A 57,671-nucleotide genomic window follows, 5' to 3' on the forward strand; every position below is an offset into this window, starting at 1 on the left:
CGTCGAACATGTAAGCCCCGCATGTAGGCAGATTCTCCACATATATGCATCCCTCGGTACTACGTACTTCTATCGATAAAATCTCTTGGTTGTGCAAGGCTGTATTTGCCGCCATACATGAACACTGGTAGCAAACAGATGCTTCCTATAACTATTTTGAGTGAATTCTTGATGCTTTTGCTAAACATGACTCACTTTCTCCTGTCGTTGCAATGATTGAATTGTATCTGCTAGCCTGTGCTGCTAGAGCATCAGACCACATATATCCTTGCATTAGTAGGTTAAGTATTTTTCCAGTCACAATATCAATATATATATACAAAATCTCATCTTTTGTCAAGCTCTATGGAAATTTTTGTAGCGACTTTATTATAAAATTGCCACAAAAATGTATTTATTCATCAGGACTTACGCAAATGTACTATCTATAGAGTTAAAAAACTATTTCGCAATTTTTTTAACTCTATATCTCTATATGTAGAGTCTCTGCGTAAGTCCTATTCAGACAAAAAATAGTGGAAAATTTCTCCCACGCCCAAAGTGCATAATTATCAAAAACATATCCCTGTAAACTACCCTCCCCATACTCTACTTTTTCAGCTACAATTTAGGACTTTATTGTAGGAGTTTGGAGGCCAAACTCCAGCAAAAACTGGGACTTATAAATCGAACCCTCACAGTTTTTTTGATTAAAATTATTTATTATGATTATGGAAAAATTTCATTTACAAGCTCCCTTTAAACCTACTGGTGACCAACCTGGAGCGATCGCTCAATTAACTGTTAATATTCAAGCTGGACATAAATTTCAAACATTACTAGGAGCTACAGGTACTGGTAAAACTTTTTCCATAGCTTCTGTCATAGAAAAAGCAGGCAGACCGACATTAGTTTTAGCTCATAATAAAACTTTAGCTGCTCAATTATGTAATGAGTTAAGGGATTTTTTCCCTGATAATTCTGTGGAGTATTTTGTTAGTTATTACGATTATTATCAACCGGAAGCTTATATTCCAGTGACGGATACATATATAGAAAAAACTGCTTCGATTAATGATGAAATTGATATGTTGCGTCACTCAGCAACTCGGTCACTTTTTGAACGCCGAGATGTAATTGTTGTGGCTTCTATTAGTTGTATTTATGGTTTAGGAATGCCTGCTGAATATTTAAAAGCTGCGATTAAGTTACAAGTGGGAGAAGAAATTAATCAACGACAAATTTTAAGAGATTTAGCGACAGTTCAATATACTAGAAATGATTTAGATTTAGGTCGAGGAAAATTTAGAGTTAAGGGCGATGTTTTGGAAATCGGACCTGCTTATGAGGATAGAATTATTCGGGTAGAATTTTTTGGGGATGAAATAGATGCGATTCGTTATATTGACCCTGTAACTGGAAATATTCTCCAAAGTTTAGAGTCTTTAAATGTATATCCAGCGCGTCACTTTGTTACTCCTGAAGAAAGATTAGAAGCAGCTTGTGATGATATTGAAGCAGAATTAGAAGAGCAATTAGAGGAATTAGAAAAAGCAGGAAAATTGTTAGAAGCTCAACGTTTGGAACAACGTTGTAGATATGATATAGAAATGTTGCGAGAGGTGGGATATTGTAATGGAGTAGAAAATTATTCTCGGCATTTAGCAGGTAGAAAAGCAGGGGAACCACCAGAATGTTTGATTGATTATTTTCCGAAAGATTGGTTATTAATTATTGATGAATCCCATGTGACTGTTCCGCAAATTCGAGGAATGTATAATGGTGACCAAGCTAGGAAAAGGGTTTTAATTGAGCATGGATTTCGTTTGCCTAGTGCAGCAGATAATCGACCTTTGAAGTCTGAGGAATTTTGGCAAAAGGTTAATCAATGTATTTTGGTTTCTGCTACTCCTGGAGATTGGGAAATAGAAAAATCTGAGGATAGAATTGTTGAGCAAATTATTCGTCCGACTGGTGTGGTTGACCCGGAAATTTTTCTGCGTCCGACTGAGGGTCAGGTTGACGATTTATTAGGGGAAATTAGGGAAAGGGTTAAGTTGGAGGAGAGGGTTTTAATTACTACTTTAACTAAGCGGATGGCTGAAGATTTGACTGAATATTTGCAGGAGCAAAATGTGAAGGTTCGTTATTTGCATTCGGAGATTAATTCTATTCAGAGAATTGAGATTTTGCAGGGGTTGAGAGAGGGAGAGTTTGATGTGTTAATTGGGGTGAATTTATTACGGGAAGGTTTGGATTTACCGGAGGTTTCTTTAGTGGCTATTTTAGATGCGGATAAGGAGGGATTTTTACGAGCGGAACGTTCTTTAATTCAGACTATTGGTAGAGCAGCACGTCATGTCCGGGGTCAGGCTATTTTATATGCTGATAATTTGACAGATAGTATGATTAAAGCGATAGATGAAACGGAGAGAAGGCGAGGAATTCAGTTGGCATATAATAGGATGAATAATATTACACCGAAGCCTATTGTAAAAAAACAAAGTAATGCAATTTTGGCGTTTTTGGATGTGTCACGCCGTTTAAATTCTCAACAGTTAGAAGAGGTGTATGAACAGGTGGATGAGTTATCTTTAGAGGAGCTACCAGAGTGGATTAAAAAGTTAGAAACTCAGATGAAAGAAGCAGCGAAAAAATTGGAATTTGAAGAGGCGGCTAAATTACGCGATCGGATTAAGCATTTGCGGGATAAATTAGTGGGTAATTCTTGAAAATTATTAAAAAAGGAAGAAGGAAGAAGTAGTTGTCCAGTAGGGTGTGTTAGCGTTTGCGCAGCATTCCGCAGGAAAGGGTAACGCACCATTTTTTAGGGAAGCATAACTCACCCACAGATTGCTTGGTAATCAATATAGATAGTGGTGCGTTACGGCCAGTTAAAAGTTTATTACCCAAACAAAGCATTGTAAATATCACGAATATTAATCTGGAACAGGATAAAATTGTCTTTCAATTCAATCTCACAATTCTCACATCAGAAGTTCCTGAATTATCGCTACAAGATTTGCAGGTTGATGAACATCTGGATGAAAATAAAAATAATCATAATAATTAAATTGTTTTTTGATGCTAAACAGGAGGTTATTTGTCAATAAGTATCATATTGTTGTATACCCATAAACTATAAGGGTTCAAATTCTTCATTTATAAGCAAAATTCAATAGCTTCTTGAATGCTTTATATTAATTAACCATAACTTTTAAATTGTGTAGACATCCTTTTAAAACGGGAACCGATGCAACTAAATAACCATCTACATCTTTTTCGAGAATTACATTAAAATATTTTCTCATTTGTTATTTTTCCTTGTTCAATTTTATAGTTTATCTTCTTCAATTAATAAATAATATATAATTAGGGTTTGCTGAAAAAGTTTTATAGGTGAGGGTAGGAGACAGGAGACAACCCACCCCCAACCCCTCCCAGGAGGGGAAGACAGGAGACAGGAGACAACCCACCCCTCGCCCCTCCCCCTCCCAGGAGGGGAGACATGGGAATGAGCGAGGAGGTAGGAGTAAGAATTGTAAGAATGATTTTTCTGCCCAACTATGAGCCTAAAATACGCTCCTTTTTGAGGGTTTTAGACGTGATACCAGGCACTGCAATTCGACCTCAAAAAAGCTAAAACCTTTATCTGTAAATACTTTTAGATTTAATCAGCAAGCTCTAATCAGTTTGAATAGTCGTCATTGCGACCATAGAAAGCAATCTCCCTACACCTCTGAGATTGCTTCCTTCTTAATAACTAAACACAACCAGAAATTGCATCTAATAAGGCTTGAGTTTTTTCACTCACTTGATAATAATTTGTTGTAGAATTAGTAACACCATTGAACACCACATCAGCAAAATTTTCAACCATTTTCACCTGAGAACTTTGCTCACTTTTTACCTCAATAAATTTGACATCCCCACGGGTATCCATACCATTTTTGAGATAAAAACCCGCCTTAAGATGAGGATTTTTAAAGGCAAAACTATTCACCCAATCTAACACAAAGTCATCTAGGGTAATAATGCCTTTTGTACCAATTAAAGCCAAATCCATCGTTACCGCACCTGAAGTATATCCTGCATCCCAAGTCGAGGTACTGTCATCATCAAAAGCGAGCATACCACAAACACGAACAATCCCTCTAGTTTCGGTGTCTCGTTTAACTTTGACTGAAATTTGGCTCAAATTAATGTTAGGAGCTAAAAATTCAACTGTTGCCCGCATATTATACCAACCTAAGTCCCCTAAAGCTCCTTTTGGTTCCAATTCGGGATTGAAACGAATATTACTGCGATCGCTAAGGGGAAAATAGAAGGCACTTCGCATCGCTTGCACCTGACCAATGGTTTCCTCCATAGTTTGCTTAATAGCTGCAGTCCTGGGATGATGGACAAAATGGGTTGCATCCATAAACAAGACTTGATTTTCTCTACAGGCTACGGTAATCTTTTGCAAAGACTCTAAGGTCGCAAAGGGTTTATCCACTAAAACGTGCTTTTTCTGTTGCGCAGCTACCACAGCAATTTCTTCTTTTAAGGCAGTAGGAGTCGCAATATAAATTGCATCCACTCCAGACCAAGCGATTAAATCTTGCCAACTGTCAAACCCTTTAACATCTCCGAATTGCTGGCCAAACTCCTGTGCCCGCGAGATGCAACGACTAGCCACTCCGACTAAAGCACAATTTTTGGCATCGACTAATCCTTGGGCAATCACCCTGGCAATAAATCCCGTTCCCACAATACCAAATCGTAATGTATCTCTCATGCAACAGTCTCCTTAGTTAGATGCTGAATTCAGCCACATTTAATGTAACTTGGGCAATATTGATAAAGTTATACCAATCTGATAAATTTTTACTACAAATAGTTAGCGGGACTTACACAAAACAGCAGCCTAAAATAGGCTAGAAGATAGACAGAAAGAGGCTTTTACGTCAAAAAGTATAATTCCTTTATTACCGAATAATTAAGGTTTAGCGAAATCTTCTCTAAAACCTTTAAAGATGACAACGTAATTTGTGATATGCTTTCAGGGGGATGTGACTTCAGTAATTTTATCGATCAATGTGTAAAGTTCATTTCAATAGAAACTTCAGAACAATTTATTGAATGTTCTTACAAGAAAGAACGCAACATTAGATATCTCCAAAATAGAAAATAAGGTAAAATTATCAAAATCATTTATGTATGCGATCGCCAAAATGAATCCAACTTGAGAATAGACTTATAATCATCTACTCATAAACAACAAGAATTATTGGTATTACTACAGCCTTTTTTGTTCCTAAATTCTGATATCCCCTAGCAAAACTTCTCTGCTCCATCTATTTTAGATTTATAAATCCGATATTCGCCTTTTCCTAAAAATTAAAATGTTTGTTTGATGAGTTATTCTAAATTCAGAAAACAAATTACTGTGATGTGCTTGAATAGAGTAGCAGTTAAATTCAGGAATCAACATACATGGCCACCAGACTAATTAAACTGGAAGATGGGATTTTGGTTGAAGCTGAAGTTCCAGATAATGAAGCAAAGCCGATTTCTACTAATGTTGTTAAAGATGTTAAATCTAGTTTTGCACAAGTTAAACCTATATTAGTTAGTATTAGTCGTCCTATTGCTGAAGCTTGGCAAGAAATTAATAAAGAGATGGAAATTGAACAAGCTGAAGTGGAAGTAGGTTTTAATTTCGAGGGGGAAGGTAATCTTTATATTACTAAAGGAAAACCAGATGCAAATTTAAAGGTGAAGTTAGTGTTGAAACCAATTGCACCAAAACCATTTGATGTAATAACGGTAAATAGCAAAGGTGAAGAAATTAATCGTAGTTCCCATGAAGCAGTATTTTTTACTGAAGATTTGGGTAAAGGTGTAACTTTAGAAATGGTTTCTATTCCTGGCGGTAGTTTTGTTATGGGTTCGGCAGAAAATGAAGTAGAAACAGATAGTCCTGAAACTCCCCAACATGAAGTTACTATCCAACCTTTTTATATTAGTAAATATCCTATTACTCAAGACCAATATCAAGCCATTATGGGTGAAAACCCCTCTCACTTTAAAGGAGGAAAGCGCCCAGTCGAAACTGTAACATGGCACAACGCTACAAAATTTTGTCAAAAGTTATCAAAAAAAATTGGGAAAACCTACAAACTACCCAGTGAGAGTCAGTGGGAATATGCTTGTCGCGCTGGTACAACCACACCCTTTTATTTTGGGGAAACTATAACGACCGATTTAGTTAACTATAATGGTAACTATACTTATGGCGATGCCCCTAAAGGTGAATATCGAGGGGAGACAACTGATGTGGGAACTTTTCCTCCTAATGCTTTTGGTTTATATGATATGCACGGGAATGTGTGGGAATGGTGTCAGGATATTAGACACGATAATTATGAAGGTGCCCCTAATGATGGTAGTGCTTGGGAAACTGGAGGAGATAGTAAGATACGAGTACTGCGTGGTGGGTATTGGGAAGATGAACCTGGGAATTGTCGGAGTGCCTTCCGTCTCTGGGGGGATGCCGACTTCTGCAACAATAACAGAGGTTTCCGTGTGGTTTATTTGCCTGGTGTATAGTTTCTTAGTTTCGGAGTCTAAGATTTTTTCCTTCTTAGGATTGAAAGTTACTCGCGCTCATCCTCAATCTATCAGGAAAGATTTGTTTAGAGCAATTTTGTCAGCTACAACCCCTGTTGTTATTTGGACAAGAACTGATATTGAGCGTCGGGAAAAAGTAAATTTGATTGATGAGATATTAACTTTTTAACCATTGTGTTATTTATGTGAATCAATTAGACAAATTCGAGAAAAAGCTGATGCTCAAACCGAGGAGCATTTAGGTTTTCATTTAGCTATTCTTTGGGAAAATCCCTATCGTTTAACTCCTGATATAATGGTTGAATTAATTACACCTGGGCAATAAAACAGTTATCATTTGAGGAGTCAGGAGGACCGAGTCAGGAGGGAAGAAAGAAGCAAGAAGAAAGAAGAAGAGGAGGAAAAGGAGAAAGTTTTTTTGATCACGCTCTTATCCGGGGTGCATCTCATAGCAAGCAAAAATACTTTTTTCCTATATATTCCCTATTCCCTATTCCCTGTTACCTGTTGCCTTTCGGAGCTATTGCCTAAGAGCGATAAATTTTTGGCTTTATTCTTGCATTGAGATGCACCCCTTATCCGGACATGATATTACTGGAAATTTTCCCGAGGTAACAACAAAGCAGATGCAGTTATTATAGTTCGGGTTTTCTCTAGAAAATTGGGCGTTGCTGAAATGTAATGGTAAGTAGCTGAAGGTAAAATTGAAAAACTTATGTTTTGCGTTAATACTTAATCTATCTAAAAATCATTACCACTCAGCAACGCCGAAAATTGAATCTTAATTATGGCCGAAAAAAATCTATAATATCAAATCCGTTTAATTGGACATAAAAAAAATCTTCAATCGTCATAACTACGCTCATCTTTGTGATTTTCTCTCCTCCTGACTCCTGACTCCTCCTTACTTAACGAATCTATAACTGTTTAACCGGATTTGATATAAATACCACCTAACACCTAACACCTAACACCTTTGAATAAATTTATTGAAAAAAAACCAGAGACAAAAAATATGAATGACTGGAAAATATTTAAAGGTAATAGCAAACCCCATGATGAAATTAATCGTCTTCCCGAACCTCCAAATTGGCGTAAATTTATGGGTGCTGATAATCAGATAATTCAAGAAATTGAACAACGCTGGCAAAATTTTTTAGATGAGAAAGGTGAAGGAACAGAAGATTGGGAAAGAGGCAAAAGTTTCCGGATTCATTCTGACAGTGACAATGACAGAAATAGTGTGATTAATATGGTTAATGCCGCTCTATATTTAAGACGACCTTTGTTAGTAAAAGGCAAACCCGGAACAGGAAAAACTTCTTTAGCTTATGCGGTAGCTTATGAATTAAAATTAGGGCCAGTTTTACCTTGGTATATTACTGCTCGCTCAACTTTAAAAGATGGATTATATGATTATGACGCGATCGCTCGTCTTCAGGATGTACAAATGGGCGACGAAAGTAAGGATATTGGTCGTTATATTAAACTTGGCGCTCTGGGTACAGCTTTACTCCCTTTTCCCAGACCTCGCGTTTTATTAATTGATGAGATAGATAAGAGCGATATTAATTTACCCAATGATTTACTCAATTTGTTTGAGGAGGGGAGGTTTGAAATTCCAGAATTAGCTCGTCTTTCTAAAGAAGTTTCCCAGGTAGAGGTTCGCACTTATGATGGGATGGATGTGCCGATAAAAGATAGAAAGGTGCGCTGTCAGAATTTTCCGTTAATTATTCTCACTAATAATGGCCCTACTACAAACAAAAAACCCTAACGTTATAGTTATTGAATTGATGTTTTATTCATCTGTTGTACAAGAGTTTTGAGATGGAGTGAGAAGAGCGATCGCCTCCTTCTAGGAATAGACAAATCAAAAAACCCCAACGTTATAGTTATTTGATTATCGAGTGACAAGAGCGATCGCCTCCTTCCAGGAATAGACAAATCAAAAAACCCTAACGTTATAGTTATGTGATTGATGTTTTATTCATCTATTGTACAAGAGTTCTGAGATTGATTGAGAAAGTCGAAACAGCTTAACCCAATTATGGGTGTTATTTTAGCGTAATATCAAATCCGGTAGCATCGGTATAAAAAAATTAAACCTGATAAATTAAGGGATGAATAGTAAGAGTTGGGCGATCGCCATGCCGAGATTGTTAAAGCTAGAACCACACAAAAGTATCGAAGAGTTGGAAAAACTCTACCGACAAACTCAAGACCCAATAGAACGAACTAGATGGCAAATCCTCTGGTTGATAGCTAAAGGCCACAAAGTAGAAGAAGTGGCTGAGGTTACTGGATATCGGCGTGGTTCAATTTACAGAATTGTAGGGCGCTATAACCGATTAGGTATTGATGGATTAAAAGATCGTCGCCATCAACATCAGGGGCCGGAGACCTTACTCTCAGAAATAGACCAAGCTCTTGTAGTGCTTGCCATAGGAAAGCTTGGTCTATTTCTGAGAGTAAGGTCTCCGGCCCCTGATGTTGATGGCGACGATCTTTTAATCCATCAATATCAGGGGCCGGAGACCTTACTCTCAGAAATAGACCAAGCTTTCCTATGGCAAGCACTACAAGAGCCACCGGTAGATGGAGGTTTATCATTTTCTTTGTGGGTTTAATACCCCACCGTCAACGGTCGTGTTCACGCATTACTTGGGGGGAGCGAATCCCCATGTAATTTTCCTCCTGTCTCCAGTATAGCTGTCTCCTGTCTCCTTCTTCAAGGAATGGACCCAAAGTAGCTCAGTGGATGAGCGAGCATCTGGAACGTCCTATTCATCCTCAAAGAGGGTGGGAATATCTACGTAGCTTTGAAATGCGTTTAAAAGTACCACGTCCAGCACATGACAAAGGGGAGATCACAGAGCAAGAACAGTGGAAAAAAAAACTCAACCAGAAAGTCCAAGAAGTAGGGCAAAAACACCCAGAGGCCACAGTTGAAGTCTGGGCAATGGATGAACATCGCTTAGGGTTAAAACCTATATGTAGAAGAGTCTGGGCTCAGTTGGGTAGTCATGCGATCGCCAATGTTAACTGGAAATACCAATGGCTATGGTTATACGGCTTTGTGAATCCAAATAATGGTGAAACTTACTACTGGATTTTACCAAAAGTTAATGTAGAGCTTTTTAACCGAGTTTTAGAAGACTTTGCACGAGAATTTCAGTTAGGAGAAGACAAACACATTATCTTAACCATTGACAGAGCTGGATGGCATACAAGTTCTGAGTTAAAGATTCCTTTGGGCTTGCACTTAGAGTATTTACCACCCTACTCGCCTGAATTACAACCAGCAGAAAGGTTATGGCCTCTAATTAATGAACCGATCGCAAATCGTTCATTTACCAGCCTCGAAGAGTTAGAAGAAATTCTGTTTGAGCGTTGTCAAGTTCTTTTAACACAGCAATTTGCAATCAAGGCTATAACCCAGTACCATTGGTGGCCGAAAATTCAGGTTTAATTACTCCGATGCTACCGGATTTGATATAATACCTTGTTAATATTTATAGACAAATGGATGAAATAGTTATCTTTTTTAAGTACAATTTTATAAAATTTACACCAAAAGCCTGAGAGGAGCAAGAAATACAGCGATTCATAACTCTGGCGAGCGAGTCTTCGTCTTCTTTCTCCTCTGTTTCCTTTCCTTATTTTCTCTAAGAAATAATTTGATTTTTCAACCACTCATACCAATCATTTAAACCTTCCCCACTTGTGGCAGAAACCTGGAAAATCTTAATATTAGGATTTACCTGTTTTGCATATTCAATACAACGATTAACGTCAAATTGTACATAAGGTAATAAATCAATTTTCGTCAAAATCATTACCTGACTTTCTCGAAACATATAGGGATATTTAATCGGTTTATCTTCTCCTTCGGTAACTGATAGAATTGCTACCTTACAATTTTCTCCTAAATCAAATAGAGCAGGGCAAACTAAATTCCCCACATTTTCAATCATCAAAATTGAATCTAAAGGAGGGTTTAATTCTGTATAACCTTTTTCTACCATTGCCGCTTCCAAGTGACAGCCTTTACCAGTATTAATTTGCACTACTTTACAACCAGTTTGGCGAATTTTTTCTGCATCATTAATAGTTTCTTGGTCTCCTTCTATAACACTAAAAGTCAATTCAGATTTTAAATCATTAATAGTTCGAGTTAATAAAGTTGTTTTGCCAGAACCAGGAGAACTAACTAAATTTAAAGCCAGAATATTTCGACCTTTAAACCAGCCTCGGTTTTGGGCAGCTATCAGGTCATTTTTCTGTAAAATTTTCTGTTCTAAACTAATAGTAGTTTGGTGCATTTTAGCATGAACTTCTGCCGTTTCCTTATGATTATGTTCAGGAGTATAATTATCAGAATGAGTATGAGTAATAATAGTTCCATCTGGGAGAGTATGAGTATGGGAATGATGCTTATCTACTGTCATTTTTTCTCCTGTTTGAGAATTAGTAATAGTAATTTCATTATTACCGGAACAACCACAAGTTACACACATAATTTTTCTTTCTCCATTTCTTTGATTTTTTGTTTTTGAGATTTGATTATAAGTAGGTCATTTCAGTTATCAGTTATCAGTTATCAGTACCTCCGACTTAACTCGGAGGCTTGAAATACTGAGTTATACCAAATCCGGGTTAAAAAAAAGGTGTATATATATAGTTAACACCTTTTATTCTATGCGGATTTGATATTAAACATTTTTTTCATCCTCTTAAAAGGGGAGGCTTTAGACCTCATTTTTTGGTAAGTGGGAAAATTTACAAGTACGTCATTGCGACTGTAACGAAGTGGAAGGTTTGCGGAGCATTCCGGAACGGATAGCAATCTCAAGGGTTGAGACTGCACCAACATTTGGTTATATAGTGAAGTTTATTCGCGTCTACCTACTTAATTAAATTAAAAAAAAATTAATCTCTGTTTTCGGTCAATTTTGCTAATCTTTGAACTTCCTCTAAAGGCAAATCTAAATATTCAGCAATAGTCTCTAAAGTTAAACCTAAACGAATCATATTAGATACAGATTTTAAGTTAGCTTCTACTTCACCTTCATCTTTACCTTCAGCAAAAGCCTCTTGATAAACTTTAGTTTTTTTCAATTCACTTAAACCTAACATTGCTTCAATCTCCTTTCTGGTTTTTTGGGGTAATTTATAAACAATAATTGTTTGAATTAGATTAATTAAATCTTCTTGAATCTTTGGCTCAATAATTTCCTCTTGAGCTTGAGAAATTAAAGATTTAGCCAAATTAATCGCTTGAGTTTCTGGCTTAATTACCACCAGTTTAACAACTCCAACCCCTAATGAACCACTTACAGTTTCTTCCAATTCGTTTAAATAAAGTAGTTAATTTGAGATTTGCCTCAAATCTTTTAATATTACACACATAATTCTTCTACTTCCATTTCCTTAATTTTAAGTTCTTGACCTTGAATAATATCTATTTCCATACTGTTACAAACATGACAAACACCGAATGGTTGCTCTAGAGGAATTTCTGCTCCACATTGACGACATTTTCCTAAACCGGGAATTTTAATAATCTCTAATTTTGCCCCTTCTAACACTGTACCTTTACTACAAACGTCAAAACAAAATTCAATAGCATCAGGCATAATAGCAGAAAGTTCACCTATTTCTAAAGTGACTCGTTTAACAGTTTTTTCCTTAGCATTTTCGGCAACTATGGCAACAATATTTTGAGTGATTCCTAATTCGTGCATATTTAAAGTAACTTTCCAGTTTTTCAGATAATTCTTAAGCTAAAAGTTAGAAAATAGGGAGAGAATTTTGAGGCTCAAAAATTCAGTTTGAGACTATTTATATTGACTGATAAAAAAAACTATTTTCTCTCTCCTAAAAAAATGTCAGTAGTAGGCGATCGCCCACCACATTTTTTAATTACAAAATTTCATCAGGGTTAATACCTCTTTCCCTGAGAATTTCTGCTAGTCGGTCAGCACGTTGTTTCTCCTGTTCGGCACGTTGTTTCTCCTGTTCGGCACGTTGTTTCTCCTGTTCGGCACGTTGTTTTTCCTGTTCAGCTCGTTGCTTTTCTTGTTCAGCACGTTGTTTTTCCTGTTCAGCTCGTTGTTTTTCCTGTTCAGCTCGTTCATCTCCAGTTAACAAAATATTCGCCGAATCATCACACCAGCGTAACCAATCATATTCTTTTCCTTCAAAAATACCATGCCAAATTGTTAAACCCAATCCCACTTGAGACAAATAGAAATTTCCTAGCTCTATATAACTATTACCTCGTAATTCATAGACTCGTAAAATCCTTTATCCAAGTTGTTTTAGTGGGTCAAAAAGACATAATAACCAACCGCAGCAAAAGCATAATCTTGTAATTTACTATCCAACTCATTACCGATTTTATTAGAGACAATTTCGATAGCTATTTCTGGAGGTTTGCCAAAAGAAAATACAAAATAAGAACGATTCTGTTTTTGACTCCAATCTTCCGGTACTTTGACTCGTAAACTAAGGAGAATGTCTGGTACAAGCGGTGGTATTTTATTGCCGTAAAAAAGCCCGACATTGGCAGTTGCTAAAAATGGTAAGTCTGTTTGGAAAGAACTATATAAAGTAGTAGTTAATAGTCGTTGTTGTTTCTCAGTAATTAAATTATCCACAGGAGTATCATCCTCAGTAATAACATCACTAATATCTGGTTCTACAAATTCAAAATCTTCTGGTTGCTTTTTGAAACTTTTGGGGGCTGATTCAATGTTTGTTTGTGTTGGTAATATAGACATAATTTTTTTCCTTTATTAATTAGGGAATAGGGAACAGGGAACAGGGAACAAGGAACAGGGCATAGGAAATATAAGAATAGTCCTATAAGTGTACCTCACTATCCTCAAAAGTGCTGTAAATCAATTATTAATTATTAATTGTTGAAAGACTGCCACAAAGCATCAACTTCATCTGGTGCATAAATATCCTCACTTGTTAATTCCACAAAATCTTGTAAACGACGATTTAAAAAAGTTTTAGCAACTTTAACAATTTCTGCCTCTGGATAATTAGAATGAACCCAAATATTAACTTCAAAGGAATTTATTCCATCTGAGTTTAGCAAGAATTTGACCAGATGATACTTATCAGAAAACCCTGGACGTTCTTGATACTTATTAAGTTCGATAATTTCAATTTTAGCATCAAAAAAAATTGTCATGTTTTTTAAATATTCAGATTTTAAACTTCAAAAATTGATATTAATATCATGTCCGGTTGAATACTTATACTTTGGAGTCAGGAAGGCAGAAGGAAGGCACTTATGCAGAAGGAAAAGAAAGGTTTAAAAGGAAAAGATTTTTTGAGCGACCCTCAAAGTTTTGAGCTTATAAAATCTGACTTTTAACTTCTATAAGTGGGAGGGTTTGGAGACCAAACCCCTACAAAATTTCCATCATCCGTACATCCGTGCCCAAATCCTTGTCTTGCTCATCGATGAAAAAATCCTTGGGAAAAGATTTTTTGAGCGACTCTCAAAGTTTTTAGTCTATAAAATCTGACTTTTAACTTTTATAAGTAGGAGGGTTTGGAGACATTACCCCTACAAAATTTCGATCATCCCTACATCCGTGAAAAAATCCTTGTCTTGCTCCTTCTTAACAAATTCTCGGCAGTTGGTCTCCCACCAACATATCCACAATACGCTCGGTTCCAAAGGTGGTTTGCAACAACAAAATTCCCGGAGGAGAAACAATAACTTCCCCAACAATAGCAGCATCAATACCTGTAGGATGAGATTTCATTGCTGCCAAAACAGTTTCCGCTTTTTCTCCTGGCACCACCGTCACTAACTTACCTTCATTGGCAAAATATAAAGGGTCGAGACCGAGAATTTCACAGACTCCCTGCACCTCTTCCCGCACTGGTAGGGAAGATTCAAAAAGTCGTATCCCTACTTCTGAACTCATGGCAAATTCATTTAATACTGTTGCTACACCACCACGGGTAGCATCTCGCATTGCCCTAACTTCCGGACAAACATCGAGAATAGTATCGACCAAACCATTCAAAGGTTGAGTATCGCTTTTGACTTCTGTTGCCAGAGCTAAGTCTCCACGAGCGATCGTAATAGCTGCTCCATGGTCTCCAAGATAACCATTCACAATAACGGCATCCCCTGGTTGGAGATTTTGGGCAGAAATAGAAACACCAGAACGAATTACACCTACCCCCGCAGTATTGATAAATAATTTATCCGCAGCACCTCGGTGAACAACTTTTGTGTCTCCAGTGACAATTTTCACCCCGGCGACATCTGCTGCAACTTTCATACTTTTTGCTATTTCGCGCAGGGAGTCAACGGGAAAACCTTCCTCAATAATCATTCCGCAGGAGAGATATAAAGGTTTTGCTCCACTCATCGCTAGATCGTTAACAGTACCGTTGACTGCAAGTTCGCCAATATTGCCTCCAGGAAAAAATATGGGGTCAACTACATAGGAGTCGGTGGTAAAAGCAAGTCTGTCTCCTTGAGCAGTAAAAGTTGCCAGGTCAAATGTTGCTTGGTCTTCTAGTTGAGATAGGGTGGCGTTGTCAAAGTTGCCGACAAAAATATCTTCTATAAGGTCGCGCATTGCTTTACCACCGCTACCGTGAGCGAGAGTAATGTTGGTGTCGCGCACTTTTGTCGGACGACGTCGCGCTTGTTCGATTTTTTTAAATAAAGAATGTTGAGTAGGTTCGTTGGAAGTAGAGTTTGTCATATTAAATATTAATTTTATTAAGATTGCTGATTTTTAAATTCAATCGTATATTTATAATAGTATTTTTTTCAAATTTTCAATTAGAAGACTCTAGTTGATTTGTCATAGACTAATGTTAAATTAGATTTGACAAGAAAGAAACATAAATATTATTCTGTCATATTTTTTCAAGTAGCCTTAATCAAAGATTTTATCTGTAGATTGAGCTTTACTAACTTTTTCTCAATCTAAATTACGAATCATCCGTGCATCCGTTTCCAAATCCTTGTCGTGCTTTCCTTCTTCAATGAATTTCCAGACGACATAATCTCACCTTTTCTATTATCTTTGCTCCCATTTTTTCATAGAAGTTAATGCCTTGAGAGTTATTAATATTTACAGTCCAATCAACTCTACCGCAACCTGTTTCTTCAGCTATTTGATACAGACGAGTCATTAAAGCTTTACCAATTTTTTGACCTCGGTATTCTGCTTTTAAATACAAATCATCTAGCCAAATTCCAGGTTTAGCTAAAAATGTAGAATAAATTCGATGATAACTAGCGAAACCTACAGCTTTACCCCCTACTTCTGCTAATAAAATAGAAGTAAGGGGAGTTGTGCCGAATAAATCGTTATTTAGTTTTTCAGTTGTTGCTTTAAGAGATTCGGGGCAACCATCAAATTCTGCTTTTAGATACAGCAATTCCATAATTATTTTTATGTCACTGGGAACTGCTTCTCTGATTACTATTTCTTGATTCAGCATAATTTTTAGACGGTAATTTGAAAAGAATTAATGTAAGCATTTCCTGTGGAATGCTGCGCAAACAGCTATTAGCTTTCAGCTAGCCTCCTCCGGAGGAACTGCGTTAACAGCAACAAGACTTTCTCCTTAAGGACATTGTTTAAATTAAAATAGACTTTAAGGTCAAGGAAGCCTACTTTTATAGTAAGATAATTAATAAAGCTTTGATAGTAAACTAAAAGCAATAGCTGATAGCTGATAGCTGATAGCTGACGGCTGAATGCTTACGAATTAATTGCTTACTTTTTCAAATTAACCGTCAACTTTTTACAGGCAAGTTAATTATTTTTTTCTACTTTTTCTGCATGACGACCGGGATGTTTATCAATATGAAGTTGACCGCCAACTGCCCAATTTTCTCGACTAAACTCGTCGATATGAACTGTTACCCATTCTGGTTTTGTTCCTAAAGTAGAAACAACAGTATCAGTGACAGCTTTTGCTAGTTTGCGTTTTAATTCAACGGAATGACCGTCAGCAATTTGAATTGTTATAAATGGCATAATTTTTTCCTTCTATTTTACTAAACTAATATATATAGAATTATGGGATCTATTAGGCATCTCTAGAAAAGAGGGAGTAGGCAGTAGGGAGTAGGCAGTAGGGGGAAATAATTGATAATTTCTGTGTGATAATTGATTTGATTTTTTATGATCACCAGATGTCTATTTATGTACTTCAATATAAAGAGATGGGAAGATGGTGAATATGGGAACAAATTTACACCTTTTTCCCCTATTCTATATTACTTTTGTGCATCTCATATTTGCAAAAATACTTTTTTCTTATCTATTCCCTATTCCCTATTCCCTATTCCCTGTTGCCTGTTGCCTGTTGCCTAAAAGTGATAATTTTTTGGCTTTATTCAAAATTGAGATGCACCCTTACTTTTCCTTATTTCATATTCAAACTAAATACCTTATCTTCTTCCTTCTTCCTTCTTCCCTCTTCCTTCTTAAACAACCTTCCATATTTATAATAGGCAGCACAAGCACCTTCTGAGGAAACCATACAAGTGCCAATAGGATTTTCTGGAGTACAAGCAGTACCAAATACTTTACATTGCCAAGGTTTCAAAACACCTTTGAGAATTTCCCCACATTGGCAAGCTTTAGCATCAGCAACTTTTTTGTTAGGCACACAAAATTTAATTTCGGCATCAAAACAGCCATAAGCATCAGTAATTTTTAACCCAGACTCAGGAATGTCTCCTAAACCACGCCACTCAAACTTATCCCGCACTTCAAATACTTTGCCCATTGCTTCCAGTGCGACCTTATTACCTCCTTCTTTAACCACGCGACTATATTGGTTTTCTACCTCACAACGACCTTCCAGCATTTGTTGCAGCAACATCCAAATAGATTGCAAAATATCCAGAGGTTCAAATCCTGATACTACCAAAGGTTTCTGATATTTTTCGGAAATCACCCGGTAGGGTTCAGTACCAATAACCATACTCACATGACCAGGTCCAACAAAACCTTGTAATTCCAAATCTGGGTTACTCAGTAATGCTTCTAGAGCAGGTACAACCAAAACATGGTTGCTGAAAATACTAAAGTTTTCAATACCTTCCGTTTCTGCTTGCAAAATAGTTAAAGCTGCACTGGGAGCAGTAGTTTCAAAACCTAAACCAAAGAAAATTATCTCTTTTTCTGGGTTTTCCTTTGCTATCTTCAAACTATCCAGGGGCGAATAAACCATCCGAATATCTGCACCTTGAGCTTTTGCCTGCAACAAACTTTTTTGAGAACCCGGCACCCGCATCGCATCGCCGAAAGTTGTAAAAATAACGTTGGGTTTTTCCGCCAGAGCGATCGCGTCATCTAATCTACCTCTTGGCATCACGCAAACTGGACATCCAGGGCCATGTATTAGTTCGACATTATTAGGTAAAACTTCCTCAATGCCATATTTGAAAATAGAGTGAGTGTGACCACCACAAACTTCCATGATTTTGAGTGGGCGATCGCTATTGTATCCTAATTTTTTGCTGAGTTCATCAATTTCTTTAACTAAACCTTGCACTTTGTGGGGGTCGCGAAATTCTTTAACGTATTTCATATATTTTCTCCTAATATAAATAAATAAAATTGAAATCTCGTATAAAACACCGTAGGTTGGGTTAAGCGGTAGCGCCACCCAACAAATATCTATAGCAGTGAACAGCGAAAAGTCGTAAAAGTAGATTTTTAGGGAACAGGGAATGGGAAATACCGAAGTAATAAAATTGTCACATCTGATTCCTGATTGCTATATATACATATAGATAATGGGGTTGCACATTATGGAATGATATCGCCAAAAATTAGTTTAGACTTTGACTCAAAAAACCATTAATTAATCATTCTAGGAATTATCAAATCCAAAATCATTTTCATCAAAAACCTAAAATAATTCGTCACTGTGCAACTCCTAAATAATAGATATCCTGCTTCTTTCTGCTTCAACCCAACCTAATAATAAATAATAAATATATAGACCAAATATGTTGGGTTTCGCGGACTCAACCCAACCTACGTTTTAATTCATTACCGCAGCAACTTCCTGCAATAATTTCAAAGTTTCTACTGCCTCTTCTTCATCCAAACGGTTCATGGCAAAACCAACATGAACTAACACCCAGTCACCAACACAAGACTCAACCGGATGTTCTTCATCAACTATGCAGGCAATATTCACCTCTCGTTTCACCCCACTAATATTAACTGTTGCCAATTTATTGACAATATCCGTTATTTCAATAATTTGACCAGGAATTCCTAAACACATTTTTCTTAAATTAATCAACGTTTAATTAAAATCAAAACAAATTTTTTTATCCATTTTTGAGTTGCTAGAGAGTGCATAAATATAGTGTAGGTAATATTTTAATTTTACCTCCCTACTCCCCTACTCCCCTGCTCCCCTACTCCCTACTCCCTGCCACAGCAATAACAACTTGACCCAGAGATAAACCACCATCATTAGGTGGAACTTGACTGTGAGTCAACACTTCCAACCCCATTTTAATTAGACGATCGCTCACTAATCAAAATTTTTTCAAATCCGCGCATCCGTGGCAAAATCCTTGTCTTGCACTCCCATTCTAGCCGCAGCAATAACAACTTGACCCAGAGATAAACCGCCATCATTAGGTGGAACCTGACTATGAGTCAACACTTCCAAGCCCATTTTAATTAGATGATCGCTCACTCCAGAAAGCAACAACTTATTTTGAAATACCCCACCGCTCAAAGCCACTTGATTAAACTCACAACTCTGATGTAACTCAGCCACCATCTCAGAAATAGCGATCGCTAATCCTTGATGAAACCTCGCTGCCATCAGAGCCGGAGAAGCACTTTGTTTTATGTCTATCAGTAAGGATTGCCACATTGGCTGTGGCACCAGATAAGTAAGAGGGAATTTACTATCTTTCTCTAACTTGAGCATATTAAATTGATAACCTTCTATTTCTTTAGCATCATTTAATAAATACTCTGTTGCTAAAGCTTCTAAATCTATCGCTGCTTGGCCTTCATAACTACAAAATTCTCGACAAATACCAATCGCAGCAGCCACAGCATCAAATAACCGCCCGCAAGAAGAAGCTAGGGGAGAATTAATCCCTTTTTCCATCATTTGATTTAAGGTGGCCAGAGGTTTTGTTTGGAAAAAATTAAATAATTCTAAATCTTCGTAATCCTTAAGAAAATCTAAACCAAAAGCAGTTACTAAATGAGCATAAGTATTGCGCCAAGGTTGATAAATAGCTTTTTCTCCTCCAATCATTGCCACAGGTTTAAAAGTTCCTAAACCTTCAAACCCGCGATAATCTGCCAATAAAAATTCTCCGCCCCAAATACTTCCATCCTCTCCATAACCCAACCCATCCAAAGCAATTCCTAAAACTGGTTTACAATCAATATCTAAACCATTTTCTGCCATACAAGCTGCGATATGACTATGATGATGCTGCACTTCAATCAATTTTAAATCATTACCTACAGCCAAATCTTTTCCCAGTTTTGTTGATAAATATTCCGGGTGTTTATCCACAACAATTGTATTCGGTTCAGCCTCCAATAAACCCAAAAAAAGATTTAAAGTTTTTTCATAAGCTGTAGCAGCCAAATTATTTTCCAAATCCCCAATATGTTGAGACAAAATAGCTTGCCCATCACGCAACAAACAAAAGGTATTTTTCAATTCACTCCCCATAGCCAAAATCGGAGAAATATTTGCAAATCCTGGGGGTAAATTAATCGGTGCTGGTGCATAACCACGGGCACGACGAAGAACTTGAGGAACTTCCTTAATAACTCGCACTACAGAATCATCAACCCGATTAAAAATAGGGCGATTATGTATTAAAAAATAATCAGCAATTTCTGATAGTTTTTCCCGCATTTCTTCATTATCAATACACTGAGGTTCGTCAGAAAAATTGCCACTTGTTAATACTATGGGAACATTTAAACGACGCAACGCTAAATGATGCAGTGGCGTATACGGAAGCATAAAACCTAGAGTATTTTGTCCTGGTGCAACACTAGGTGCTAACTGTTGTACAATAGTTTTCTGCAACAACACAATAGGAGCAGCAACACTTTCCAATAATTTCTGTTCCGCATCAGTAATATGACAATATTCAGAAATTACCTCTATATCCCGCGCCATCAAAGCCAGAGGTTTATCCGGACGGCGTTTGCGATGACGTAACTTTTGCACCGCCTCCTCATTAGTGGCATCGCAAGCAAGATGAAAACCGCCTAACCCTTTAATAGCAACTATCATTCCTCGTTGGATGAGAGTACAGACCGCATCCACATCATCCAACATTGAAAACATATCAGCAGTTACAGGTTTACCATCCGCTCTTTCTAACCAAGCTTTCGGTCCGCAAACATGACAAGCGGTAGGTTGAGCGTGGAAGCGACGGTTAAGTGGTTCGGAATAGTTTTCCTGACATTCCGGGCAAAGGTGAAAATTTGCCATAGTAGTATTTTTGCGGTCGTAAGGTAATTTTTTGATAATACTCAGACGAGGTCCGCAGTGGGTACAGTTAGTGAATGGGTAGCGATACCAGCGACTCATGGGGTCGAATATTTCGCTTTTGCACATGGAGCAGGTGGCAGCATCGGGAGCTATTTGGGTACGAACTGTATTAGTGGTGCTGGGGGCAATGATAAAATCCGCGAAATTTTGGTTAGGTAGTTGGTGTCTAGTGATAGTTTCGATGTTTGCCAGGAGAGGGCGTTCAGAATGTATTTTTTTGATAAATTCGTCAATGGTTGAGCGATCGCCTACAACTTTGATTAATACACCTTGTCCATCATTACTAACTTCACCGCGCAACCCCAATGTTTTAGCAATGCGGTAGACAGTAGGGCGAAAACCGACACCTTGCACGGTGCCATAAACTCGAATTTCTTCTGTTATTTCAGACATTATGGATAATAATTATGATAATTTTTAATGTAAGCATTTCCTACGGAATGCTGCGCAAACAGCCGTCAGCGATCAGCACTTCCCTGCGGGATGCTACGCAAACAGCTATTGCTTTTATTTTTAGATAAAAGCTTTAATAATTGAGTCAAAATTTATACTTAATTTATACTTACTACAAAAATTGGCTTTAAAGTCTATATTCATTTACAGCAGTTTTGGAGTTGATGAGGTACAAAATTTTAGGACTTTAGGGAGTAGGAACCCACCCCTAACCCCTCCCAGGAGGGGAATTTGGGAGTAGGGAAAAAAAAGATTAATTTTCAAACTGTACCTCACTATCCTAAAAAGTGCTGTAAACCTTATCATGAGAGCTGACAGCTGACAGCTAATTGCTGAATGCTTATAATAACTGATAAAGTTTGTATGGTGTGATGAAGTCTAGAAAATGATAATATTATTGTCAAGCATCAATCAGATATTCAACAGATTTTTCCAGCGTTGGAAATTTCATTTCTATGCAATTTTACCCCATCCCACTGAAGCTAAAATTTTGATGCTATCCGATGATGAAAATACTTGGTTTTTACCCAATATTTGTATAAATGAAGATATACACCCTAGTGATTTTGCAACTATTCAAAAAGTAATTGAAAAAGAACTTGGAATTTCGGCAAACATTTTATATTACGCTCATAATTATGACGATAAATCTAAATGTGAAATTCACACAATATATGTACTGGAACATAATTATTTGAAAAAAGAGCTTATAGAAAAATTCAAAGATGCTTCTTGGGTTGACCTTGAAACTTTGAAAAATATATCTCTAAAATTACCAGAACATAAATCAGTTATCCAAGAATATTTAACAGAAATTGAAAGTAGTGAAGTTCTAGAACTACGTCCACCTTGGGCTAGAAAAGGTTGGTTATACTCTGCCCAAAAATGGATTGAGGAGCAATTATTAGAATTAAATTATCAACAACTTTATTCCGTATAATTTATCAAAAGTTGGGGTATATCTTATGTATTGCGGGTTAATACCACAGCCGGAAATATTTATTTCAAGCAAGCTTCTACACTACCTCTTTTTTGTAACGAACCATTAGTCACAACAGAATTAGAAAATTTATTTCCCCAACATATTCCTACTGTCCTTAATATAAATTCTGAGCGTCACTGGATGTTATTAGCTGATTTTGGGGAACCTATTGGTCGAAATTCATCCATCAAACTACAAAAAGACATTTACCGTTTACTCGCTCAAATACAAATCAAATCAATTCAGCATATTGATAATTTATTGAATATCGGATGTTTAGACCGACGTTTGGAAAAATTATCAACTAAAATAGATGTTTTATTTAACGATAAAAATGTTCTATCTCAATTAAAATAAACGTAAGGATTCAGAAACTACAAACACTTGCTCCACATCTGAAAAAATTATGTTCTCAACTGGCAGAATATAAAATACCCCCAACATTAGTTTATGAAGACTTGCATTTAGGAAATGTTGCTTTGCATAACAATAAATATCTCATTTTTGATTGGACGGATAGCTGTATTTCTCATCCTTTATTTGATATGTTCCCATTGTTTTTTCCCCAGAAGAAAAAACCTTTTTTATCATCCTTAAGCAGTTTGCGAGATGAATACTTAAGCCAATGGGAAATTTATGAATCAAAGCCACATTTACTAGAAGCTTGGAAATTAGCCAAACCCTTATGTGCTTTACATCATGCAGTTACATATCAGCATATTACTGCCTGTTAGAGGATGTAGAAAAATTAGAAGATTTGGAAGATTTAGGTTTAGAAAAGTTAAAGGAGTTAGAAAAGTTAGAACACCCAGAACAGTTAAAACAGTTATTAGCAGCGATCGCTAAAGAAAAGGAAATTAATAATCCAGCTACAGCAGAATCATGGGGAGAAAAGCGGATATTATCGGCTAAGTTTATTGAGTTGTTATGTACGGATGTGGAAGCTTTTAAATATTTTACTAATCATGGTTTAAAGGTTTGTGGAGCTAAGATTTCGGGGGAGTTAAATCTTGAGTTTGTTAAGTTTGAAAGTTTATTGTATTTCACAGAATGTGTTTTTACAGAAAAAATTATTCTGAAGGGAGCAAAGGTAGAAGAAGTCAAGTTTGATGGTAGTCATGTTGTTGGAATTGATGCTGAGTTGATTGAAGTTAGGGGCAATTTATATCTGCACAATGACTTTCAGAGTAAGGGTGAGGTAAATCTATCTGGAGCTACTATTGGTGGTCAAGTTGATTGTATTAAAAGTCATTTTTCTAATCCAGAAGAAGATGCACTCATTGCTGAAAAAATGGAAGTCAAAAGTTCTGTCTTTCTCAGAGAAGGTTTCAAAGCTGAGGGTAGAGTCAGTCTATCTGGAGCTACTATTGGTTTACTCGACTGTAGTGATGGTCATTTCTCTAATCCAGAAGGAGATGCACTCTTTACTCAGGGTATAGAAGTCAAAGATTCTGTCTTTCTCAGAGAAGGTTTTGAAGCTGAGGGTAGAGTCATTCTATCTGGAGCTACTATTGGTTTACTCGACTGTAGTGATGGTCATTTCTCTAATCCAGAAGGAGATGCACTCTTGGCTGAAAGTATAGAAGTTAAAACTGATGTCTTTCTGAGAGAAAGTTTCAAAGCTGAGGGTAGAGTCAGTCTATCTGAAGCTACTATTGGTGGTCAACTCGACTGTAGTGATGGTCATTTCTCTAATCCAGGAAAAGATGCGCTCAATATTCAGAATATAGAAGTCAAAGGTTCTGTCTTTCTTGGTAATGATTTCAAGGCTGAGGGTAGAGTCATTCTATTAGAAGCTAATATTGGTGGTCAACTCAACTGTAGTGATGGTCATTTCTCTAATCCAGGAAAAGATGCAGTTATTGCTGAAAGTATAGAAGTCAAAGCTTCTGTCTTTCTGAGCAATTGTTTTAAGGCTGAGGGTCTAGTCAATCTATCTGGAGCTATTATTGGTGATAAACTCGTTTGTATTATGGGTCATTTCTCTAATCCAAAAGGATATGCGCTCTTTGCTGAGAATATAGAAGTCAAAGGTTCTGTCTTTCTAAGAGAAAGTTTCAAGGCAGAGGGTCTAGTCAATCTATCTGGAGCTACTATTGGCGGTCAACTCTCTTGTAATGGAGGTCATTTCTCTAATCAACAAGGATATGCGCTCGTGGCTCAGAATATAGAAGTCAAATCTAATGTCTTTCTGAGTGATGATTTCAAAGCTGAGGGTAGTGTAAATCTATTTGGAGCTACTATTGGTGGTCAACTATATTGCAGTCAAGGTCATTTTTCTAATAAAGAAGAAACTGCCCTCAATGCTGAGAGTATAGAAGTCAAAGCTTCTGTCTTTCTGAGCAATTGTTTTAAGGCTGAGGGTCTAGTCAATCTATCTGGAGCTATTATTGGTGATAAACTCGTTTGTATTATGGGTCATTTCTCTAATCCAAAAGGATATGCGCTCTTTGCTGAGAATATAGAAGTCAAAGGTTCTGTCTTTCTAAGAGAAAGTTTCAAGGCAGAGGGTCTAGTCAATCTATCTGGAGCTACTATTGGCGGTCAACTCTCTTGTAATGGAGGTCATTTCTCTAATCAACAAGGATATGCGCTCGTGGCTCAGAATATAGAAGTTAAATCTAATGTCTTTCTGAGTGATGATTTCAAAGCTGAGGGAGAAGTCATTCTATCTGGAGCTATTATTGGTGGTGTACTCTCTTGTATTAAAGGTCATTTCTCTAATAAAGAAGGATATGCGCTCAATGCTCAAAATATAGAAGTCAAAGGTTCTGTCTTTCTGAGAGAAAGTTTCAAGGCAGAGGGTAGGGTAAGTCTATCTGGAGCTACTATTGGTGGTGAACTAGATTGTCGTCAAGGTCATTTCTCTAATAAAGGAAAATATGCACTTATTGCCAATAATATAGAAGTCAAAGAATCTGTTTTTCTAAGTAATGATTTCAAGGCTGAGGGAGAAGTCAGCCTATCTGGAGCTAATATTGGCGGCAAACTCTTTTGTCGCAAAGGTCATTTCTCTAATCCAGAAAAATACGCGCTCGATGCTCAGAATATAGAAGTTAAAACTAACATCAGTCTAACCAATGGCTTCAAAGCTGAAGGCAAAGTAGATTTAACAGCAGCAAATATTAAAGGAAATCTTGACTGCACTCAAGGCAACTTTTCCAACGAAAAAGGAAATGTTTTATCTGCCGAAGGAATCAATGTTGACGGAGATATTTTATTAGATAAAGGAACTTTTGAAGGGAACATTTATTTAGTTAGTGCCAGAGTAGACGACACATTAAGTATGGTAAAAATTAAACAAGAAAAAGTAACTTTCCCCCTATATTTACGCCTCCTATATCCTTTCATTAAAAATATAAAAAACAATCCAATTGCATCACTACTTCAAAAAGAAAATCAAAGAATAGAAACTCACTACATGAAAATCGACCTACAATTTGCCAGAATAGGTCGCCTCCGAGACGACGAAGAAAGCTGGCCTCAAAAAAACAATATAAACCTTGATGGTTTCATATATCAGAAACTTGGAACAGACGATAATATAAAAGTTCTAAAAGATGCCAAAACCCGCCTCAAATGGCTGAGACTTCAACCAGAATTTTTTCCTCAAACTTATGAACAATTAGCCGAAGTATTAAAAAAAGAAGGCGATCCAGATGCCGCGACAGAAATATTAATTCATAAAGAAAGAGACATTCGACCAAAACTCAACAGATTAAGTAAATTTTGGAATTACTTTCTAGATATCACAATTGCATACGGCTATAAACCTACAAAAGCCTTAGTTTGGAGTTCTATTTTTATATCCATTGGGTGGACTTCATTTGCTTTAGGTCATTACAATTGTTCCAACTCAATATCAAATAATAAATGCCTATTTTCACCAGCTTCAGAAATTAGCCCATATACCGAAGAACCTAACAATAAAACCATTGATATAGACTATCCAGAATTTAACTTCTGGTTATATTCATTAGACACATTCATCCCCATAGTTGACCTACATCAACAAACATATTGGCTGCCAAATTCTCAAAAAGGTAAAGAAATTCCATTAATATTATTCAAAGTAAAAGCAGGTCGCTTATTAAGATGGTACCTATGGGTTCACATAATCTTTGGTTGGATATTAACATCCCTCTGGGTAGCAGGTTTCAGTGGTTTAGTTCGTGGGTAGGTCAGTTATCAGTTATCAGTTATCAGTTATCAGTTATCAGAAATAATATCAGGTTGCACTAATTAACCACAATATAAAAAGACGGTATAGATAATCTACTCATCTTTAGATGACTTAAGCTATCAGTCAAGGATTTCAATCCTTGGCTTGGCTTGGCTTGGGGAGGTTGGCTTGAGGAGATTGGCGAGCCATCAGGTATAAAGTTGCGTAGCTTTGTCATCCACCAATCCGCCAAGAAATAAATTTCTTGGCTCACAGCAGAAGTCATCTTTAGATGACTAAAGATAGCTGATTTATTATGGCTAATTAAAATGAAGGCAGAAGGCAGAAGTTATATCATGTCCGGATAATTAGTTATAAAAAAGTTTTTGTTTGTAGTAGGGCTTTAGCCCCAGAAAGATCTATGCTTAGGGCTAAAGCCCTACTACGAGCTTTAATTATCACTATTCAACCGGACATGATATTACAGCATATTTTGGGCAAATTGCGATCAAACTATGTTTTGCTGACACGATAACTACGTTTAGCTGCGCGATCGCATTCCCACTCACTTTTTCTTATTCTCTTTGTTAAATCATTTTAATAAGCACCTACGCAGAGCGAATTACTTACCTCAAAAATACACCAAAACTTCCTTCAAATCAATACTGATGTATTCCTTACATATCAATGCTTTTGATAAATGGCCAAAAAACGCCATTACTTCGTTTTGCTGTGCTAGCGCACCCTATTTTTCCCCCTAAATAGCTCATTTGAACTTTTTTGGGAAAATTCAGTTTAAATTCCAAATATATTTGAAAAAAAATATAAGCTTAACTAATATTAACTTTTTTGTCCCACTGTTGGACATAAATTGTCCATTCTTTATCGAATAATTAAGGTAAAATTCCTCTCCTTGAAAATAAGAAGTAATTATTCATTATTAATTGTTGAACCCCTACTACCTAAAGTTTGAACCACAATTAAATCCATATACCACCGAATTATTGGTGCCAATAAACTATGAAGTTTATCCAGCAAAGTCATTTCCAAACCAGGAGCGATCGCGAAAGTTTTCTTCTTCATTCCCCGCACAATTTCAACAGCCATATCTTCAGCACTCCAGACTCCAGAAGTTGCAGTAATACGTTTAGTTTCCAAAGGCTTAGTTTTATTCTCTACCTCCAACTGTGGTGTATCTGTATCTGGCGGATAAACTACAGAAACAGAAATTCCAGACAATTTCAACTCTCCACGCAGAGACTCTGCCAAACCTCTAATGGCAAATTTACTGGGGCAATAAGGAGTATAACCATAAATTCCAATCAAACCAGCACCAGAAGAAATCATCACAATATGCCCTTTTTTTTCTTGTTCCATCATTGGTATAACTGCCCGCACGCAATAGAGGGAACCAAAATAATTAATTGCCATAGTCTGTTCAAAAATTTCTATTGGCAACTCTCGAAAATAACCAGGGTGAGAAATACCAGCAGCAGTAATCAACAAATCTGGCGTACCTATTTCTTTGACTGCTTGATGTATAGCAGTTTCTGTTGCTTCCCGGTGCGCAACATCTGTGGAGATAGTAATAATTTTTTGTTCTGGGTTAACAATAGTAGCAGTTATTTCCGCTCTTGCTGCCTCCAGTTTTTTCGGGTTACGAGCAATAATTGATATATTGCTTCCTTCTGTAGCAAGTAGTTTAGCTATTTCTTTACCTATACCACTAGAACCACCCGTGATAATTGCGTGTTGCCACATAATTTTCAAGTAAACCTCGATCGAATGGCGTTACTGAATTAGTGTATGATATTAATTTTAATTATTTAGGAGTCAGGAGTCAGTAGAGGCAAACTGCCGTTTACCCGTACAGGAGTCAGGAGAAAGAAAAGTGCTTTTCCTGAAATTAAGTAAAGACAACATCTAATTTTGCCATCTTTGAATGACTCTTAATTTACCTAAATTATATCATGTCCGGATAATAACGCGATAGAACTCCGTTCTGCTTACGCGACCAAAAAACTTTCTCCTTCTTCTTTCTTCCCTCCTGACTCGGTCCTCCTCGGTCGTTATTTATTTTATAACTGTTCAACCGGACATGATATTACTGATTTCGTTCCTCAAATCACCAATGCCGATAAAATTAAATTTTACCATTCTGGTTTTCCATTCTCCCTCACCATATATTTTAACCCCTGTAGAGTCTACTACCAGGTGAATGGCCTCTGTTGTTGGCTTCACTGGTATTTCTATGGTCAATTTACTCAAGCGCCGAGACAAAGTGCTATGGTCTGGTACTGGTAAATCTATTTCCATCAAACCAAATATAGATTCTCACATACCTCTCGGTTTGCCGTCCTGCCAAACTAAACAAAGCTCCCAGGGTAGCCATTAGTTCAATAGCCACATCACTATAGGTGTTGGATGCTCCCTGACTCCCTGTTTTTTCAAGGTTGAGCCACTGTTCTATCACTTCTTCAGATAGCCAAAATGTTAGACTTCCCCTTTGCTTTAAGGCAGCATTATATTCTGACCAGTTACTTATCTCTATAGGAAGACTTGGACTTGGACTTACTCATCTGTACCTAGTTCAGGTTTTTTTACCACTTACTGAATCTTTCTACCGTAATTTCTCCCTTTGTGCAACAAAGCCCTTTTGATGTGTTAAATAGAGTAATGGCAACTGCTATAAATATAAAATCAATAGGTGGTGGTGCATTTTCATTGGTGGTCTATTGTAATTTTTTTGCTCAAGGACAAAAACAGTGGGAGCATCTTGCTCCCTTGCTCGTATCTTTCTCCCATGAAGCGCCGTTGTTCATCCCCATCTACCATTATGCGCGCAGGACTATAGCGTTTTTAAATGATATGTCAAATAAGAGTTGGTTATTTACTAACAGTAAAAAGTCCGGGAAACCTTCTTACCTGTTGCCTGTTGCCTAAAAGCTACCAGGTTTTTTACGCAACTCAAATGAAATTACTATATCAATCAATAAATTTGTTCTTTTTGTACTCAATTTGACTAAAATTTATATCGATTTGATTAGAATTACTGTAGTCATAGTAAATCTGATGTAAATAATTAACAAACAAATTAAGTGTAATTTTCCAATTAGTAATTTGTTAATTTAATCCGTCATAGAATAGAACATTTAGAGCGTGACTAAAATTCAATATTTCTTGGTATTCTGACTCTATGAGATTAATTTTTAATCTAGCTGGAATAATTATGAGCGTTAATTTTTACTACTTCTCTATTTTGCCTTTAATTAAGGCTTGCCTACTTATATATAGTAGTATTAATATATATTATGTGAAAAATAAATAAGCATTTTATTTAACCATTTTATCGAACAACAATAGAGTTGTAAAATTCACAAAATAAATCATTTTTCGTAGTCTTGTTCCTCAAAAAAATCTCTTACCGAATAATTAAGGTTTAAAGCCTCTCCTTTAAAGAAGAAAAGCGGTCGATCTTCGGAGCTTCCCTAAGGGTGGGATGGCGTTTTGCTCCGCAACATGTAAAGCGTTAGCGTTTGCGCAGCATGACCATAGGAAAGCTCCTCCTCCGGAGGAAAGAGGCAGTGACTCTATCAAGAGCGGGTCTCCTCGCTGTCCGACCATCGACCAAGAAAAAAGAAAAAATTTTCACACTCCGCGTCAATCCTCTCCTTGAAAAGAAGAGGTAATTGTTAATTATTAATTATTAATTATTAATTGTTCCCTATCCCTATTTCCCAATTTCAAGATGTTTTATGTATGACTAAAATCAGACCTCTATATGCTATATGCCTGAAATATTTATAAATTAATGGTATAAATGTCTAATTCAACAAAAATGATTAGTAGGTAAAATTAAAATATGAAAAGACAAACTTGGCTATATATACTCCTATTTCTATTAATACCAACTGTTGCCTTAGCCCAAGAACCTGAAACAGGACAGACTTTTATTCAAACCATCGATCGAACCTTTTCAAGTTTCGTAGGTGTAATATTTAGTATTCTTTTCTTTAAAATCGGCGGCTTTCCCTTCATAGTTTTATGGCTACTTATAGGTGCAATATTTTTCACCATCCGAATGCAATTTATTAATATTCGAGCCTTTAAACACGCTATTGATATCGTCCGTGGAAAATATGACGACCCCAATGACCAAGGAGAAGTTTCTCACTTTCAAGCTTTAGCAACAGCATTGTCTGGAACAGTAGGATTGGGTAATATCGCAGGTGTAGCTGTAGCTGTGAGTATCGGTGGCCCTGGTGCAGCATTCTGGATGACAATTGCTGGTTTTTTTGGCATGACCAGTAAATTTGTGGAATGTACTTTGGCTCAAAAATATCGCATTGTTCAACCAGACGGTACTATCTCTGGTGGCCCAATGCGTTATTTGTCCGCAGGTTTAGCAGAAATGGGACAGAGGACTTTTGGCCGGGTGTTAGCTGTACTATTCTCTATTTTGTGCATTTCTGCTGCTTTCGGTGGCGCTAATATGTTCCAGGCCAATCAGTCTTACGGTGCAGTTGCTAATGTATTGCCAGGTTTGCCTAGTTGGGGTTATGGTTTGGTGCTGGTAGTTTTAGTTGGATTAGTAATTATTGGTGGAATTCAACGCATTGGTATGGTGGCAGGTACTCTTGTACCTTTGATGTGTTTGCTATATGTTTTGGCTTCCTTATTTATTCTGTTGGTTAATATTACAGAAATTCCTGGGGCGATCGCTACTATTATCTCTGGTGCTTTTGTTCCCAAGGCAGTAGAGGGTGGTATTATTGGCGTAATTATTCAAGGTTTTCAGCGTTCCGCTTTTTCTAATGAAGCTGGTGTGGGTTCGGCAGCGATCGCTCACTCTGCGGCCAAAACTGATGAACCTATTCGTGAGGGTTTAGTAGCACTGTTGGAGCCGTTTATTGATACTATTGTGGTATGTAATATGACTGCTTTGGTAATTGTGATTACTAAGGTATATATTGCAGATGAGTTTGCTGCTTTGCGCGAAGCTAAGAAAGGTGCAGAGTTAACTTCAGCTGCTTTTGGTACTGTTTTGGCATGGTTTCCCATTTTATTAGCGATCGCTGTTTTCTGTTTTGCCTTTTCCACGATGATTTCTTGGAGTTACTACGGCGAACGTTGTTGGGATTATTTGTCTGGTGGTAGAGGGTTGATTATTTACAAAATCTTGTTTTTGGTTGCTGCTTTTGTTGGTTCGGTATCAAACCCTTCTTCAGTAATTGATTTTAGTGATGCGACTCTGATTTCGATGGCTTTTCCTAATATCTTGGGAGGCTATTTTTTATCCGCTCAAGTAGCAAAGGATTTACAAAATTATATGGGTCGTCTTAGTCAAGGAGAGATAAGACCTGCTAAGTGGGGAGTAGGAGAGTAGGGGAGTAAGGGAGTAGGGGAGTAGGGGAGATGGTAATCAAACATAGCATTACTATTTAGAAATGGTATAAGTCCAATGCTAATGATGAGTTTTAGACTAGGCAATGTTTTTCCCACTGTTGCCTGTTGCCTGTTCCCTGCTATATAACATTCTTCAGTTTATCCATCATAAATATAATGAATATATTTTCCAAAAATTCCGTACTTGTGCCCATAGATTTTTCCGATGAATCTGTTGAGGCGATCGATGTAGCTCTAGAATTTATTCGAGATCCTTCTTATTTATGGATTCTTCATGTATTACCTCGTCTTAATCCTGCTGAACCAGGAGTAAGGTGGCATACTGTAGATGACCAGAGTCGCAAACAGCACATCGAAAAGGTATTTCACGAACGGATTCAAGGTGCTAAATATGAAGGTGTTAATTTTCGTGTGGCGATCGGAACTCCTAGCTCAGAAATTTTGGACTATGCTCAGGAAAAAAAAGCAGAGTTGATTGTCATTCCCTCCCAAGGAAATAGTGGTCTTGGTCGATTTTTACTAGGATCGGTTGCTGAACGAATTGTCAGGTATTCTCATTGTCCTGTTTTAGTTCTACGAAATTGATATACTTTCTGGTAGTCAGATAAGGAGATTCTTCTGAAAGCAGGATTCTTGGTTTGCGCTCCGCAAGGGTACGCCAAGATTTAGTCCACTTATAGCAAGGAATGAGTTAGTTAGGACATAGACTAACAATGAACCTTAGACAGGGAAATATTTTTCTCACTATTCCTTATTCCCTGCCATAACATAAAATTGGCTGCTTAAGAGCAAGGCTTTAGACTGAATTTTTCGGTAAATTAAAAACCAGATTTTACCTTCAATGAGAAAAATCTGCTTTCTTTAAATTTTAATTTATTATTTATTAACTTTAATTAAGAGGACTAACCTAAATGATTAGTCAGGAGATTACAATAATTATATAGAGTTATCTTTATAAAATAGGGGAGTAGGAAATATGTTAAGAACTCCTACATTTCATGTCAATCAATACCAAACACTATTCCAACATCTCAAGCAAATTATTCTCTATTGGCTGAAATCTTTTTGGAAATTTAGTCTATTTTATGGTAAATATACTGCCTCTCCACCTTGGCAAAAAACTATGAATATTAGCTGATGAAAATTCACTATAGTTTTCAAGGTCAGTTTATTGGCTAGATAGCTAGGTGTTTAGAGCGGTTAAATACCTCGATCACTTTCGATTTTTGGAGTAAACATCAACTCTCTCTTCTAGGAGCTTTCTAGGAGGAGGCTTTATACTCAAATTATCAATCAGCCAGATTATCAATAACCTTAATCATTTTCAGAGCTTTATATTAGGTTCCAAGCTTTCTGTTAAGATTCTATTGGTTAGTATTACAGTTTCTGGGTGAAACAACTAAATACTTTTGATATATGAGATTGGGTATTTTAGGGATACTTATATTTAGATGAACAGGAGCAATTGGTTTGGAGTATTGCTCCTGGAATTAACTATTAATCTTGAAATGCTTTGAGGTTAAAAGCTCTGATGTTTTATTATTTGAGTAACCGTTCTACTAAACTTACCCAAACTTACCCAAAAGCATATGAGCAGCTGTGGAGTTAGCTCCCTGTTTCCATGAGAACCACTGACCGCAGTCTGTAACCTTATTCTTTCCATAGACTTAAAATTGGCGATAACTCCACCTACTCATTTTTTACCCTCATCACCATTAGCAATGAAGCTAAATTTTATTTTTAATAGAAACCTAAAGCTGCTCTAGTGTGACGTCCAACAATTCCATCTGGCCTTAAGCCATGATCGCGTTGGAATGCTTTAACTGCATATTTAGTCTTAGGCCCAAAATAGCCAGTTGCACGATGATGATGAAAATAGCCCATCATTCCTAATTGGTGTTGCAACTTGGATACTTGATGTCCACGACTACCATGGCTCAAATAATATCCACGATGACGGCGATGTCCCTTATAAGAAGCATGACGATACTTGGGACGATAATAACCTTTGCCATAATGGCGAGCGTGACCATAACCACTGCAAGGGTTCTTATAGTGACATGCAGCAGCAGAATTAGCAGTCGCGCTAATAGCACCTAGAATAGTAGCAGCTGATAGAAGACTCATCATACCTAATGTAGAGAACTTTTTCCAGTTCACTCCTTCAAAGGTAGGCTCAACTATAGAACTTTCTTCGGCAGTAGCTAGATGGGAATATGCTAGTGTTTCCATAACTCCTCTGATGAGTAATGTTTTACAACTTTTTTTTATAAGTGCCTTACCAACTTGCCTTATAGCGTTTTGGGTTTCTTTTGCAGTGCGACACTCAAAAAAAGGAAATTTAATTTTGGTAGAGCCTTAATTTAGGCTGTTAACAACCAAGGAAATCTGATGATTTCCCTGGTTGCATTACTAAGCTACCATGTTAGGTAGATTATTTATGCAGAATATTCAAAAAAATTTAAAAGTCCACAATTTTCAGATAATTGTGGACTCTTAGGCGATTAAAAACTTAGTAGCAATCACCACCATAGCCACCACCGTAACTACTACCGTAGCCACCATAACCACCATAACGACCATAGCGACCGTAGCCACCATAGCTACCATAGGAACGGCTGTAGGAACGACTAACAACTTTCTTATAATAATGGCCAGAGCTACGACCATAGCTACCATAACGACCAGAACTACCGTAGGCACCATAGCCACCATAACGACCATAGCTACCACCACCGTAATAAGCGGAGGCAGAATCAGCAGTTACATTCATTCCTACAGCTAAAGTAGCAGCAGATAATAAACCCATTGCTCCAACACTAGATAGCTTTTTGAAATCTACACAAGCAGTAAACTCTTTGTTAGTAGAGTCTTCTTCGTTGAAAGCTAAATGGGAAAATGCTAATATTTCCATGAATTCCTCTGTTTAGTTAAATTAAATGAAATCCCGCATAACAGTTACATCTTGATAAGCCTCTGAAGCTAGGCCATACATAGGACGTAAGAGTTATTTTTGGGGTTTGCTAGATACACGAACCTGGGTATGCCAAAACCCTTGCAAGAAGCTTTACGTTGGCATATCTAGAATATCACAAAAAATACATTATTCAAGTCAAATTATCAAAAAACTTAGCTTGCCTCTACACATAACAGAATAAATGGACTTATATGCTAGACCAAATTTTGCCTCAGACTTGACTTAAAATGGTTCTATCATGACTAAACAACTAAAAGCAAGTTTTTTTATAATTAATATAGAAATCTCATATTTTGAAAAACAGTATTAAGTTTGATTTCTTGAAACCTAGATCCAATTATTGGAAGCTCTTACCCTATATCTATGAACATTGGCCTACCATTGTAAAAGCATTAGCTTGTACATTGGCTTTTACAATTTTCTGGCCGATTTTAGCATGGCTATTGGGTGAAATGGCAGGTCATATTGGTAGGGGAGATGTAGGGGCGATCGCTCAACTAGCAGGTCTTGCAGCTATTATTTTCCTGATCAAAGGAACTGTACAGTATGGTCAAGATACTTTCATGGCAAAAGCTGCTTTTACTATTGCCTTAGACTTGCGGAAAGAAGTTTATTCTCACTTACAAAGACTCAATATTAGTTACTTTGAAAAATCAAAAACAGGAGACCTTTCTTATCGACTTACAGAGGATATTGACCGTACTGGAGAGGTTGTCAATAAATTTTTTCACCAATTTGTTCCTTGTATTTTACAGTTGATAGTTGTGCTGGGTTACATGATTTATCTCAACTGGCAATTAACTGTTGTAACTCTAGTAGTTGCACCGTTAATGGCATTATTAATAGGTTGGTTCGGAGAATTATTACTTTCTTTTTCCCACCAAAGTCAAAATCGGACTTCTAATTTATCAGCTTTAATAACGGAGGTATTTAATGGTATTAGAATAGTACAAGCATTTGCTGCTGAGGAATATCAAATTGCTATATTTTCTGTGGAAGCTGAACAAAATCGACAAGCAAAATATATGGCAGAAAAAGTTAAAGCACTCCAGTTTGTAGTAGTGGGTTTTTTAGAAGCAATGAGTGTGGCTTTTTTGTTTTTTTTGGGGGCGTGGCAAATATCTGAAGGAAACTTGTCTGGAGAAGGTTTTATTAGTTATTTAACAGGTGTGGCTTTGTTAATCGATCCGATTTCTTTAACAACAAGTAATTATAGTGAGTTTAAACAAGGAGAAGCATCTTGTGACCGGATTTTTGAACTTTTAAATATTCAACCTCAAGTTACAGAAAAGTTAGATGCTATTGTTCTTCCTCCAGTAGTGGGAAAGGTAGAATATAAAAATGTATGTTTTGATTATCAGTCAGAAAAAAAGGTTTTAAAGAATCTAAATTTGTTGGTAAATTCAGGAGAAATAATTGCTTTGGTAGGAGCTTCTGGAGCAGGTAAAACTACACTGGCAAATTTGTTACCTAGATTTTATGATGTTCAGTCAGGGGAAATATTAATTGATGATATAAATATCAAGGATGTTACTCTTACAAGTCTGAGAAGACAAATTGGAATTGTACCTCAAGAAGTAATTTTATTTTCAGGAACTATCTCGCAAAATATTGCTTTTGGTCAGCTAAATTATAATATTGATGCAGTAAAAAAGGCAGCTAAAGTTGCTAATGCTCATCAGTTTATTACTAAGCTTTCAAAAGGTTATCAAACTTGGGTAGGAGAAAGGGGTATTAATTTATCTGGAGGGCAAAGACAAAGAATAGCGATCGCTCGTGCAATACTAGAAAATCCGAAGATATTAATATTAGATGAAGCGACTTCTTCTCTTGACTCTGAATCTGAATTTTTAGTACAAGAAGCGTTAGAAAGATTGATGCAAGGAAGAACGGTATTTATTATTGCTCATAGACTAGCTACTGTACGTCGTGCTAATCGAATTTTAGTTATGGAAAATGGTGAAATATTAGAATCAGGAACTCACTCAGAATTGTTAGAAAAAGGTATGCTTTATGCTCGTTTTTATCAGCAACAGTTTAGTTAATATCTTGTAATTATTTAGTCGTCAGTTAGTCTCCTGAATCGTAACTTTGTTATCAGTCAAAGTACATCTAGAAACCTTAGATATTTTGGTAGTCCTGTAAATGTAGCGATCTAGTGCAAAAAGGCAGAAGGCAGGAGGCAGAAGGCAGAAGGGAAGAAAGGTTATTGTACAAGCTTTTGAACCTTTTTTAACTGGTTAGTTATTTCCGCCATCCTGCACTAGGGTAGAGGTGGCGAATAGTGAACAGGGAATAGGGAATAGAAAGTACCTAAATTATTCTTTTCAAAAAGATAGTCTTTCCTTGAATACTTGACTTTTTTGAGGATATTACTATTTATACACCACTACCTATATTCTCAGTAAATGTTTTTTCTTATTCACAAAAAAAGTTGTATATTTGCTTAAACTTTCCGTTGCCTAACTAACCTAACTCAAACCATTTTTTTTTACCGAAAAATTCAGGTATAAAGCTTCTCCATTCATGGAGAAAAAAACGGTCGTTAGCGCAGCTTCCCGAAGGGTGGGATGGTGTTAGCGTTAGCGTTTGCGCAGCATGACCATAGGAAAGCTCCTCTGTAAGAAGTAGCGGCTCTGTCAAGAGCGGATCTCCTCGCCATATCCATCAGACCAAGAGAAGAAAAAAAATCCTTTGATCCAATCCTCTTATATCATGTCCGGTTGAACAGTTATAAATAAATAACGACGGAGGAGTCAGGAGTCAACCCACCCCTAACCCCTCCCAGGAGGGGAAGGACCGAGTCAGGAGGGAAGAAAGAAGAAGGAAGAAGAAGGAAGAAGAAGAACTTGAGTTGAAGGAGAAAATTTTTTATCACTAATTAGCCGGACATGATATTATTTATAAGAAGAAATAATTCTAAATTCTAAATTATTAATTCTAAATTCTTGAACACTTCCATCAGTTTACAGAGAGAATAAAAAGCAAGCATTTTTACAAACAGTTTTGATTGACAAATAAAAACTTTTCCTAACAAAGATTCGCCTTTCCAAAAATTCTATACTTCAGCAAGGGGATAAAAAAATACTCCCTTATTTTAATAAATGTAAACCAATAAACTTCTTTGGTGGCAGTTTTAATCTACTTGCGTTAAATTTAGGTTATAGGGTAGGAGTAAGTATTAGGTCGATGCCTTTTACTTTCAAGTTTAAAGTTAAAAAGCGTTTCGATCCGGAATGCTCCGCAAACAGATACCTAATTGCGTAAATTTTTAGGATGATAGCTGATAGCTGATAGCTAGTTAAAGCTAATAATACTTAATACTTAGCAATATACTAAGTAATCTGAGTAGATCAATTTATTTTGGGAAAATATACGGGTTTATGCCCTTCAATTAAGAGGGAAAAATTGAGGAAATGGAAAAATCATAATCACTGTATAAAGGGATAAAAAATCTGAGGAAGCTCTACCAAAAAATATCAGATTAAAATTAGAAGTATCTCAGAAGGAGAAAACTACTATGATGGAAATTATACCTCTAGCAAATCAGAATATCATTGGTCTTAGTATTGATGGCAAAATTGAAATAAGTGACATTGAAAAAATAAAAAATTTAGTGGGGGAAAGATTAAAATCTCAACCTAAATTACGAGTTTATGTTGAAGTTAAAAGTTTTCAAGGAATATCTGTGGAAGCTTTATGGGAAGACTTAAAATTTGGTCTAGGACATCTGAAAGATTTTGATAAAAAAGCAGTTGTATGTGATGCAGCTTGGGTAAATAAATTGACTATTGCTGGTAATAAAATTTTTAGCAATATGACTCATATAGAGGTAAAATGTTTTTCTTGGTCAGAAAAAGAACAGGGTTTAGAATGGATAATAACTGACACTCCACAGACTAAAGTCGCGTAGATTCTTTTTGCTCCGTGACATGAAAAACGTCAACGTTGGGAAGCAAAAATTGTTAAGACAGGGGATAAATTCACCTGTCTTAATTTTTCATCAGTTTACTGAAAAATTATGCCAAATTTATTATGCCAAATTTTTTCAAAGTTAGGAATAGAGTGATTGTCAAACAAAAAATTAGACTAAAATCTGAGTCAGGTATTTAGTAATTTAAATCCTTCTAGAGAGACAGAATATTAAGGGTTAAAATTTTCTTTAACTTATAGCGCTTTTCACTTTAATGAAATACATAACTTCTGCTTTTTAATTCCTACCTTCTACCTTTAAGCAAGAGTTTCTGTGGTCTACCTAAATGAAAACTTCTAGAATTCATAATTCTATTTACTCACAGCTAATATAAAAATTAAGGAAACTCTGATAGAGCGACTATATAATTTTAATTAATCTAATTGTAAAAGGACTTAGGCAAAATGAAGATTTTTACACTAGATATTTCTGGGAACTAAGTTTTTGCCTAGTAAATTTGAGCGCTTGAGATTAATTTTCAGATATTCCTACTAGATATAGTATAATTTTGGTAGCAGTTTGGTAACAGTAACAATATCTATTGAAAAACTTTATCAGTGGAAAATTATTTTGGTTGTGAACAAAATGTCGAAAGGGGTGGGAACATATTCTGAACAAAAAGATAACTATAGTCAAAGCCTAAATAAAGCACTTTATCCTCACAATATTAATGAGTTTCCTGTTTGTTTTATTGATGCTAAAGATTATTGTAAAGGTATTGAAAAAAATAATGAAAATAAGAAAAATAGTAGTTACTTTAATACTTTTTTATAAGTCGTCAATAATTTTATTTAATGTCGGGGTTCTCTAACTCATTACGATATACCTGTACGGATTACAATTGAATCTTTAAACCAAGCTAAAACTAATTTTAAGGAACAACAAAATATTATAGAAACTTTAGCTAAAGCTCTAAAAGAAGAATGTAATCGTGCAGAAAAAGAAGTAGAAAAAGAACAAGCAAAACTTGAAACAGTCAAAGATAAAATAATTCAAGAGCAGTCTGCAAAAATTATGGAACAAGGTAAAATTTTGCTTGAGGTTTTAACAAATAATCCTAGTTTGTTAGAGTTCTCAAAAGAACAAAGTAATCTAAAAGTAAGGCAGTATTATGCAGACACTCAGACTAAAATGAAAGATGCTTCTCTTAAATCATTCTCTTCATTAAATGATAATCTTAATGAATTGGAAAAGAATCAGTTGTCGCAAGATATTCAAAAATATATACAAGCAAATCAGAATGAAATACCATTGAAATTCAAGTCTATTCTTAACGGACTGAAAACTTTTGGTATGATAAAAAATGCTGAAAATTTAGGTTATAAAATCAAAGAATGGACTGCCAATAAAAATACAAATGAATGGCTTTAATACCATTTTTTAGGTCATAAATAATCTTTTTTGTCAAAGGAAAATATCCTGTAAAGTCTTTTTATCTCTCTTACTATTCGTAACATTATTTTTGAAAATTGGTATTACCTAAACTAATGTTTATCGGTGCTGAAACATTGCTCGGAAGGAGAAACTTTTAAGGGAGTTTAATACCATAAACTCTCTTTTTGAACGTTAGGAGTTGTAGAAAGTATCAATAACATAAATTTGTTAATATATAAACCATTTCAATAATATCAACGATATAAAATCACAACTTGAAAATAGCTAATCACCTAACAGTTAGGTAATATAATTTTGATCTTTTGACAAGATTGTAGTTAATAATTAACATAACATCAAGATGTTGCACCAATAGCCCACAATACTAGAGGCAAAGTTAAAAAAGATAAGAGGGTTGATACTACCACAACCTTAGAAGTTCTTGTCGCATCCCCACCAAATTCATTAACTATTAAAAAAGAAGTTAAGGCACTTGGCATCGCACTTTGTAAGACTAATACTTGTAAATCAAGCATTTCTAAATTCAGAATTTTACCAACTAAATAAGCAACAAATGCTCCTCCTAACAAACGGATTAAACTAGCACTTAAGTCATAAGTACCTGGTTGAAAACGATTCTTAGATATTTGTATTCCCATCAATAATAAAGCAACTGGAATTGCAGCTTCTCTCAAAAGATGTAAACCATCATCAAGTTTTAGAGGTAATTCAATATTAAATGAGTTAAGAATTACACCTAAAATCATTCCCCAAATTATGGGTAATTTAAAAGTAAAAATAATACCAGACCGAAACCCTCCCCCTTTGAGGATAGCAGGCATTGTACTCATCACAATTATATTCCATGATATTAAATAAATTACTGCTCTTTCTAACCCCGCTTCTCCTAATGCAAATAAAGTTACAGGTAACCCCATATTTCCAGAATTAGGTAAAGCTGTAGTCGCCAATAAACTTTTTTGTAGAGACTCCGAAAAACCTAATCTTCTTCCTATTCCCCAAGATATTAAACAGAGTAAAAGATAGGTTAATCCAAAGGCTATAAATATTCCTGTTGCTGACTCAATACTAAGAGTAGTCCGATACATTATATCGGTTAATAATGCCGGAAATAAAACATACAAAGCCAGTTTGGAAAGTGTCGGTTCATCAATGGAAAAATTTTTGCCAAATATAAAACCAATTAAAACTATACACCCTACTGGAAAAACAGCAGATACAACCGAAAAGAAAAGCTCAATCATAGTTGGAAAAATTCTGAGTCAATCATTTTACAAAGTTATTTTCCTGATATTTCTTGGTTCTGAATTTCTCTCGCTACTTTTTGCGCTTCACTAAAAACTCGCATTAAATTTCCACCCCAAATTTTTTGAATATCCTCTTCAGTATATCCCCGTGCTACTAATTCTTTTGTAATATTTGGCATTTCTGAAACATCATTCATTCCTCTAACTCCACCACCGCCATCTAAATCTGAACCAATGCCAACATGATTAATACCCATAACTTTTACCATATAATCTATATGGTCTACTACATCAGTAACAGTGGGTTGATTTTTGGGATATTTATCATTAATTAGATCATATTTTTCTCTAAATTTTTCTATTTCTACTTGACTCAGTTTTCCTTGCCAATAAGCAGTTATTTCTTTGGCAATTGTTTTCATTGCTTTTTCTCTTTCTGCTGTCTGGGGTAGTTTTTTTATATAGGTATCAAAAATACAAACTTGTACAACCCCACCATTCTCTTTAACAGCTTTTAGCATTTCATCACTCATATTGCGAGGATGATTTTCTAGTTGTCTAGCACTAGAATGAGATGCGATGACTGGTGCTTTTGTTAACTTAATTACATCCCAAAATGTATCATCATGGACGTGATAAATATCGACCATGATACCCAAACTATTCATTTCTTTGACAACTTTTTCTCCCAGGTCACTTAACCCATTCCATTCTTGTTTTTTATCGGTAGAAGAATCCGCTAGTTCATTGTTTTTGGAATGAGTTATTGTTATATATCTAATACCTTGGTCGTAGAAAAATTTCACATTACTAATATCTTTACCAATTGGATAGCCATTTTCAATACCCATAAATATTGCTATTTTCCCCATTTTATCCAGGCGTTCAGCATCCTCTGGATTTAAGGCAATTTCAACTTTATCTGAATTTTATTCTGCCATCTTTTTTGTTATTTCAATCATTTTAATGGCTTTTGCTTTTGCCTGTTCATGCCCTTGGCGATCGCGTTCCTTTTGAGGAGTAAATATTGACATAAAGACAGCATCTAATCCACCTTCTTGCATCCTAACAATATCCCATTGACCACTTCCTAGTTTTCCTGGTAGATGTCTAATATTAGGTTGAAAATCAGGATCTAAAAATTGACGATAAGGCCAATCAATATGACTGTCAATTGTTAAAACTTTTTCGTGTATTTCTTCAGGAGTTAATGCTTTTTGTTGCTGCTCTTGAGTTACTTCAGGAGATGGTGGTAATTTTTTATTCGAGATAGTACATCCATTTACTGTGAAAGAAAGTAAAATTATTGACAATGATAAGACTTGATTTTTTGATAAATTCATCTAGATTACACCTCAAAATTAGTATGACAAAAGGGTGGGATTCAATAATTAATAATTAATAATTACCTCTTCTTTTAAGGAGAGGATTAACCAAAATTATTTTTTTCTTTTTCCTCCTTAAAAGGAAAGGCTTTAGACCTTATAGAATGGTATGGCAAGACTTTTGAGAATTGATGTCAGGGTGGGAAGTTAAGAAAATTATCAAAATATTTACTATTTAGAGATAAGTTTGAAAGTATCGATCAACTATTCTGAATCTAACCACTCTATTCTTACACAGGGCTGTTAATTATAAATATTCTGTTAATATAGCCATAAGATTTTAGGTAAGCATTCAGCTATTAGCCATCAGCTATGAGCGCTAATACCCTGTGTTTAAGGACGAGGTTTAGATAAATATAGACTTTGGAGCTGACTTTTGTAACAATATTTTTCGTTTCTCAATTAAATATTGCTTTTATCGCTCACTAAAAGCAATATTTAATTGAGAAAGAATAAAAAGTTACCGAAATATTGTAGTTTAAAGCCTCCCCTTGATCGGGGATAATAAATAAAAATTTTCCTGTTCGTCAATCCTCTTCTTTTCAAGGAGAGGTAATTCTAAATTCGCGCATTCTTAATTCTTAATTCTTGAATGCCAAAGTCTCAGGAGCAAATCTGAGAAGTAATTATTTATTACTAATTGCTGATAGCTGACTGCTGATAGCTGAATGCTTACAGTTGAGAGACTTATTTGGAAGACAAAAGGGGAAAGCAAACAACGGAGAAAATTTAATGGTTTATTCCTCAACTTGAAATTGTTACAGTAGTCGTAACTCCAACAACTCCAAAACAAAAAAATATGAATTTTGGTCAATGGTTAGGCTTTTTTAGTTTACTTATTTCCTTATATATCCTTTGGGAAATTAGACAACTTGTACTATTAGTATTTGCTGCAATAGTTTTAGCAACTGCCTTGAATAGATTAGTACAGAAATTTTATAGATGGGGAATTAAAAGAAACTTAGCTGTAATTGCTACTTTAAGTTTAGCCACATTAATTATGCTTCTATTTTTGTTGCTAGTTGTACCGCCTTTTATTACCCAGTTTGAAAAATTAGTTGCCTTGATACCTGATGTATTTACAGAAGTTCGCTCTCAACTTGTACAGTTATATCGACAAAGACCCGATTTATTTCCAGCACCACCCACTGCTACTGATATGCTAGTACAAACACAAACATTCGGTACTCAGTTATTTAGCAACTTTTTTAAGATTTTTTCTAATACTTTTATAGTATTCTTGCAGGTACTTTTCGTATTTGTATTAACAATAATGTTTTTAGTTAATACTCAAGCTTATCGAAGAGTAGGATTACTTTTATTTCCTTCTTTTTATCGGCGACGTGCAGATGAAATTCTATCAAAGTGCGAGGTAGCTTTAGGCAATTGGTTTGGTGGAATAGTAATTAACTCTCTTTTTGTGGCGACCTGCAGTGGTATTGGTTTATTAATATTACAAATTGATTTAGTTCTGACTCATGCTTTACTGGCAGGTTTACTCAATTTTATTCCTAATATTGGTCCGACTATGAGTGTAGTTTTTCCCATAATGATTGCTCTTTTAGATGCTCCTTGGAAAATAGCTGCGGTAGGAATTTTATATATTATTATTCAGAATCTTGAAAGTTACTGGTTAAGTCCAACTGTTATGGCAAAACAAGTCTCTCTTTTACCTGCTGTTACTCTAGCATCTCAAATTTTCTTCACTACATTTTTTGGAATTTTAGGTCTAATTTTAGCTTTACCTTTAACAGTAGTAGCTAAAACTTGGATAGAGGAAACATTATTTAAAGATATTTTAGACCCTTGGCAAAATTCTTTATCCACTGAGACAATTTCCAAAGTTGAGAATTAATATTTTTCTACTACATTTATTGCTCTTAAATAATTCAAGATATTGACTTTTTTAATCTTGCTCATCCTCAGCATTTAGCTATTAGCAGTTAGCTCTGATATTTTTAATGAATCAAGCAAGCATTCGCTTAAGCTCTACTACATTTTTAACCAGAGAATTGAAGCACAAGAACGACGAGTTTTAGTTGTTCACTAAAGGTAATAAAGCTGATAGCTGTTTGCGCAGCATTCCGGAGGAAATGCTTACTATTCATCTTCTGGTTTCAGAGATCTTACAGTTTCTTGAATTGACCCTATAACAAATCCCATAATTGCACCTATTGTTGCATAAGCACGAGGTGCTTTTGCACTGCTATAACCTTTATCTATTCTTGTAAAATTACAACATTGATAACGACTTTTACTCATCTCTGCAGCAGCTAATCCAATTACTGAGCCAATTACAGCCATCATCAAGCCAGAAAATATTACTAGCTTTAAATTAATTGTTTTTTCTTCCATTACTAACTAACCCCCATAATTGAAATTAAAATAAAATTAATTTGTATATATAATTTTTTTCTAGCATAATTTTGACTATTTTTCAACTATTAACAGTAAAAAAATTCATAAAAATTCAATTAATTTTACAGGAATTAAGGCGAGCTAAAAAGTATACTGCTAGTTTAGCCCCATAAGGAGAATCCCACCAAGCAACAGGAAAACAACCTTTAGGTGCTTCTAGACTAAAATTAAGGTTTTCATAAGGTATCCATTTATTGTTTAACTGCAATCCCAGTCGTTCACAAGTCTTATTCAAAAGTTTCATATCTATATTAGAAATATCATAAGTTCCTCCCATACTTTCATAAATTTTCTTTTGTATACTAAAGCCAAAATGACCTTTACTATAATTCGTCCAGAGCTGATCTATTAAATTTATTACGCTACATGGAAATTTGATAACATCATCAGGAGTCAGTTTTTCTTTGTCAGTTTGACCAGATATTTCTAACATGACTTTTGCAGTTTCTTGGTCTGCTTCTTTCCATTTTCCTGCGGATAGTAAATCTCTCAATTTGCCATAGCGGTAAATATCAGAAATTAACATTAGTGCTTGGTCTAATTTTTCTTCTAGTCGAGCCACTCTTTCTGATAATTCTAACTCTCTTGAATTTTGTTGTGATGAGAAAGATTCATCAGAGGAAATAGTAGATTTATTTATCTCTTTATATTCTATTTCGTTAGACATAATTACTCCAAAAATTTTGCTCTAAACTATTTTTTTAGTATGTAGTAGTTCCTGGTTAGGGAAAAGTGGTAATAGTTTCTGACTTTATGATTTACAGTGTTGAGTTTCTGACAAATTCTGTACAGATTTTTATAGTTGATTCTGCTCTAGAATTGATTTACTAATTACTTCACTAATAACTAGATTACCTTCAGGACTTAAATGAATATGGTCTCGATATAAACTATCTGGTTCTGAGACAGATTTAAAGATAGGTCGTAAATCTAGATATAAAATATTCTCTGCCTGAGTAAATTTTTCTAAACGTTTACGAGTTTTAATTTCATAATCACGGGGTCCAGGTTCACCTACTTCCCGTAGTAAAGGAGTCATTGCTAGAATGAATTTAGCATTGTTTAAATTAGCCAATTCATAAATTTTTTTAATTGCTACTAAATTAAAACCAACCCGGTCGCCTTCTTCTTTAATTTCAGGAACTTTTGGAGCCTTAAAAAAATAACGATTTATCAATTCTGCAATAGCTGAAGGAGGTTTTTTATCTGGATAATTCCGGTCTACTCCTACCACTGATGAACTAGGTGCTTTGGCAAATAAATCATCGGTATTAATTAGTAATATTACTATTTGAGAATTAAACAAACCGAACTTTTCTAAATAAGCCAATTCATTTCTCGGACCCCAAGAATTAGCTGAAGCATTAAGAACTTCAACAATTTTATCTTTACCTAATTTTTCACTTAAAGAATTCTCTATAATTGCGGAAACTGTGTTATTTTGGTCAGTCCACCAATTACCATTAGCTACAGAATCTCCTACGAGAAATATTCTCAATGTATTATTTTCTTTTGACTCTTCTATTGGTTTTGACCGCATAGAATACTGATTGATTTTGATGCGATTTCCAAAGCGACTAACATTTTGATTTGGTGTTAAGAGATAACCAATTTGATTATCTGCAATATAAGTTAGAGGATTACCAAAACCCACTATAACTCGGAGTCCTATTTCCAAGATCCCCAATAACCCAAGTATAAGTGCTGAAATTATAAGTAGAATTTTCACTAATCTAAATTAAATTAATTAATCAATTTGATTTTCAATGATTTAGTCTGTAGTCTTGAGGCTAATAAATATTTTTTTTAAAGAGCTAATTTATCAAGTGAGTTTAAACCTATTTCTAGTAAGGTTTGTAGAAAATTATGCCTCCAAAGGCATATTATAGTGCAAAATCCTTACACTGTAAAGCATTTATCATCTTAATATTTACCAGATAAATCAGAGCTGATAAATTACATACATTATTATTTACTAATTATAAATATTTTAACTCAATAAATAATGAATAAAATCAAGTAAAAATTGCTTAAATTTCTGCTAATAAAATCTCCTATAAGTTCCAAAATCCACAAAAATTACAACTAAAATTAAATTTATTATGGATATAGCAATCACCGAATCAGATGTGAGAATTTAGATATTCCTTAAAAGGATACAATATAGCATTTATCTTATTCTTATGTATTCATTTTTTTCTTCTTCTCTGCTCCCATAACCGGTGTTTCCTGTTCCCTAAAAGTATTCAATATCTCACCACTTAAATCATATTGCTATATCTATCTTTCCCATATTGAATAAATTATAGCTCACAATGCCTCATCAAAATAACCCTCAAATCTAAGCATTTAATTTATTAAAACTCTCATAGCTAAATCACAGATTATAGCGGGAGTCATCTTAGCAATTTTTGACTGTTGATAGTATTTAATCAGATTTCAAGTATAAACATCATCAATACTAAAAAATCATACATAAAAATCAAATTTTTATGGTACTTATGCAAAAAAACTATATTGCCAGATTATTCATAATGTTAACAACTGAAAAATTCGTAAGTTCTCTTTAAGTTAGTAAGTGGACATAAATAAACGCTAAAACAAAGAATCTGAAAATGAAGCGAGAAGGCACATTTTTATCTTATTTTCACCCTAACCCCCAGCCCCTAAAACCTATCCTCTAAGTTCTGTAAAATTAGCCTACCAAACCACCCTACAAATACTCATACATACCTTCCAGAGATACCATTGCAGATAAAGCTTTAAAATGATGATGACCAAAAATTGACAATATAGTAGCAGAGTCTAGATAATAGATATATTCTAGGCCATAATTTCTCATGTAAATTCTGTTATGTTATTGCCAAATAACCGTGGTTTCAGGTAAACCCGTGGACTTAAAGCAAATATTTAAAACCAGACATCCAATCATTGGGGTAGTACATTTACAGCCTCTGCCAACCTCACCCCGTTGGGGAGGCGACCTCCAAGCTATTATTAGTAGAGCAGAAAGAGAAGCCACAGCCCTTGCATCAGGTGGTGTAGATGGCATTATCGTAGAAAACTTTTTTGATGCTCCTTTTGTCAAAGACCAAGTTGACCCGGCCGTAGTTAGTGCCATGACATTATTAGTACAAAAGATTATGAACTTGGTTTCCCTACCAATTGGAATCAACGTTTTGCGTAATGATGGCCAAAGTGCGATGGCGATCGCTTCCTGTGTGCAGGCCCAATTTATTCGTGTTAATGTCCTAACTGGAGTTATGTCTACGGATCAAGGGTTAATTGAAGGAAAAGCACATCAACTTTTACGCTATCGTCGAGAATTGGGTAGTGATGTCAAAATCTTTGCAGATGTTCTAGTCAAACACGCCCAACCATTGGGTGAACCCAATTTAACTACAGTTGTCCAAGAAACAATTGAACGTGGTCTAGCTGATGGAATAATTCTCTCCGGTTGGACTACTGGAAGTCCCCCTACCTTGGAAGATTTAAAATTAGCTAGTGCAGCAGCATCAGATACACCTATATTTATCGGCAGTGGCGCTAACTGGAACAATATTTCTACCTTGATGCCAGCTGTAGATGGTGTTATTGTATCTAGCTCGCTGAAGCGACATGGCCAAATAGACCAACCGATAGATCCTATTCGCGTGAGTCAGTTTGTGGAAGCTACTCAGCGAAGTTTATCGAATCAGAGACAAGATAATGAAAATTGGCAAAAAGAAACTAAAAATTGGCCTTCTCCTCTAAAAAATTAGGAATCAAAAATATAAATGTAAATTATGGTTCACCGAAACTCTAACCTATGGATTAAAGCAGTGGTCAAGTGAAGTTATGGTGGCGATCGCCACCATAAGTGTACTAAAGAGTCTATGACACTATAATTAAATTATCAGTCATCTCTTACAAATTATCAGTTAAAAGTTAATATTTTTAACTTTGTGCCTTTGTGTGGGTGACAAGAGAAGGAGCGAAAACATTAGCCACATCATATACTTGATGATTTATTAAATATGTACCACAATAGTTGGCCTTAATGATCATGATTCAGAAGTCTTAATTAGTCTCTATACTGAAATATTTGGTGTGCTCAACCTATGGAGTTTTTTGACCTATATTTATATTGATATTTAATGATGATAAAGATTTACCTTTTGCCGTGAATCTAGACACTAATAAAATGTTCCGACTTAATGTAGTTAAGATGTGATTTCTACAGTCAGTTATTAATGCAATTCCTGACCCTATATTTGTCAAGGATAAATATCATCGTCGCATTGTTTTGAATGAAGCTTATGGTAAATTTCTCGGTTATTCTGTAGACGATATACTCATCAAAACAGATTACGAATTATTTGCTCAAAATGAAGCTAATATATTTTGGTAACAAGATGAGTTAGTATTTCAAACTAATCAACAGCAAGAAAATGAAGAATATTGTACAGATTACCGTGGAATTACTCACATAGTTGCTACGAAAAGAACTCTTCATCAAGATGCCACAGGAAATCTATTTTTAGTAGGAGTAATTAGGGCTTGCTGATTAAATCTAAAAGCATTGACATATAAAGACTAAAGAATTTTTGGAGTCGAATTGCAGTGCAAATTTTTCACCTCTTTATGCTCATGCATGGAGCGTATTTTAGGCGCATAGTTGGGCAGAAAAATCATTCTTACAAAACGCCCGCTCCTACCTCCTATAAATTCCAATTTCTCCTGTCTCCTGTCTCCTGTCTCCTGTCTCCTGTCTCCTACCCCTACCACTCATACTTTTTCAGCAAACCCTAATTAGAGATATTACCGAATGAAAAAAAATGGAGGAAAACCTGAAGGAAACAGCAACAAGACTAAAGATTGATAATGATAAACTAAAGCTTTTAGGAGATTCTTTACATCATCAAGCTAATCACGATCCCCTCAGAGGATTACCTAATCGTAAGCAATTTTATGAGGGTTTAAGTCAAGCTATTGAGTGGGCAAATGTGAATGAACAAATGGTTGGTCTACTATTTCTAGACCTCAACGGATTTAAAGCTGTTAATGATACCCTGGGTCATCATATAGGAGACTTATTATTAAAATTAGTAGCACAAAGATTGCCAGGGTGCTGAAGAGGAAGTGATACAGTTTCCCGACTTGGAGGTGATGAGTTTACTGTGATTTTACCAGGTATTCCAGGACAAATAGGAGCTTCCAGAGTGGCTGACAAAATTCGCAACACAATTAATCAAACTTTTAAATTAGAAGACCATATTGTACCAGTGGGAACCAGTATTGGTATTAATTACTATAGCTCTAATCAGACTTACACAGATGTTGATACCTATTTTTTAAAATCATCTATTCTTGCAAAATATACACCAGACAATAATGGTACATCTGGAGACAGTAAAAAAGGTGGAGGGGCGTTCTAAGAGCTGATTTGTAAACTTAGCTAAAATCTTTATGTAATCTAACTTTCAGGGATTTCGGCATCTTGGGCTATAACTCCCAAAACCCTTGTCTTCCAAGGAATTCAGCCTCTTAATATTTACTTGATAAATCAGCTCTAATATTACCTCTTTTTCATTTAAATACTAAATAGCTATCTATAGGGTTAATCTACTATGTTTATTTCTGGTCGTGATTAAAACTTTAGGGTTAATTAAGTTTAATAATTCATGTCGTAATTTTTTCAATTTATCTCTAAAACGCATCGATAATATCAGTTAGTCTGAAAACAATAAATTTAAGAACTAATCGCTGAGGTTAATAAGTATATCAGGCATTTTATCAAAACTAATATTAGTTTACCGAAAAATTAATAATTTCAGCTTTGAAGTCTATCCTTTTAAATTTTAAGGAGAAAAGTCATTGATATTTCTTTTTAAGAAGAGATAACTGTTAATTGTTAATTATTAATTGTTGAATGTGAAAACTAAACTCTAGAAACTTGAAGCAATTGACATACTCCTGATGTTACCCATAGCTCAACTCCTTGGGGATCTTCAATTCGCATTTGGAATCGCTGTTTGTATAGCAGATGATCAGCGAACCCTGTGTTTTTATTATAAGCATGATTATCTATCCTATCTACTTCAGTAATGATTTTGCTGTATAATTGTAGGACATTATGTATCACCTTCAACTTAATAAGAAGCTTAAATTAGATATAAATTCACCTAATTTAAACTTCTTTGATTTCCCAACACCGACACAAGTAGAATAAATACGGTTTTAACCCGTAGAGTTTCTAATACTTAACTTCAACAATCAATTGGTAATTCCCAAGATTTTATTAAGTACTCAAGTATTAAATAGCAGCATTGAAAATTGACTAATATCTGAAAGTTTAATTTATGCCAATCTTAGTCGTATGAACCAGTATTCAATCTATAGTCACCTTCAATATATACATCAGCAGGTGGAGTCACTGTAAAATTTTCAAGGTTAGCTTGTAAAAGCTTTTTCTGTCTTTCAGTTAGATCGGGAATTTCTAGTACATCCTCTACTTTTTTGTAAGGAGCATTATCTACTATCTTCGCAGCTATAGTTGGGAACATTCCCCGGTATTTCCGAAAGCTTCGTAAAGGACTATTGTTAAGATCGAGCTTCTCTCCAATCTCTCCTAATTTTCTGTCTGCCTTGTTAACTCTTCCAGATTCTACTGCTAGAATTGACGTTGAAGGCCATACAGTTAAACTTAAGTTACCTGCATAAGCTTGATGGTATGGCATTAATCCTACACAACCTAGACATAACCCTAATATTGCTAGCAGTAAGCCTATTTGTTTCATTATTCTATTTCTCCTCATCTTTATTGATATACACAGTTTTTTAAGTACCTAACGGTAAAAATTAAACTGTAGAAATTTAAACAGTTTACTTAATTGTTAGTGGGTTAATCAAGTAACGACTGCATGATACAGTTTACTATTCTCCAGACTCAGAAAGTCTATGAAAATAATTTTTCTACTTGTCGGTTTCCACTGCTTAAACGTCTCGCAAATTATCTCTTCCTTCCTCTAATCCTATAGAAACTTTGGGAGATATGTTTTTGTCCAACAAGACAAATTTAGTCATAGACTATTAAGCCATATTCACTATACCTTATCAGGTTCTACAGCTTAAACTAACCTTTTTTTTGACACTCCCGCCGTTAAATCAAAGATTATAACGGGGTATTCTTGTTTTGCTGACGCAACGCTACGCATTTAATGTCGCGGAGCGAAACACAGATTCTCGGAGTAGGTAACAAATCAAACAAGTTGAGTGGTACTCCCGCTACTACCATCTCCACAAACTTTCTTGCTCCGTCTTTACGCATCAGAAACCGTTGACTCGCAAGCGGTGCGCTTTTCTTTGACAGTGCGCCCTACAGTTATTAACCCTCTATTTTCAATTACTTTTGCAGCAGCTAAATCACCATTGTTATAGAAGGTTGAGTGTACCATACAGCTACTTTTGCTTTTTCTCTCAGTTATCTTATCATGCTGTATTGAAGTTAATTCCAAGCCTTTTGATGTTAACGATCAGCTAATATGTCCCATCGTCAGAAGTCTCATGGGATATTAAACTATAGCAATGTGCGCTGGCATATTTACAAATCACAGGAGGTGTCCAATAGCTAAAAGTCTTATATTATCAGCTTTTTATTCCCCCTTCCGGAGCTGTTGCTTTCCGGAGCTGTTGCCTGCGCACAGCGCTATACAAAGTTTTTTCTTGAGTTTATACACTTGGCACATCTACAATCTAAGCTTTTGCTTGACAGATCGTAACTAAGTAAGTTGGTATAAATAAACCAAACTATGTAAAGATAAGTAAATATGAATAATATATCTATAATGAGTGAGGAAATTTACACATGGGGGCTCGTTTAAGGGTATTTCTCACTCCTGAGCAAGACCAAAGTCTGCTGAAGTTGAGAACAGCGGATGTACCACAGAAAGTCAAAGACCGGGCAGAAGTGATTAGATTAAATGCACATGGGTGGTATGTAGAAAAAATAGCAGCTCATTTTCATTGGGCTAAACAAACAGTCACAGAGGTTTGACACAAATGGCAAAAATTAGGCGTAAAAGGGCTTTGGGACTCCCAAGGTCGGGGTTGAAAACGGAGGTGGACTGAAGGTGATATGGAATTTTTGGAACAATGCCTCACCCAGGAGCCACGCACATACAACAGTCATCAGTTAGCAGAGAAATTAGAAAGCGATCGCGCAATTAAATTGAGTCCTGATAGATTAAGTCGGATACTCAAAAAAAGGGGGTCATTTGGAAGCGGGCCAGAAAAAGTCATAAATACAAACAAGATCCAAGAGTCAAACAAATAAAGCAAGCGGACTTAGATATGCTGCAATTGGCTGCGGCCACAGGAGAAATAGACCTCAAGTACTTAGACGAGTCTGGGTTTTGTATGTGGAGTGAACCAAGTTATACCTACTACTTTAAAGGGGAACAAAAACGCCTAGAGCAAACAAAACGTCGTGGTCGTAGACTAAGCATTATTGGCTTTCTTCAACCTTTAATCAGTTTTGTTTACGGTTTAGTCATAGGGGGTGTTGACCGCAACTCTGACATCAAAATCATGGAACATGAAGCTGAAGAAACTTCAAAAACTGGGCGTATTAGGATAATTATTCAGGATAACGGACCAATACATCGATGTCGAGAGGTACAGGAATTATGGTCAAAATGGGAAAGCCTGGGCTTGTATATATTCTTTTTACCTAAGTATTGCTCAGAAATAAACCCAATTGAGCTGGAATGGAAGCATCTCAAAAAAGATGAATGATCAGCTCAAATGTTTGATGACGAGTTAGATCTTGCTTATGCAGTAATTGACGGTATTCAAGCTAGGGCAGAAAAAGAAAAGGGAAACTACAATACAGAACGTTTTAAATTTTACTCAAATCAAACTGCTTAAAATTTCTTTACATACTTTGGTTTTTTTTTCACCGACTTACTTATACGGATTGAAAAACCATGTAGTTACGATCTGTAAAAAGTTATAGTTGATTTGATCTAAAACAAATTTTGATTTTTTGCAGAGAACAATTTTTTGCCCAAAAAAGTATTGAGATTATTAAAAGTACCACCATAAGTAATAGTTGAACTATCATAGCCTTTCAGATTTACTTGATACTGCTTAAATATTTGATGCACATTTTCTAAATCGCAAATATACTGATAAGTACCTTCTCCCAAAGCAATATCCATACCAATTTCTTTAGTAGATGATTCTAGGCGAAATGCTGCATTTACAGTATCTCCCAAAGCAGTATAATCCGAGCGTTCACTACTACCAGCATTACTCACCATTGCATAACCTGTATTTATTCCTGCTCCTACTCTTAAAGGAAACGGTAAAGGGTAGATTTTACTTAGTTCTCTTGTTACTTCATATAAATCTTTGAGAGCTTGAAAAATACGAATCATTTCTGCACTACTAACTCCCTCAGCTCCATGAAACCAAACTGCCATAATCGCATCACCAATATATTTATCCACCCAACTTCCATTCTTCCTGATAATATCCCCTGCCTGCCGAAACCAACTACCAATAACTTCAGACAATACTCTCTCGTCCAGTTTTCTAGTCAGTACTGTAAAATCTCGGATATCCATTACCATCACTGATATTAGGCGACGAACATGCAAGGTAGCTGTAAAATCTTGAGAATCACCATCTATACCCGACTGTTTGTCCATTACTATGTCTGGACAATTAAATTGTAGTTCTGTTTGACCAAATACTAAGCGATCAGAATCCTTTAAAATTACAGGAATACTCACACGACGACTATTTACAAAAGAACCATTACGACTGCCTAAGTCAATCAGATAAAAATCTCCTTTGTCCATCTGTTGTATCATGGCATGGTTGCGGGATATCCATCTATCAGTCAGGACAAAAGTGTTATCTCTACCTCTACCAATAGTCCAACAATTATTTCCTACTAGAGGTAGGTAGCGATCGCCTGCTTCGGTACGAAGGATCATATGAGGAGGTTGCAAAGTCACGACAGTGGCACTCATGGTAACACAAGCTCTAAACTTGTGTGAATTCTCTTTTGGTCAGCATTAATATATCACTAATCAACTGATTGTCCCTAAAATAGCATAGGTTTCTAGAGGATTATTACCAATTTCTTCTTCTACTGCACCCCCTCTGACTATATTACTTAGTATTAGGCTAAACAAGCAGCTAATAGAAATAGACTGTCCACTAAAATTGTACTTAATACTGCTGCTCCAAAGGTCCAAAAGTATAACTTGCTTGATTGCAAAGGTACAAGACCAAAAAGCAATAGAATTCCCACCAAAACAAATATCCAAATTATTCCCCAGGAAGTACGTACTTGAGTTAAAGCATCTTGGAATACTTCTAAGGCCATATCTGGTTCAACTATCATTAATCGTCGCCAATAAGGAATAAGACCAGTTATGTAGAAGTATCCATCTGTAACTGCTGTACCTAGTAGAGAACCAAGGTAAAAACAGTTACCTATCATTTCTCTTTTGTGCGCCAAACACCATAAAGCAAAAGGTACACATATCGCCTCAACTGGTAAATGGAGGAGTGGTTCCTGTCGTAGCCAACCCCAGTATATTGATCCTGTGAACCAACTCCAAGTAAATCCCAATAATAGATCGCCCCATATATGGGTATCTCTATCTTTAAGTAGTTTTAAACTTAGCCATAACCAAAAGCCTGTCATAGCCAAACTTAACCAAGGTAGTTGACGTACCATTGGAGCTTGAAAAAAGACTGGCACTGACACTAGAAATATGGCAGTACAAAACACAGCCCATTTTTGGCTGATTCTAATTTTTTCAGCAACGCCGAAAAATAAATTTGTCCCAAATTTTTCTGGGTAAAGCATTGTGACTTTAGCAAACAAAGTATTATTCAACAAGATATTTTTAATATTTTTTACTTAAGTTTATCTAATTTAACATATCACATTTATTATCCCCTCCAGGGGCATCTTTGATAATAACAGGTATTTTATCCCCTCCTAGGGGATTTTTTAGGAAGAGTTAATAATAAACAAAAATCCTATGAAATAAAGAGTTTCCACTCCTCAAAACTCAAAAAAGTGGTGATACTTCTGATGCTATAATCGATTAATAGTTCTACTTCAAACCCTACTTAATGAAATTCTTATTTGCTGTTATTGTCAGCGCCCTAATTTTTATATCTTTAGACGACAAAGTAGGCCAATCATTGCCTTTGGACCCAGTTTCCACCTCTGAGCAGCTATCACAAATGAATATTTTTCAAGCAGTTATTCTAGGAATGGTGCAAGGATTAACAGAATTTTTACCTATTAGTAGTACGGCTCACCTCAAGATTGTTCCTGTTGCCCTGGGTTGGGGAGATCCTGGTGTGGCTTTTACCGCTGTGATTCAATTGGGCAGTATTTTTTCAGTTGTTTGGTATTTTTGGCAGGATTTGACAAAGATCGTGATTGGTGCATATAAATCTATAGTGACATCCGATTACCAGTCTCCAGATTTCCGAATGGCAGTTGGAATAGTACTGGGAAGCATACCAATAATACTTTTTGGGTTACTAATCAAAATATTTATTCCAGATTTTGATAACTCGGCCTTGCGCAGTACAGTGGCGATCGCTATTGCTTCAATAGTTATGGCTTTATTATTAGGAATAGCAGAGAAAATTGGCAGTCGAAAACGTAACTTTGAGCAACTAGATATTAAAGATGGCATACTCATGGGATTAGCTCAAGCATTGGCATTAGTCCCCGGAGTATCTCGCTCTGGCTCAACTATTACAGGTGGCCTATTTATGGGGTTAGAAAGGGCTACAGCAGCAAAATTTTCTTTTTTATTGGGTCTTCCAGCGATTACTTTAGCAGGTTTAGTTGAACTTAAGACTCTATTGGATGAGGGTTTTGGAGGTGTGGGTTTAGCACCTACTATTGCTGGAATTATATCTGCAATAATTTTTTCTTACGTAGCAATTGCTTGGTTGATTAGATACTTACAAACTAAAGATACATGGATATTTGTTTGGTATAGATTAGCTTTTGGGGTATTAATTTTAGTGGCGATCGCTGGTGGTGTGATGCAAAATAATTGAATAAATTTA

General features: G+C 35.7%; 54 protein-coding genes and 5 pseudogenes. 28 read left to right on the plus strand and 31 right to left on the minus strand.

Going from position 1 to position 57,671, the window contains the following annotated elements:
- Positions 1–151 precede the first annotated feature (151 nt).
- The gene (locus D5R40_RS34510; RefSeq protein WP_205127594.1) at positions 152–322 is read right to left on the minus strand and encodes a hypothetical protein; all 171 of its coding nucleotides are present in this window, start codon (positions 320–322) and stop codon (positions 152–154) included.
- 388 nt (positions 323–710) lie between these two features.
- Here D5R40_RS34510 and uvrB point away from each other — a divergent pair, with 388 nt between their 5' ends.
- From uvrB to D5R40_RS34520, 3 genes are all read left to right on the plus strand, one after another.
- Entirely contained in the window at positions 711–2,711 is a 2,001-nt protein-coding gene (uvrB, locus tag D5R40_RS03565; RefSeq protein ID WP_124144233.1) for an excinuclease ABC subunit UvrB, read from the plus strand.
- Between the two features lie 125 nt (positions 2,712–2,836).
- Positions 2,837–3,052, plus strand: coding sequence for a hypothetical protein (locus D5R40_RS03570; RefSeq protein WP_124144227.1), 216 nt, complete (start codon positions 2,837–2,839; stop codon positions 3,050–3,052).
- Positions 3,053–3,378: 326 nt separating this feature from the next.
- Positions 3,379–3,549, plus strand: coding sequence for a hypothetical protein (locus D5R40_RS34520; RefSeq protein ID WP_161564429.1), 171 nt, complete (start codon positions 3,379–3,381; stop codon positions 3,547–3,549).
- Between the two features lie 193 nt (positions 3,550–3,742).
- Here D5R40_RS34520 and D5R40_RS03580 read toward each other — a convergent pair whose 3' ends face one another.
- The gene (locus D5R40_RS03580; protein ID WP_124144226.1) at positions 3,743–4,759 is read right to left on the minus strand and encodes a Gfo/Idh/MocA family protein; all 1,017 of its coding nucleotides are present in this window, start codon (positions 4,757–4,759) and stop codon (positions 3,743–3,745) included.
- Between the two features lie 698 nt (positions 4,760–5,457).
- Here D5R40_RS03580 and D5R40_RS03585 point away from each other — a divergent pair.
- From D5R40_RS03585 to D5R40_RS03595, 4 genes are all read left to right on the plus strand, one after another.
- Complete coding sequence (locus tag D5R40_RS03585; protein ID WP_124144225.1) at positions 5,458–6,573, plus strand: CU044_2847 family protein; 1,116 nt, start codon at positions 5,458–5,460, stop codon at positions 6,571–6,573.
- A gap of 40 nt (positions 6,574–6,613) precedes the next feature.
- Positions 6,614–6,763 (plus strand): hypothetical protein, encoded by a 150-nt coding sequence (locus D5R40_RS36960; RefSeq protein WP_192901088.1) that lies wholly within the window; start codon positions 6,614–6,616, stop codon positions 6,761–6,763.
- 3 nt (positions 6,764–6,766) lie between these two features.
- Complete coding sequence (locus tag D5R40_RS36965; protein ID WP_192901087.1) at positions 6,767–6,919, plus strand: hypothetical protein; 153 nt, start codon at positions 6,767–6,769, stop codon at positions 6,917–6,919.
- A 651-nt stretch (positions 6,920–7,570) separates the two neighbouring features.
- Positions 7,571–8,371 carry an AAA family ATPase gene (locus D5R40_RS03595; protein ID WP_445974414.1) on the plus strand — a complete coding sequence of 267 codons (801 nt, stop codon included), beginning with the start codon at positions 7,571–7,573 and terminating at the stop codon, positions 8,369–8,371.
- Between the two features lie 8 nt (positions 8,372–8,379).
- Here D5R40_RS03595 and D5R40_RS34525 read toward each other — a convergent pair whose 3' ends face one another.
- Positions 8,380–8,541: a hypothetical protein gene (locus D5R40_RS34525; protein WP_161564428.1), complete on the minus strand. Its 162-nt coding sequence runs from the start codon at positions 8,539–8,541 to the stop codon at positions 8,380–8,382.
- 176 nt (positions 8,542–8,717) lie between these two features.
- Here D5R40_RS34525 and D5R40_RS03600 point away from each other — a divergent pair, with 176 nt between their 5' ends.
- Together D5R40_RS03600 and D5R40_RS03605 are read left to right on the plus strand one after the other, a co-directional pair.
- Positions 8,718–9,224 carry a helix-turn-helix domain-containing protein gene (locus D5R40_RS03600; RefSeq protein WP_124154244.1) on the plus strand — a complete coding sequence of 169 codons (507 nt, stop codon included), beginning with the start codon at positions 8,718–8,720 and terminating at the stop codon, positions 9,222–9,224.
- 131 nt (positions 9,225–9,355) lie between these two features.
- Positions 9,356–10,066, plus strand: coding sequence for an IS630 family transposase (locus D5R40_RS03605; RefSeq protein ID WP_124154245.1), 711 nt, complete (start codon positions 9,356–9,358; stop codon positions 10,064–10,066).
- Positions 10,067–10,262: 196 nt separating this feature from the next.
- Here D5R40_RS03605 and hypB read toward each other — a convergent pair whose 3' ends face one another.
- The 13 genes and pseudogenes from hypB to hypF all read right to left on the minus strand — a co-directional run bounded on the left by hypB (position 10,263) and on the right by hypF (position 21,567).
- Positions 10,263–11,114 (minus strand): hydrogenase nickel incorporation protein HypB, encoded by an 852-nt coding sequence (hypB, locus tag D5R40_RS03610; RefSeq protein ID WP_124144222.1) that lies wholly within the window; start codon positions 11,112–11,114, stop codon positions 10,263–10,265.
- 412 nt (positions 11,115–11,526) lie between these two features.
- A pseudogene (locus D5R40_RS03615) lies at positions 11,527–11,949 on the minus strand (DUF2887 domain-containing protein); the annotation flags it as partial.
- 47 nt (positions 11,950–11,996) lie between these two features.
- Positions 11,997–12,341 (minus strand): hydrogenase maturation nickel metallochaperone HypA, encoded by a 345-nt coding sequence (gene hypA / locus D5R40_RS03620; protein ID WP_124144220.1) that lies wholly within the window; start codon positions 12,339–12,341, stop codon positions 11,997–11,999.
- A 178-nt stretch (positions 12,342–12,519) separates the two neighbouring features.
- On the minus strand, positions 12,520–12,843 hold the full coding sequence (locus tag D5R40_RS37315; protein ID WP_240038868.1) for a hypothetical protein: 324 nt from the start codon (positions 12,841–12,843) through the stop codon (positions 12,520–12,522).
- Between the two features lie 74 nt (positions 12,844–12,917).
- The gene (locus D5R40_RS37320; protein WP_205127313.1) at positions 12,918–13,379 is read right to left on the minus strand and encodes a Uma2 family endonuclease; all 462 of its coding nucleotides are present in this window, start codon (positions 13,377–13,379) and stop codon (positions 12,918–12,920) included.
- A 134-nt stretch (positions 13,380–13,513) separates the two neighbouring features.
- Positions 13,514–13,801: a hypothetical protein gene (locus tag D5R40_RS03630; RefSeq protein ID WP_205127312.1), complete on the minus strand. Its 288-nt coding sequence runs from the start codon at positions 13,799–13,801 to the stop codon at positions 13,514–13,516.
- Positions 13,802–14,237: 436 nt separating this feature from the next.
- Positions 14,238–15,344 carry a hydrogenase expression/formation protein HypE gene (gene hypE, locus D5R40_RS03635; RefSeq protein WP_124144219.1) on the minus strand — a complete coding sequence of 369 codons (1,107 nt, stop codon included), beginning with the start codon at positions 15,342–15,344 and terminating at the stop codon, positions 14,238–14,240.
- A gap of 283 nt (positions 15,345–15,627) precedes the next feature.
- Positions 15,628–16,092, minus strand: a complete 465-nt coding sequence (locus D5R40_RS03640) for a GNAT family N-acetyltransferase (RefSeq protein ID WP_124144218.1) — start codon at positions 16,090–16,092, stop codon at positions 15,628–15,630.
- Between the two features lie 317 nt (positions 16,093–16,409).
- Positions 16,410–16,634, minus strand: coding sequence for a tautomerase family protein (locus D5R40_RS03645; protein WP_124144217.1), 225 nt, complete (start codon positions 16,632–16,634; stop codon positions 16,410–16,412).
- A gap of 391 nt (positions 16,635–17,025) precedes the next feature.
- The gene (gene hypD, locus D5R40_RS03650; RefSeq protein ID WP_124144216.1) at positions 17,026–18,198 is read right to left on the minus strand and encodes a hydrogenase formation protein HypD; all 1,173 of its coding nucleotides are present in this window, start codon (positions 18,196–18,198) and stop codon (positions 17,026–17,028) included.
- A gap of 459 nt (positions 18,199–18,657) precedes the next feature.
- Positions 18,658–18,906, minus strand: coding sequence for a HypC/HybG/HupF family hydrogenase formation chaperone (locus D5R40_RS03655; RefSeq protein WP_124144215.1), 249 nt, complete (start codon positions 18,904–18,906; stop codon positions 18,658–18,660).
- Positions 18,907–19,042: 136 nt separating this feature from the next.
- The gene (locus D5R40_RS42380; RefSeq protein WP_375339364.1) at positions 19,043–19,162 is read right to left on the minus strand and encodes a Kae1-like domain-containing protein; all 120 of its coding nucleotides are present in this window, start codon (positions 19,160–19,162) and stop codon (positions 19,043–19,045) included.
- Between the two features lie 14 nt (positions 19,163–19,176).
- Positions 19,177–21,567, minus strand: a complete 2,391-nt coding sequence (gene hypF, locus D5R40_RS03660) for a carbamoyltransferase HypF (RefSeq protein WP_124144214.1) — start codon at positions 21,565–21,567, stop codon at positions 19,177–19,179.
- 445 nt (positions 21,568–22,012) lie between these two features.
- Here hypF and D5R40_RS03665 point away from each other — a divergent pair, with 445 nt between their 5' ends.
- From D5R40_RS03665 to D5R40_RS03680, 4 genes are read left to right on the plus strand one after another with little or no spacing between them, the layout of a single operon-like run.
- Entirely contained in the window at positions 22,013–22,567 is a 555-nt protein-coding gene (locus D5R40_RS03665) for a hypothetical protein (RefSeq protein ID WP_124144213.1), read from the plus strand.
- A 30-nt stretch (positions 22,568–22,597) separates the two neighbouring features.
- Positions 22,598–22,966 carry a hypothetical protein gene (locus D5R40_RS03670; RefSeq protein WP_124144212.1) on the plus strand — a complete coding sequence of 123 codons (369 nt, stop codon included), beginning with the start codon at positions 22,598–22,600 and terminating at the stop codon, positions 22,964–22,966.
- A gap of 8 nt (positions 22,967–22,974) precedes the next feature.
- Entirely contained in the window at positions 22,975–23,343 is a 369-nt protein-coding gene (locus tag D5R40_RS03675; protein WP_275670323.1) for a phosphotransferase, read from the plus strand.
- A complete protein-coding gene (locus tag D5R40_RS03680; protein WP_124154247.1) occupies positions 23,295–26,789 on the plus strand; it encodes a hypothetical protein in 3,495 nt (1,164 codons plus the stop codon). The genes D5R40_RS03675 and D5R40_RS03680 overlap by 49 nt, the downstream gene beginning before the upstream one ends.
- Before the next feature lie 912 nt (positions 26,790–27,701).
- Here the strand turns inward: D5R40_RS03680 and D5R40_RS03685 are convergent.
- The 3 genes and pseudogenes from D5R40_RS03685 to D5R40_RS40720 all read right to left on the minus strand — a co-directional run bounded on the left by D5R40_RS03685 (position 27,702) and on the right by D5R40_RS40720 (position 29,322).
- Positions 27,702–28,532, minus strand: a complete 831-nt coding sequence (locus D5R40_RS03685) for an SDR family oxidoreductase (RefSeq protein WP_124144209.1) — start codon at positions 28,530–28,532, stop codon at positions 27,702–27,704.
- Between the two features lie 396 nt (positions 28,533–28,928).
- Positions 28,929–29,078: pseudogene (locus D5R40_RS40715) on the minus strand (transposase); the annotation flags it as partial.
- Positions 29,056–29,322, minus strand: coding sequence for a transposase (locus tag D5R40_RS40720; RefSeq protein ID WP_124144207.1), 267 nt, complete (start codon positions 29,320–29,322; stop codon positions 29,056–29,058). The gene D5R40_RS40720 and the pseudogene D5R40_RS40715, both read right to left, overlap by 23 nt.
- A gap of 125 nt (positions 29,323–29,447) precedes the next feature.
- Between D5R40_RS40720 and D5R40_RS03700 the strand changes: the two genes are divergently transcribed.
- The 4 genes from D5R40_RS03700 (at position 29,448) to D5R40_RS34530 (ending at position 33,315) form a co-directional block, all read left to right on the plus strand.
- The gene (locus tag D5R40_RS03700; protein ID WP_124144206.1) at positions 29,448–29,714 is read left to right on the plus strand and encodes a hypothetical protein; all 267 of its coding nucleotides are present in this window, start codon (positions 29,448–29,450) and stop codon (positions 29,712–29,714) included.
- A 919-nt stretch (positions 29,715–30,633) separates the two neighbouring features.
- Entirely contained in the window at positions 30,634–32,157 is a 1,524-nt protein-coding gene (locus tag D5R40_RS03705) for an alanine/glycine:cation symporter family protein (RefSeq protein WP_124144205.1), read from the plus strand.
- Between the two features lie 176 nt (positions 32,158–32,333).
- A complete protein-coding gene (locus D5R40_RS03710; RefSeq protein WP_124144204.1) occupies positions 32,334–32,762 on the plus strand; it encodes a universal stress protein in 429 nt (142 codons plus the stop codon).
- Between the two features lie 391 nt (positions 32,763–33,153).
- Positions 33,154–33,315, plus strand: a complete 162-nt coding sequence (locus tag D5R40_RS34530) for a hypothetical protein (RefSeq protein WP_161564424.1) — start codon at positions 33,154–33,156, stop codon at positions 33,313–33,315.
- A gap of 602 nt (positions 33,316–33,917) precedes the next feature.
- Here D5R40_RS34530 and D5R40_RS03715 read toward each other — a convergent pair.
- Both D5R40_RS03715 and D5R40_RS36970 read right to left on the minus strand, forming a co-directional pair.
- Complete coding sequence (locus D5R40_RS03715; protein WP_124154248.1) at positions 33,918–34,409, minus strand: peptidoglycan-binding domain-containing protein; 492 nt, start codon at positions 34,407–34,409, stop codon at positions 33,918–33,920.
- Between the two features lie 280 nt (positions 34,410–34,689).
- Positions 34,690–35,091 (minus strand): hypothetical protein, encoded by a 402-nt coding sequence (locus tag D5R40_RS36970; RefSeq protein ID WP_192901266.1) that lies wholly within the window; start codon positions 35,089–35,091, stop codon positions 34,690–34,692.
- Positions 35,092–35,474: 383 nt separating this feature from the next.
- Here D5R40_RS36970 and D5R40_RS03725 point away from each other — a divergent pair, with 383 nt between their 5' ends.
- The 4 genes from D5R40_RS03725 (at position 35,475) to D5R40_RS03740 (ending at position 40,498) form a co-directional block, all read left to right on the plus strand.
- The gene (locus tag D5R40_RS03725; protein WP_124154253.1) at positions 35,475–37,199 is read left to right on the plus strand and encodes an ABC transporter ATP-binding protein; all 1,725 of its coding nucleotides are present in this window, start codon (positions 35,475–35,477) and stop codon (positions 37,197–37,199) included.
- A 1,475-nt stretch (positions 37,200–38,674) separates the two neighbouring features.
- Positions 38,675–39,067: a SpoIIAA family protein gene (locus D5R40_RS03730; RefSeq protein ID WP_124154249.1), complete on the plus strand. Its 393-nt coding sequence runs from the start codon at positions 38,675–38,677 to the stop codon at positions 39,065–39,067.
- 579 nt (positions 39,068–39,646) lie between these two features.
- Positions 39,647–39,901: a hypothetical protein gene (locus D5R40_RS03735; protein ID WP_124144200.1), complete on the plus strand. Its 255-nt coding sequence runs from the start codon at positions 39,647–39,649 to the stop codon at positions 39,899–39,901.
- Positions 39,902–40,141: 240 nt separating this feature from the next.
- A complete protein-coding gene (locus D5R40_RS03740) occupies positions 40,142–40,498 on the plus strand; it encodes a hypothetical protein (protein WP_124144199.1) in 357 nt (118 codons plus the stop codon).
- A 359-nt stretch (positions 40,499–40,857) separates the two neighbouring features.
- Here D5R40_RS03740 and D5R40_RS03745 read toward each other — a convergent pair whose 3' ends face one another.
- Together D5R40_RS03745 and D5R40_RS03750 are read right to left on the minus strand one after the other, a co-directional pair.
- A complete protein-coding gene (locus D5R40_RS03745; protein ID WP_124144198.1) occupies positions 40,858–41,766 on the minus strand; it encodes an AEC family transporter in 909 nt (302 codons plus the stop codon).
- 35 nt (positions 41,767–41,801) lie between these two features.
- Positions 41,802–43,112: pseudogene (locus D5R40_RS03750) on the minus strand (dipeptidase).
- An 841-nt stretch (positions 43,113–43,953) separates the two neighbouring features.
- Between D5R40_RS03750 and D5R40_RS03755 the strand changes: the two are divergent.
- Positions 43,954–45,009, plus strand: a complete 1,056-nt coding sequence (locus tag D5R40_RS03755; RefSeq protein ID WP_124144196.1) for an AI-2E family transporter — start codon at positions 43,954–43,956, stop codon at positions 45,007–45,009.
- A gap of 245 nt (positions 45,010–45,254) precedes the next feature.
- Here D5R40_RS03755 and D5R40_RS03760 read toward each other — a convergent pair whose 3' ends face one another.
- The 3 genes from D5R40_RS03760 to D5R40_RS03770 form a co-directional block, all read right to left on the minus strand.
- Positions 45,255–45,509 (minus strand): hypothetical protein, encoded by a 255-nt coding sequence (locus D5R40_RS03760; protein ID WP_240038867.1) that lies wholly within the window; start codon positions 45,507–45,509, stop codon positions 45,255–45,257.
- Between the two features lie 115 nt (positions 45,510–45,624).
- Positions 45,625–46,239 carry a GUN4 domain-containing protein gene (locus tag D5R40_RS03765; protein ID WP_124144195.1) on the minus strand — a complete coding sequence of 205 codons (615 nt, stop codon included), beginning with the start codon at positions 46,237–46,239 and terminating at the stop codon, positions 45,625–45,627.
- A 129-nt stretch (positions 46,240–46,368) separates the two neighbouring features.
- Complete coding sequence (locus D5R40_RS03770; RefSeq protein ID WP_124144194.1) at positions 46,369–47,301, minus strand: SGNH/GDSL hydrolase family protein; 933 nt, start codon at positions 47,299–47,301, stop codon at positions 46,369–46,371.
- A gap of 1,162 nt (positions 47,302–48,463) precedes the next feature.
- Between D5R40_RS03770 and btpA the strand changes: the two genes are divergently transcribed.
- Entirely contained in the window at positions 48,464–49,333 is an 870-nt protein-coding gene (gene btpA, locus D5R40_RS03775) for a photosystem I biogenesis protein BtpA (RefSeq protein WP_124144229.1), read from the plus strand.
- Between the two features lie 488 nt (positions 49,334–49,821).
- Positions 49,822–49,962 carry a hypothetical protein gene (locus D5R40_RS39075; RefSeq protein WP_375339365.1) on the plus strand — a complete coding sequence of 47 codons (141 nt, stop codon included), beginning with the start codon at positions 49,822–49,824 and terminating at the stop codon, positions 49,960–49,962.
- Between the two features lie 185 nt (positions 49,963–50,147).
- Here D5R40_RS39075 and D5R40_RS34535 read toward each other — a convergent pair whose 3' ends face one another.
- Entirely contained in the window at positions 50,148–50,339 is a 192-nt protein-coding gene (locus D5R40_RS34535) for a hypothetical protein (RefSeq protein WP_124154250.1), read from the minus strand.
- A 50-nt stretch (positions 50,340–50,389) separates the two neighbouring features.
- Between D5R40_RS34535 and D5R40_RS03790 the strand changes: the two are divergent.
- A pseudogene (locus D5R40_RS03790) lies at positions 50,390–50,989 on the plus strand (diguanylate cyclase domain-containing protein).
- Positions 50,990–51,922: 933 nt separating this feature from the next.
- Here D5R40_RS03790 and psbU read toward each other — a convergent pair.
- Together psbU and D5R40_RS40725 are read right to left on the minus strand one after the other, a co-directional pair.
- Positions 51,923–52,351 carry a photosystem II complex extrinsic protein PsbU gene (gene psbU / locus D5R40_RS03795; RefSeq protein ID WP_124144193.1) on the minus strand — a complete coding sequence of 143 codons (429 nt, stop codon included), beginning with the start codon at positions 52,349–52,351 and terminating at the stop codon, positions 51,923–51,925.
- Between the two features lie 522 nt (positions 52,352–52,873).
- Positions 52,874–53,008, minus strand: a complete 135-nt coding sequence (locus tag D5R40_RS40725; RefSeq protein ID WP_275670319.1) for a hypothetical protein — start codon at positions 53,006–53,008, stop codon at positions 52,874–52,876.
- A 410-nt stretch (positions 53,009–53,418) separates the two neighbouring features.
- Between D5R40_RS40725 and D5R40_RS03800 the strand changes: the two are divergent.
- Together D5R40_RS03800 and D5R40_RS40730 are read left to right on the plus strand one after the other, a co-directional pair.
- Positions 53,419–54,347 (plus strand): annotated as a pseudogene (locus D5R40_RS03800) (IS630 family transposase).
- A gap of 9 nt (positions 54,348–54,356) precedes the next feature.
- Entirely contained in the window at positions 54,357–54,479 is a 123-nt protein-coding gene (locus D5R40_RS40730) for a hypothetical protein (RefSeq protein ID WP_282433602.1), read from the plus strand.
- 98 nt (positions 54,480–54,577) lie between these two features.
- Here the strand turns inward: D5R40_RS40730 and D5R40_RS03805 are convergent, their stop codons facing one another.
- Positions 54,578–55,591 carry an adenylate/guanylate cyclase domain-containing protein gene (locus D5R40_RS03805; protein WP_124144192.1) on the minus strand — a complete coding sequence of 338 codons (1,014 nt, stop codon included), beginning with the start codon at positions 55,589–55,591 and terminating at the stop codon, positions 54,578–54,580.
- A gap of 152 nt (positions 55,592–55,743) precedes the next feature.
- The gene (locus D5R40_RS03810; RefSeq protein WP_339379404.1) at positions 55,744–56,472 is read right to left on the minus strand and encodes a DUF3120 domain-containing protein; all 729 of its coding nucleotides are present in this window, start codon (positions 56,470–56,472) and stop codon (positions 55,744–55,746) included.
- Between the two features lie 239 nt (positions 56,473–56,711).
- On the opposite strand from D5R40_RS03810, the gene D5R40_RS03815 reads away from it, so the two are divergent.
- Positions 56,712–57,662, plus strand: a complete 951-nt coding sequence (locus D5R40_RS03815) for an undecaprenyl-diphosphate phosphatase (RefSeq protein WP_124144191.1) — start codon at positions 56,712–56,714, stop codon at positions 57,660–57,662.
- Positions 57,663–57,671 lie beyond the last annotated feature (9 nt).

Source organism: Okeania hirsuta (assembly GCF_003838195.1).
GTDB classification, from domain to species: Bacteria; Cyanobacteriota; Cyanobacteriia; order Cyanobacteriales; family Microcoleaceae; genus Okeania; species Okeania hirsuta.

Coding starts and splice junctions, on each gene's coding strand:
- D5R40_RS03705 (WP_124144205.1), top strand. CDS start 30,634: ATGAAAAGACAAACTTGGCTATATATACTCCTATTTCTATTAATACCA.
- D5R40_RS03630 (WP_205127312.1), bottom strand. CDS start 13,801: ATGACAATTTTTTTTGATGCTAAAATTGAAATTATCGAACTTAATAAG.
- D5R40_RS03655 (WP_124144215.1), bottom strand. CDS start 18,906: ATGTGTTTAGGAATTCCTGGTCAAATTATTGAAATAACGGATATTGTC.
- D5R40_RS03585 (WP_124144225.1), top strand. CDS start 5,458: ATGGCCACCAGACTAATTAAACTGGAAGATGGGATTTTGGTTGAAGCT.
- hypF (WP_124144214.1), bottom strand. CDS start 21,567: ATGTCTGAAATAACAGAAGAAATTCGAGTTTATGGCACCGTGCAAGGT.
- D5R40_RS03745 (WP_124144198.1), bottom strand. CDS start 41,766: ATGATTGAGCTTTTCTTTTCGGTTGTATCTGCTGTTTTTCCAGTAGGG.
- D5R40_RS03600 (WP_124154244.1), top strand. CDS start 8,718: ATGAATAGTAAGAGTTGGGCGATCGCCATGCCGAGATTGTTAAAGCTA.
- D5R40_RS03805 (WP_124144192.1), bottom strand. CDS start 55,591: ATGAGTGCCACTGTCGTGACTTTGCAACCTCCTCATATGATCCTTCGT.
- D5R40_RS03580 (WP_124144226.1), bottom strand. CDS start 4,759: ATGAGAGATACATTACGATTTGGTATTGTGGGAACGGGATTTATTGCC.
- hypA (WP_124144220.1), bottom strand. CDS start 12,341: ATGCACGAATTAGGAATCACTCAAAATATTGTTGCCATAGTTGCCGAA.
- D5R40_RS03815 (WP_124144191.1), top strand. CDS start 56,712: ATGAAATTCTTATTTGCTGTTATTGTCAGCGCCCTAATTTTTATATCT.
- D5R40_RS40725 (WP_275670319.1), bottom strand. CDS start 53,008: ATGGTACACTCAACCTTCTATAACAATGGTGATTTAGCTGCTGCAAAA.
- D5R40_RS03665 (WP_124144213.1), top strand. CDS start 22,013: ATGATAATATTATTGTCAAGCATCAATCAGATATTCAACAGATTTTTC.
- uvrB (WP_124144233.1), top strand. CDS start 711: ATGGAAAAATTTCATTTACAAGCTCCCTTTAAACCTACTGGTGACCAA.
- D5R40_RS34530 (WP_161564424.1), top strand. CDS start 33,154: ATGTTAAGAACTCCTACATTTCATGTCAATCAATACCAAACACTATTC.
- D5R40_RS03605 (WP_124154245.1), top strand. CDS start 9,356: ATGAGCGAGCATCTGGAACGTCCTATTCATCCTCAAAGAGGGTGGGAA.
- D5R40_RS03755 (WP_124144196.1), top strand. CDS start 43,954: ATGAATTTTGGTCAATGGTTAGGCTTTTTTAGTTTACTTATTTCCTTA.
- D5R40_RS03685 (WP_124144209.1), bottom strand. CDS start 28,532: ATGTGGCAACACGCAATTATCACGGGTGGTTCTAGTGGTATAGGTAAA.
- D5R40_RS03640 (WP_124144218.1), bottom strand. CDS start 16,092: ATGCTGAATCAAGAAATAGTAATCAGAGAAGCAGTTCCCAGTGACATA.
- D5R40_RS03730 (WP_124154249.1), top strand. CDS start 38,675: ATGATGGAAATTATACCTCTAGCAAATCAGAATATCATTGGTCTTAGT.
- D5R40_RS03740 (WP_124144199.1), top strand. CDS start 40,142: ATGGAACAAGGTAAAATTTTGCTTGAGGTTTTAACAAATAATCCTAGT.
- D5R40_RS40730 (WP_282433602.1), top strand. CDS start 54,357: ATGTTTGATGACGAGTTAGATCTTGCTTATGCAGTAATTGACGGTATT.
- hypE (WP_124144219.1), bottom strand. CDS start 15,344: ATGACAAACTCTACTTCCAACGAACCTACTCAACATTCTTTATTTAAA.
- D5R40_RS03700 (WP_124144206.1), top strand. CDS start 29,448: ATGGCAACTGCTATAAATATAAAATCAATAGGTGGTGGTGCATTTTCA.
- hypD (WP_124144216.1), bottom strand. CDS start 18,198: ATGAAATACGTTAAAGAATTTCGCGACCCCCACAAAGTGCAAGGTTTA.
- D5R40_RS03715 (WP_124154248.1), bottom strand. CDS start 34,409: ATGGAAACACTAGCATATTCCCATCTAGCTACTGCCGAAGAAAGTTCT.
- psbU (WP_124144193.1), bottom strand. CDS start 52,351: ATGAAACAAATAGGCTTACTGCTAGCAATATTAGGGTTATGTCTAGGT.
- hypB (WP_124144222.1), bottom strand. CDS start 11,114: ATGTGTGTAACTTGTGGTTGTTCCGGTAATAATGAAATTACTATTACT.
- D5R40_RS03760 (WP_240038867.1), bottom strand. CDS start 45,509: ATGGAAGAAAAAACAATTAATTTAAAGCTAGTAATATTTTCTGGCTTG.
- D5R40_RS03680 (WP_124154247.1), top strand. CDS start 23,295: ATGTGCTTTACATCATGCAGTTACATATCAGCATATTACTGCCTGTTA.
- D5R40_RS03645 (WP_124144217.1), bottom strand. CDS start 16,634: ATGCCATTTATAACAATTCAAATTGCTGACGGTCATTCCGTTGAATTA.
- D5R40_RS03765 (WP_124144195.1), bottom strand. CDS start 46,239: ATGTCTAACGAAATAGAATATAAAGAGATAAATAAATCTACTATTTCC.
- D5R40_RS37320 (WP_205127313.1), bottom strand. CDS start 13,379: ATGTCTATATTACCAACACAAACAAACATTGAATCAGCCCCCAAAAGT.
- D5R40_RS03710 (WP_124144204.1), top strand. CDS start 32,334: ATGAATATATTTTCCAAAAATTCCGTACTTGTGCCCATAGATTTTTCC.
- D5R40_RS36970 (WP_192901266.1), bottom strand. CDS start 35,091: ATGGAAATATTAGCATTTTCCCATTTAGCTTTCAACGAAGAAGACTCT.